A 57,671-nucleotide genomic window follows, 5' to 3' on the forward strand; every position below is an offset into this window, starting at 1 on the left:
TTATTGCGCCGTGACTCGATTCATGGTTCATTTGCAGGAACCATTTCTGTCGATGAAGAAAATGAAGCCATTATTGCCAATGGTAACTTTATTAAAGTGATTTACGCGTCAAATCCAAGTGAAGTGGATTATACCGAATATGGTATTGAAAATGCGCTAGTGATTGATAACACAGGTAAATGGCGTGATGCTGAAGGTTTGGCTCAGCACTTAAAATGTAAAGGCGCTGCGCGTGTTGTGCTGACTGCACCCGGCAAAGGCGACATGAAAAATGTAGTGTTTGGTGTTAACCAAGCCGATATTTTAGATGAAGATAAAATCATTTCTGCGGCAAGCTGTACAACCAATGCCATTACACCGTTATTAAAAGTGTTGCATGACAAATACGAAGTATTAAATGGTCATGTTGAAACGGTGCATTCATTTACCAATGACCAAAACTTAATTGATAACTACCACAAGGCGGATCGCCGTGGTCGTGCAGCAACACTGAATATGGTGATTACTGAAACGGGCGCTGCAAAAGCCGTTGCAAAAGCATTGCCAGTGTTAAAAGACAAATTAACAGGAAACTCTGTGCGTGTGCCAACACCAAACGTTTCTTTGGCTATTTTGAATTTAACCTTGGCTAAAGATGTCGACCGTGACGAAGTTAACGAATATATTCGTCAAATTTCAATTGGTTCAAATATGCAAGGTCAAATTGGTTATGTGAATTCACCAGAAGTGGTTTCATCTGACTTTATTGGTTCACGCAGTGCGTGTATTTTTGATGCACAGGCAACTATTGCATCGGGTACACGTTTAACCGCGTATGTATGGTATGACAACGAAGTGGGTTATAGCTGTCAGGTATTGCGTATTGCGGAGTTAATGAGCGGCGTGGCTTATCCAAAAGTACCTAGCGTTACGCTTTAACAGATAAATAAAAATCCCAGTGTAATCACTGGGATTTTTTTATGCGTTAAGTCAGTGCTTTTTCAATCAAAGTCAGGATTGGAGTGGTTTTTCTGCCAAGCAATTGTTCTAAATCTTTGGCTTGACTGTACATGGCACCTGCTGCAGTTTGTACATCGGCATCGACCAAAATATCTGCTACAAAATCTGGTAATCCGGCTGAAATCAGTGCTGCGGTATAATCTGCTGCGCTTAAATTTTCATAACGAACTGTTGTTTTGGCAACCGTGCTAATCATTTGGGCAAGTTCAGCTAAGGTAAAACTGCTTGAGCCTGCCAGTTCATAAATTTTTTGATTTTCTTCTGCAAGCGTTAAAACATTGGCTGCGGCTTCTGCATAATCTTGGCGAGATGCAGCGCTAATGCGACCATTTTCGGCCGCACCATAAAGAACACCTTGCTCAATGACATGTGCTAAATTGGCTAAGTGGTTTTCGCTATACCAGTTATTTCTTAAAATGGCATAGTTTAAACCGCTTTGTTTAATCAGTTGTTCAGTCGCTTTATGTTCGGTTGCTAAGCCTAGAGGCGAGTGATCGGCATTAAGCAAACTGGTATAAACAATTTTATTTAACTTAGCATTTTGAGCTGCTTGAATCACCGCTGTGTGCTGTGGAATACGTTGCCCGATTTCGCTCGATGAAATCAGTAAAATTTGGCTTAAACCATCCAGCGCAGCAGCTAAAGAAGCGGGCTCGCTATAATCAAATTTTCGAATTTCAACACTTTCTTTAAACAGCGCTTTGGCTTTTTCTGTGTTGCGAACTAATGCAACAATTTCCAGTTGTGGTGCGGTCTTTTGCAGTTGTGCAACCACAAGTTGTCCGAGTTGTCCTGTTGCACCTGTAATACCAATTTTCATAAAACTCACGCGATCCTTTTTCGGTTGTGCTATCATCATAAAACCAAAGCTAACAAAAAGTAAGTACGCACTTAATAGTAAGTAATGGTCTTATAAGTAACCAATGGAGGATGAAAATTATGGCACACATGCAAAAAGGTTATGTTTTATCGAATCAATGTCCTTCACGTGAAATTTTGGAACATCTTACGAGTAAGTGGGCGGTGTTGGTGTTAAGAAGCTTAGGCGATGGTATTCAGCGCTTTAGCGAATTAAAAAGACGCATAGAAGGTGTAAGCGAAAAAATGCTGACACAAACGCTTAAAATGCTTGAAAAAGATGGATTTATTACACGTACGGTTTATCCAGAAGTGCCGCCAAAAGTAGAATATGAGCTGACAAAAATTGGTCAGCAAGCAGAAAGACAACTCGACCTGTTTGTGAGTTGGATCGAAGAAAACCTCGATGAAATCATTTTCCAGCGAAAAATTGAAGATGTTGCTTAGATAAACTTCAATCCTTTGCTTTTTCTATTCGAGAAATTTATTAAAATATGGCACAATAGACGGTTTTAGAGATTTAGAGGATTGGCAGATGCGCTTTGTTGATGAAGCAGTCATTACCGTAGAGGCTGGCGACGGTGGCAATGGCGTAGCCAGTTTTCGCCGTGAAAAATTTGTACCATTTGGCGGTCCAGATGGTGGTGACGGTGGTCGTGGCGGCAGTGTATATATTCAAGCCGAAGACGACACGGGTACTTTGGTCGATTACCGATATACCCGTAGATTCCGTGCTGAACGTGGGAAAAATGGTTCAGGCGCAAACTGTGCAGGTCGTGGAGCACCTGACGTTATTTTAAAAGTTCCAGTAGGAACAACAATTGTTGATACAGAATCTGGCGATATTATTGGCGATTTAGTGACTGACGGTCAGCGTGTGCTGGTTGCCAACGGTGGTGATGGTGGTTTAGGCAATACGCATTTTAAATCGTCAACCAACCGTGCACCGCGTAAATTTACCACAGGCATTAAAGGCGAATTCCGTGAAATTCGTTTAGAGCTGAAAGTGCTTGCCGATGTTGGTTTGTTGGGGATGCCAAATGCAGGTAAATCGACCTTTATTCGTGCGGTTTCTGCGGCAAAACCGAAAGTTGCAGATTATCCATTTACCACAATGGTACCAAACTTAGGCGTTGTCGATGCCGATCGTCATCGTTCATTTGTTATGGCGGATATTCCGGGCTTAATTGAAGGTGCGGCAGATGGTGCAGGACTTGGTATTCGTTTCTTAAAACATTTAGCACGTACCCGTATTTTACTGCACATTGTGGATGTTCAACCCATTGATGGTTCAGACCCTGTGCATAATGCAAAAGCCATTTTAGAAGAATTGAATAAATTCTCTCCAACACTGGCCAAACTGCCTGTGGTATTGGTGCTCAATAAACTGGATCAGTTAGATGAAGATGCACGTGAGGAATGGTGTCAGCATATTTTAACTGAGCTTGCATGGGATGGTCCGGTATTTAAAACTTCTGGCTTGCTTGAAAGCGGCACCAAAGAAGTTGTGTATTACTTGATGGATCAAATTGAACAACAACGTGAACGCGAAGTTGAAGATCCAGAATACGCAGCAGAAATGAAAGCCTTCCGTGACCAACTTGAAGCAGAAACACGCGAACAAACATTGGCTGCAAAAGAAGCATATCGCGCGCAACGTAGAGCACAGCGTTTAGGCGGCGATGACTTTGATGACGAAGATGATGAAGACGACGAAGTGGAAGTAGTATACGTACGTTAGTATGACTGAGGACAGGATGAAAGAAGTGGTAAACGGGCAGCGTGAGCTGAATAATTTTAAGCGTATTGTAGTTAAAATCGGCTCGGCTTTACTCACTGCAAATGGTCAAGGTTTAGATCTTGATGCAATTTCACATTGGGCGGGGCAAATTGCTCAGCTTCATGATGAAGGCCATGAAATTATATTGGTTTCATCGGGTGCAGTGGCAGAAGGCATGGTACGTATGAAACTTGCGGTCCGACCCACAGATTTACCGAGTCTTCAAGCCTGTGCGGCAATTGGTCAAATGGGATTAGTACAAACTTGGTCGAGTGTGCTTGAACAAAAACACATTAAAACCGCGCAAGTTTTGCTGACACATGACGATTTGGCTGATCGCCGTCGTTACCTCAATTCATGCGATGCTTTACAGCATTTAATCGATTGGCGTGTTATTCCTGTCATCAACGAAAATGATACGGTGTCGACCGATGAAATTCGTTTTGGCGATAATGACACGCTGGCTGCAATGGTTGCAGGGCAAGTGCATGCTGATTTGTTAATTATTTTAACCGATCAACAAGGTATGTTTGATGCCGATCCTCGCTCTAATCCAAATGCAAAACTACTTTCTACGGTTCGTGCCTTAGATGATGAACTGTTTGAAATGGCCGGTGGTGGTGGTGTATTTGGTCGCGGTGGGATGGTTACAAAAGTCCGTGCAGCGCGCCTTGCAGCAAAATCAGGATGCCCAACGTTAATTGCGAGCGGTGAAAGTGAAAATGTGCTGACCCGATTAATGTCCGGTGAGTCCTTGGGCACGTTGTTTGTGACTGATAATGACCGTATGACAGCACATCAGCAATGGCTTGCTGCACATTTACAAACCGCAGGGCGTTTGGTGATTGATGCCGGCGCAATTGATGCCATTAAATTAAAGCATCGTAGCTTGCTGCCGGTTGGTGTAAAAGCGGTTGAAGGGCATTTCGAGCGCGGTGACGTGGTGGAATGTGTCGATCAGCAAGGACAACGTATTGCTGTTGGGCGTGTGAATTTTAGTTCACGTTCTGCAGATATTGTTAAAGGTTTGGCCTCCGATAAAGTATTTCAGGTGCTGGGTGAAGCGCGTTCGCTAGAGATGATTCATCGCAATCATATGGCAATATATTAGCAAAAACGTGCAATAACGAAACTCAACGAAAAGGCTTTATTCTGCAAGGGATAGAGCCTTTTTGTTGCGTGGTGCAATAACATGCAATAGACTAGAAAAACAGAATGACTGGAGGTGATGTGTGTTGAAAAAACAAGCGCCTTTCACTTGGAAAATTCTATGCAACTAATGATTCATTCCGTAATAAGTAATACGCACAGTTTTGCAATCAGATTGAATGATATTTAAAACGATGATGTGCATCATTTGATGTGGTCTAGGAATTCAAGACGTTTATTTTGTATCTTAGGTATAGTGATCAGCATTTCGATTGATATCTAGTCCATGAGGTTGGTGTGCATCACAGACCAGACATTTTGTGGGGGAAAATATTGGCAGAGTATTAAAACGTGTAATTTAAGGTGACTACAGCTGATCTTCCGTCTCCCATATATCCAGTTTTATAGCTTGAAATAATTCGAGTGTAATATTTTTCATCGAATAGGTTATTAATATTTAATGATACACGTGCTCTGTTATTGATATCATAAGCACCATATAGACTGGCGATGAAATAATCTTGTTGTTCAGCTTTGATCAAATTTGGCTGGGCTCGTGTTCCCATATTGATATAATCATAACTAGATCCATACCAATTCAGACTGCCCCCAATTCTTAAACCAGAAAGTTCACCATTAAACTGATAATTTGTATTTAATTTGGCTGTTTGTTTAGGATTTGCAGTATTGATCTTTATGCTTTGTGCATCTTCTGTATCATTATATGCATACCCAAACGCGATCGTCCATGCATCAGTTAGTTGTCCTAATACTTCGATCTCGAACCCTTTAGTCTTTGCGCCTTTTACTGCCCGATAACGTGCTTCAATACCATTAACTCCTGTGCCTTCTATTTGTTTAGCGACATTGTCTTTTCTAGTGTAGAAAATGGCAGCATTTAAGTCCAATCGATCATCGAAGAAACTATTCTTTAAACCTAACTCGGTGTTACTCCCAGTCACAGGCTCCAAGAAATTACCATGGATATCTAAATTAGACTGCGGTTTAAAGATTTCTGTATAGCTTGTATATATCGTGCTGGTAGGGAGAATATCGTATGTTGCAGCAACATATGGCACAAAAATATTTGATTGCTTTTGATCCGAAGTAATGCTGGTAAGTTGACCTTGATTGAAGTTTTTAGTTTTAGTTTCCCAATCTGACAAACGTCCACCGATGAAAAATTTGAACTGATCTGTAATATTCCATCGCGTATTGATGAAAGTTCCAAACATTTTCGTATCCGTTGTTTTGTCTACGCCCGTACGCTTTGGATGAAAATCAGGAGAAGCATCGCCGTAGAAATTTTCAAAATCATTAATGGTATTACTGGCTGAATAAGCTGGATAAGAGAGTCCATATTCATTCGTGTCACGATCCCAACCATTCACTCCAAAGACGATTTGATGCTCACGATTAAATAAATAAAATAAACCCGTTACAGTGAAATCATAAGTATTTTGACTTAAATCACCTTCAGATGCCCACTGTGAGTAACTTAGTCCTGTGCCATCTCTATTTAAGTTGCCATTGTAGGCATATGATGTTTTAGCAAAGGCATCTAAGTCTTGGCGACTATATGAAAGTTTAGCCTTCCATTTATCATTAAATTGATGATCTAAATCAATATAGCTATTTTGTAATTCTCGCTGCCATCGAACCCAATTCATGGAGCCAAAATTGTCTTTTGATGCAAAGTTAGTTTTACTTCCATCGCTATAGAAAATTGGTACTCCACCACCTAATCCATGTGGATTATCGTTTTGGTAATCGATACCTAAGGTTAGGAGTGTCTTTTCAGTGAGTTTTGATGTCAGTGATCCGGAAATGGTAGTTGTATTTTTTTCGTAATTATTTTTTGCTGTGCCACCCTCCGATTTAGCAACTATCAATCGTGCATTCAGTTTATCGTCGGGCAATAAGCCACCACTAATATCACCTGTAAATCTTCGTCCATCAAAAGTATCATAGCTTGCACCTATGCCAGCATTGAATTCCTGTGTCGGTTTTTTATGGACCATATTGATTGAAGCGGAAGGTTCTCCAAGTCCTGTATTCAATCCATTTACGCCTTTTAATACTTCGATATGGTCATAAATAGCCGTATCAAAAACGGGCATAGCGATGACGGAACCACTTACTCCTGTATAAGAGGATGCAATCCCATCAATTTGAATATTGTCGACAGCAAAACCACGAACATTATAGTTTGGTCGTTCGCTGTCATTATATCCAATACTGACACCTGGCACCTGCTGCATAACTTCAGCGATTGTATTAAGTCCTTGATCTTGTATTCTTTGTTGTGTAACTACTGTAACCGTCTGAGGTGTTTCTTTTAAAGAAATATTCATTTTGGTTGCTTGAGAAGATTTACTTTTTATATATTTTTTGTTTTTTTCAGTGCTTTCATCATCATCTTCTGCTTTTACAATGATAGGGGCTAAGGTTGCGACCGATTCAAATGATTCTGCATAAAGATATGCGCTAAAAAAGGGTGTTGATAGCAACGTAAGTAAAATTTTGTTAGTGGGGTAGTATTTCATATCTATCATCTCTTATTAAATGAGAGTGATTATATATTGATAATGATTTTCATTACCATGCAAATAAGTGGTTTTGAGCAACTTTCAACAAATATGCTCGCATTAAGCTAATCCACTATGAATACGCGAACTTTAACTTGGAATCAGGATTTCAAGCAGTAAAACAGGAGTTTTTTACTCATATTTAGAATAACTGAAGTGGTTAGGAAATACGTTGGTTTGGCGTGGAGTGTTTTTTGATTATTTCAGGTTGTGAAACCAAAAATGGGAGCAATTGGCTCCCGTTTTGAGATTTTAATACTGCAATTCCGCATAACGACCATTATTTTCAATACACTCAACATTTGAACAAATAAAATGATTGCATTGAAAAAAATAATGATTATTATTTTCATTAATTTAAGGGAGTCGTCATTTATGGATATAAAATTCTGTCCAAGCCTTCATCTTATTCCGTTGGTATCGTGTGTTAGCTTTTTATTTACCCAAGCGGCGTGTGCCAATGACAATAATTCCAATGATTTAAATTCTATACAAACATTGAAAACTATTAATCTTACAGTTTCACGTTCCGATGAAGTCCAAGAAAAATCAAAACAAGTGACTAAATTAGATGAAAAACAAATTGAGCTTTTAAAGAATAGCTCTTCTGGAAACATTGCAACCGTTCTGGCCAAAGCTGTACCTGGGTTATCTGATTCAAGTCGTACAATCACCGATTTTGGACAAACCTTACGTGGACGTAATGCGCTGATTTTGGTTGATGGTGTACCTATGAATTTAACGCGTGATACATCAAGAGGCCTTTCCGCTATCGATCCAGAAAGTATACAAAGTATTGAGGTTGTTCGAGGGAGTAATGCTATTTATGGTGGCGGTGCTGCAGGTGGAATTATATCTATAACAACGAAAGCCGCGGGAGGAGAACCTACAGCGAAAACGACTATTGGTTTACAAAGCCCTTTAACTAATTTTCGTTCTAATGCTTTAAGTGGTGATATTCACCAATACTTTACAGGAAGTTTAAATAATTTTGACTATGCATTTGACTTTGGATATCAACATATCGGGAGCCCATATGATGCTAGAGGAGATAGAGTTGCTCCAGAACCAAGCCAAGGTGACCTGTATGATGCCGATGCTTATAGTATAGGTGGTAAGATTGGTTATCATATTGATGATAATCAATATCTACAAATCGCAGCAAATTATTATAATGCTGAACAAGATTCGGATTATGCATCCGATCCAAGTGTTAAAAAAACCGCTGCTGGAACTGTACCAGCCAAAGCAATTAAAGGCTTAAAGCTCAAAGATCAAAATAAAAATGAAAACCAAATATACAATTTGACTTATAACCACAAAGACTTTTTTGGTAATAAGGTCGATGCTCAAATTTATTATCGCGACTTTTTTACACGTTTTTCACCATTTGATGCGCGTGGAAATGCGAACCGTGGAAAACAAGTCGACCAGATTTATCAAGAAAATAATGTCCTTGGTAGCCGTTTAACTGTCACAACTCCACTGGAGTTTTTGGGTGATACATCTATTGTTTGGGGTGGAGACTTTAGTCGTGAAAAAAGCAAAATGCCTCTGGATACCTTTGATCCTCAAATTTATGATCAATCTGGTGGCCTAGAGTTTGTTAAAACAGGGAATCTTATTTACTTACCTGAGCTTACAACCCAGAGTTTTGGCGGATTTGTTCAACTTAAACATCGATTTAATGATCAATGGTCAGCAGAAGTTGGCACACGTTACGAGGATAGCTTTGCTAAAGTTGATCGTTTTATTCCTTTATCACAATTAGGAAAAACGAATCCATATACCGTTCCTGCTGGAAAGGTTAAAGCTGATGCTTGGTTATACAATGCCAATATTACTTTTTCTCCAAATGAGCAACATTCAATTTATGGTTCTTTTAGTCAAGGCTTTCAACTGCCTGATGTCGGTTTAGTTATCCGTAATGCCGACGTCGGGTTTAATCTTGCCTCTTCATTTTTAGAACCGGTCAAGGTTGATAACTATGAACTCGGTTGGAACACTCATTTCACTAATTTTTCATCAAGTCTAGCTGTATTCCATTCAACATCTAATCTTGGAGGTGTTCAATCTTTTAACAATGGATTAGTTCTTACTCGAACCAAAGAAAAAGTGACAGGTATCGAAGCAACTATTGACTACATTGATGATGCGAGTGTTTGGGGGGCTGGGGGTAGTGTAACGTGGATGAAAGGGCGAGAAACGCCACAAAATACCAATAAAGAACAAGATATGACAGGTTTTCGTATCCCGCCATTAAAATTGACGGGTTATATTTCTTATCATCCTACTAACACTTGGACGAATCGATTACAAGCGACTTATTTCGGTGCGAAGGACTACCGATTGAATGGAGTAAACAGTTTTGGTCGTTATAATGTGAAATCATATACAACAGTTGATTTAATCAGTAGCTTTGCACTTAATAAAAAAGACACGGTGACTATTGGTTTAGAGAATATGTTTAACCGCAAATATTATCCGCTTTATAGTCAACTTTTAAGAACCAATGATAATACAAGTCACTTATTAGCGAATGGCGCAACATTAAAGGTTTCTTATAGCCATCAATGGTAATTGAAAAATATTTTAGCACTCACAGAATACTGACTATGTGAAATTAAAAAATGGAGCAATTGATGCCCAGATTTTCAGGCTGTGACACCTTAATTTCGCATAAGTCCCGTTAGGTTAAATATATTTATCAATCTAGCAAAGACGATTACTGATATTTAAAGTGAATTTAGTTACACTGCCAACGAAAAGAATCTTAAGCTTTTCTGAATATATTAAAAATATGAGTAATAAATGAGCTTATCAATCAATGATATACACATATTGGACATGTGCTTTGCAGGATGTGTCTCAGTGGCAGAGTTTGAACAATGGTTAGGGCATATTCAACAATATTTCGAACAAAAAAGAAGTTTTGTGCTGATTATGCAAACCGAGCCGAACACCGAATTTCCCAAAGAATATCGTGTTATTCAGGGAAAATGGTACAAACAATACAAACAAGATTTTTATCAATACTGTTTAGGCTTCGCACGAATTGCCCAAGATGAAGCAGATCGTATTCGCCTAGATACGCCTGCCTTACAAAAAGCCTGGCATGTTCCTTATTTTGTCAGTTTAGAAAAAACCGATGCCATGCAATGGGCCATGCAGAGGTGTTTATGACACAACCCTTAAATTCTGATCAAAACCTTCCAATAAAAACAGTTTCTGCACTGAGCCTATCCGTTGTGGTCGTGCTTTATTTGGCACATGCATTACCACTGTATTTTTATAACGTTGCCTTACCTGCGATTCTGCGTCATCAGGGCATAGATTTACGTTGGATTGGCATGTTGTCGCTACTGTATATCCCATGGGCCTTTAAGTTTTTTTGGGCCCCATTAATTGATCGGTTTTATGTGAAGGCATTGGGTAAGCGTAAGACTTGGCTCTTATTCACTCAAATTGCCTTGGTATTCGGTGTTATTGCCTTAGCTTTAACACAATTCGATTATGGTCTAAGTGTATTTGTGCTTGTCGGTTTATGGATTTCAACCTTTGCCGCAACCCAAGATATTGCGATTGATGGCTATACCGTTGAAACCTTTTCTGAACCTGAATATCGATTGGGCAGTATGGCGCAAAGTATTGGCGTAGCATTGGGCAGTATGATGGGTGGTGCTGCAACTTTATGGCTGTATCAATTGTATGGTTGGAAAACCGCACTGATTTGTTTAGCTGCAATGACAGCACTGACCATGCTTGCAGTGCTTCAAATTAAAGAAAAAACCAATACTGAAAAAATTGCCAAGCAAGCGCCGAGTCTGATTCGAGCTTTTAAGCGCCCTGAGATGTTATGGGCCTTGGCTTTGATTGTGTGTTATCGCGTAGTCGAAGCACCAGCAATGGCGATGCTCAATCCAATGCTAATCGATCAAAAATGGTCCTTGGCCGAGATCGGTATATTGATGTCTGTGATTGGCGCAGGCATTGGTTTATTCGCCGCAATATCGGCGGCATTCGTGCTCAAAAAAATAGCAGCAACACGATTACTGATTTGGGCTGGCTGGGCACGCAGTTTAGTTTATCTGTTACTTGGAGTCGCTGTTTTACTAAGCTGGTTTACCCAGTGGAAGATGTTATTGGGGCTATTTGTTGTGGTTATTTTAGCGATTCGCTATATCGCTATGACTGCTTTATACGCGCATTTTATGCAGACCAGCTCTAAGGAACAAGCTGGAACAGACTTTACCATTTTGGTCTGTTTTGAACTGCTGGTTTATTTTGTTGGCGGTGCAATGTCTGGTTTCTTGGCCAAAGCCTTTGGTTATGGAAATTTCTATCTCATTCTCGCTGCAGCATCTGTGTTGAGCATTTTGCTCAGCCAAGTGTTAATTCACAAAGCAAAACAAACACAACAACTCAACTAGGGACAACTTATGAAAATACGTTCACTTTCAACCTCATTAACGCTACTCAGTTTAGCAATTAGTACGCAATTGTATGCGCAAACCGTTGAGTCAGATGTGCCTCTTCAAACTACCACAACCGTAGCGAGTCAAAAGCCAACACAACTCGCACCTATTGTGGTGACTGCATCACGTTCAGCACAAAGTATTGCTGAAATTGCAGGAACGGTTCAGGCGATTGATCAAAAGCAGATAGAACAACAATCAGTTGCGGGACGCAAATTGGCTGATATTTTGGCTCAATTGGTGCCTTCTTTAAGTCCAAGTAGCGGTACAACCACCAACTACGGACAAACCATGCGTGGTCGTCAGGTACTCATTCTAATTGATGGCGTAGCACAAACAGGATCTCGTGACGCATCACGTCAATTAAATAGTATCAGTCCGGATTCGATTGAGCGTATTGAGGTTGTTTCTGGTGCAAGCAGTATTTATGGTTCTGGGGCTACAGGTGGAATTATTAACATCATCACTAAAAAGGGTGCTGGTGATGGCTTAAACTTTGAATCAAAACTCGGCGTGACTTCTGGTGATAATTTTAAAAGTGATGCTTTGGTCTATGACGCATATCAATCGGTTGCTTTTAAACAAGGGGATTGGAATGGTTTTGTTGGCGCTGGTTACACCCAACGTGGTGAAATTCAAGACAGTCATGGCAATCGAATCGGACCGGAAATTGCACAGACCGATCGTCAAGATACAAAAACTGTTGATGTCAATGGACGTTTAAGCTGGCAATTTACCGATAAACAAAAGTTAAGTGTTGGTGCACAATATTATGACGATAAACAAGACTCAGATTACGGTCCTGATTATGGTCCTAATTTTGCAGTTTTAAGAGGTAATGCGCCGAGTTTAAAAGCATTAAAAGGTTTTGAAATTGATGATCAACCATTTACTAAACGCTATGCCGTTAATGCTCAGTATCAAAATACTGACTTCTTGGGTCAAGAATTGAATGTTGAGACCTACTACCGAAATGAGAAAGCGCGTTTTTATCCAACGATACTCAGTAATTTTATTCCAGCAGGCTATTATTTAGCCTATCAATCAGAATCTGATATTGATGTTGCTGGCGTACGTGCAGCAATGACATCAAAGCTTCATCTTGCTGATCGTGATTTAAAACTGACTTATGGTATTGATTATGACCATGAGAAAGATAAGCAGGTAGCTGACCTATATAGTTTTACCAATAATGGCTTGAAATATAATAATACTGGGCGCAGCTATGATTTTGGCCCAGATGCGACCATCAAAAATTTAGGCGTATTTATTCAAGGCAATTATGACTTAACGGATGCATTAAATGTGCAGGCAGGTATTCGATATCAACGTATTGAAAGTGATACCACAGCATTTAAACCCACAGTTTCAGCTATTCAAGGCGATATCACAGGTCAAGCTGTCGGTACAGTCGCGGCGGGTTCAGTTAAACATGACAAAGCATTGTTTAATCTAGGTGCTGTTTATAAATTAAATGATCAGCAACAGGTGTTCGCCAATTTCTCACAAGGCTTTAGCTTACCCGATATACAACGTGTTTTACGCGATGTTTCAGCAGGTTATGTTGTTCGTTCAGACAATGTTGATCCAATTACAGTGAACAACTATGAACTTGGTTGGAGATTCCAAAACGATTTTGGTGCAAATTTAGGTTTAACCACATTCTACAATACATCTGATAAAGTGGTTCAATTTAAAGCGGATCGTTCAGTAACCGTTGCAGATACAGATCAGCGAATTTATGGCGTTGAAGTAAATGCGAGTATGCCTGTTTTAGATCAGTTTAGTGTAGGTGGAACACTTGCCTATACGCGTGGACAATTTAAGGATGCGGCAGGCGATTGGCGTGAACTCAATGCCTTACAAGTCTCACCAGTTAAAGGTACATTGTTTGGTGAATGGAATGATGATAAAGGCAATAGTTTAAGAGTTCAGATGTTAGCTGTGAAAGGAACAGATAAAGCTTATAAAGACTCTGTAGTCGCGAAATACGATACAAATGTTCGCCCTAATGTAGCAACAAAGATCAAGGGTTATGCGGTTATGGATGTGATTGCTAATGCGAAAGTAGGTCCAGGAACTGTCGGCTTCGGTGTCTATAATGTTTGGAATACAGAATATAAAACTGTGTATAGCCAAGCAGCCGAAGCAGTTTATGGCTCAATCTCTAGTTTGCCTGCACAAGGCCGGACTTATGGTTTGAGTTATACTGTAAAATACTAACTTCATAGACGGTTCTAAATTTTATCTAATTTGTAAGTCCTAAATAAAAATGTCTAGTTCAACATGGTAAAATCATCATAAACTAGACATTTTTATGGGTGAGAATATTCTTTACTTTAAAATCTGGTTAATTTGCGGGAGCATTACCCGATTGGCATGTAGTATAGAGTGAATGCAGTGAAAAACTTTAACGCAGAAACATATCTGACAGATCAGAATATTTCAGACACCATTACATGGTTATTGCAGCATCAAGACTGTTTTGATGAATTTCATTTTAATGTAAATACCCAAGAATTAACGGTAATCCATGCTGCGGGTACAGATATTATTCGGGCAGGGCAATTTTTAAATGCACGTTATGGTATTTTAGTCACCTCATTATAAAAAAGAACGCCTTATTTTAAGGCGTTCTTTTTTATTGGGGTGTGCGGAAAATTTATGCTGAAAGCGACATTGCATCAACAGATAATTCAGCAGCAGTTAATTTTGGTTTTTCTGCGGTTAAGCCAAGTTTATTAAATAATACTTTGTCGCGACCTTCGCCAGCATTGGGTGTGGTCAGTAATTTTTCACCCGAAAATAAAGAGTTAGCACCGGCCATAAATGCCATGGCTTGGTCATTATCCGACAATGACTCACGGCCTGCAGAAAGACGAATATAGCTTTTTGGCATAATAATTCGTGCTACGGCAATGGTTCGAATCCATTCGGTAACATCGAGTTTTTCAACATTGGCGAGTGGTGTGCCTTCAATTGGAACCAACATGTTAATCGGTACAGATTCAGGGTGAATCGGTAGGGTTGCCAATTCAAACAATAAGCCAATACGGTCTTGCTTTTGTTCACCTAGGCCCACAATGCCGCCACTACATACTTTTAAACCGGCATTACGCACATGGTCTAAAGTGTTTAAGCGGTCGTCAAAGGTACGGGTGCTAATAATATTGTTGTAATATTCGCGCGATGTATCAAGATTATGGTTGTAGTAGTCTAATCCGGCTTCATGTAAGCGTTCCGCTTGCGATTGATTGAGCATGCCAAGCGTCATGCATGTTTCTAAACCTAATGCTTTGACTTCTTTGACCATTTCAAGCACATAAGGCATATCTCGCTCGTGTGGATTACGCCATGCAGCGCCCATGCAAAAGCGTGAAGATCCCGCTTCCTTGGCCTCTTTGGCTTCACTAATCACTTTATCGACCGCAATACGTTTTTCCGCTTCAAGCTTTGAATCGTAACGTGCCGATTGCGAACAATATTTGCAATCTTCAGGGCATTTACCGGTTTTAATGGAAAGTAGCGTGCTGACTTGAATAGAGTTGGCAGGAAAATGCTCACGATGAACGCGCTGAGCTTCAAACACCAAGTCTAAAAAAGGTTGTTCATATAGCTTTTGGATTTCTTCACGAGTCCAGTCGTTTCTCACCTGCATAATCGCCCTATTTTGCATCAAGTTATTTAAAAGATATTAACCTGTTTCATTTAAAATACTAAGGCAAAACTTTCCAAAATTTAATAAATTTTACCATTCGAGTATTTTTAAAGGTGAAAAACTATTTATCAGCAATATTTGTAAATTATTGCTTATAAAACGGCATTTTATTGGCAAGTTTTATTAATAAAAATAAAGTTGATGCAGATGATCTATTTGCTCAGCAATTTAACTTTGCGTTGATGTTGTTGCGAAATCGCCCAGTCAATATGCACATTAACAATCTCATCATGGCGGTTTTTTCCGTGTTCGAGTGCATTTAAAATATCATCAGAAAAGGGCGCATTGCCTAAGCCAATGGCAATATTGCGCTTAAAACTTTGAAAACCTGTACGTCGAATCGGACTGCCTTCGGTACATTTTAAAAAGGTGGTTTCATCCCACTGCCATAAATCCAGTAAAGACAGTTGATCTAAACCATGACGTGGATGAAAGTCATCAATTGTGGTGACTCTTGCAAAGCTATTCCACGGACATATCAGTTGGCAATCATCACATCCAAAAACGCGATTACCAATTCCTTCTCTAAATTCTTCTGGAATAATCCCTTTATATTCAATGGTTAAATAAGCAATGCAGCGCCTTGCATCTAAGACATACGGTTCAACAATGGCTTGAGTTGGACAAATGTTAATACATGCTGTGCATGAGCCACAATGCGCGGTCACAGGGCTATCTTCAGGTAAATCAAGCGAAGTAAATAATTCGCCCAAAACAAAAAAAGAGCCTGATTTTTTTTGGATGAGTAGGGTGTGTTTTCCTGTCCAACCCATGCCGGCACTTTCATGAATGGCTTTTTCAAAAATGGGTGCAGAATCTGCAAACGGGCGTGACTCAAACTCACCCACACGTTCACGAATTTTTTGCGCTAATATTTTTAACCGCCCACGCATGACTTTATGATAATCCCGTCCACGGGCATAACGTGCAATTATCGCGCTGTTGGGTGCAAAGGGAACATAGCGCGGTTGCGGTGGTTCAACCAAATAGTTCATGCGCACACAAATAATACTTTTTGTGCCAGGAACTAATAATTCAGGATTGGCACGTTTATCTAAATTATCTGCCAAATAGTGCATGTCGGCATGGTAGCCTTTATCTAAATAATCCAAAAACCTTGGCATTTCTTTTTCTTGTGAGGTCGGTTTTGCGATCACGCAATCGGCAAACCCTAAATCTAGCGCTTGTTGTTTAATCCACATTTTTAACTGTTGTGGGTCAAATTGCTGAAGTGGTATGGTGGATGACATAACAAAAAATGGAGAATAAACATGCAGGCGAAAGTGTACCATAGTCGTGAAGTTCAAGCATGGGAGCAACGCTGGTTTGCTCAGAATAATAGCGCACTGGGTTTAATGCAGCAGTTTGCATGGCAAAGTTATTTACGCCTGCTCGAGTATTTTTCTAAGCAGCCAAAGCCTGTAACTCGCATTGCGGTTTGGTGTGGTTGTGGCAATAATGCCGCAGATGGTTATTTTGTTGCCGCTTATTTAGCCCAGCATGGCTATGTGGTGGATATTTATGCTGCCACACGTGGCGATTCAGCCGAATTACAACAAGCCTTTAATTGTGCAAAAGATAAAATAACGCAGCTTTATACACATTTTAATGTAGCTGAGCCGTACGATGTACATATAGATGCTTTGTTTGGAATTGGGTTAAATCGAGAATTAAATCTGACTTGGCAAGTGCTTATTCAACAATTTAATCAAGCCCATGGATTAAAAATAAGTTTAGATATTCCAAGTGGTCTAGATGCAAATACAGGGCAAGCATTACCTTGTGCTATTCGGGCTGATCTGACCTTAACCGCGCTGGCATATAAAATGGGGTTGTTTACTGGGCAAGCTAAACAATTTTCGGGGCAAGTTCAGTGTATTTCACTCATCCCAACAGATGCTCAATTAAAATCACTGGCGCAGTTATCTCCAAGTCATATTGAATTACCTGCTTGGCAGGCATTTGAGCATAAAGGTCATCATGGTCATATATTGGTGGTGGGCGGACATGCCGATATGGGCGGTGCGGTTATCATGGCAGCGGAAGCAGCATTTGCTGTTGGGGTGGGTAAGGTGACTGTGGTTTGTCATCCAAATCATCATACTGCAATATTGTCACGTGCCCCGAATGTAATGCTACGCAATATCGAAAATTTGAGCACCGCACAAGTTCATGCCATGTTAGCCAATGCGGATGCCGTTTGTTTTGGGATGGGATTGGGGCGAGATGATTGGTCACAACAAATATTTGATGGTTGGATGCCCGCACTCTCACAACAAACTCATTTAGACGTGCTTTTAGATGCAGATGCACTTTGGTTTTTGGCAGAGCGTTCCATTCAGTTATCCACGAATACCTACTTAACGCCACATTCAGGAGAAGCGGCTCGATTATTGGCATGCAAAAGTGTTGATATTGAGCAAGATCGCGTTGCGGCAATATACGCATTGGCAAATAAATTTTCAGGGCAGTGGGTGCTTAAAGGTTCGGGCAGTTTAAGCTTAGAGCAGCAGCAGCTTTGGGTTTGTACCGCAGGTAATGCGGGCATGGGAACAGCGGGGATGGGTGATACATTAGCAGGCATGATTGTCGGATTAAAAGCCCAATTCCATGAAAAAGTTGCATTACATGAAATTGTTAGCTTGCATGCGCAAGCCGGTGATTTGTTGGCGCAACAGGGAATGCATGGGATTCAAGCATCTCACATGCCACAAGCCATTTACCAAATCATTAATGCGTGTGCAGCATCTGCAAACTAAAGCAATTATCGACGACGGGTACTATAACGGCTACGTCCACGTGCCATGCCACCTAAAGCATTTAGAACCGCCATTTTGCTCATGCTGCCAGAAGCATGCGCGTGGCAAATGGCAGCAGCTAAAGCATCTGTTTGAGGGCAAATGTCGAGTTTAAGTAATTTCACCACCATCATTTGCACTTGTTCTTTTTCTGCTGCGCCGTAACCGCCAACTGATTGCTTATTGCTGAAGTGGCATGGTGGGTGACATAATAAAAAAATGGAGAATAAATATACAGATATGCGTGTCATATAATGCTAAAACCCAAGCACAGAATAGATTAATGTGATAAAAATAGTGGCGTTATAGCAACCGGCACGGGTTATGGTATGACAAAAAAACTCAAGACTTAATCTAAAATTAAAAGGTTTATAGCGCTGTTATGGAAACTCGCGATATCGTTAATGCGCCACAATTAAAGCAAAGTATTTTGTTACGCAGTCAAAAACGCCAAGATCCACCAGAAATCACCCAATGGCTTATTAAGAAATTTTTTGAACATTTAATTAAACATTTTAATCCTGTATTTCATGTGAATTCTGTGGCTGCATGGACGATGTGTCAATTACCGCAGGACATTCCAGCGTGGTTTTTAAGTAAAGTTAATGACCCTGCAAGTACTATGCTTTATATCGATCCTTATCATGAGCAATTACTTGCACTTGAAAAGCCCTTGCTTGAATATTTAAATGCCAAAATGCATAGCACACTCAAGACCAAGTTCATGAAAATGACCTACGCTCAAGTGCTTGAAGCATGGCAAAAAGACCATGATGCAATGAGGCGTAAAATTGCCAAAGGCCATTGGGAGAGTCATGCTCATGCATTTAGCAAAGTACTCTCGGTCGATACTGGTTGCTTTGTTGAGATTACCGCAAATGAAAATTTACTGCGGCAAGAATTGGCTTACGAGTCGCGCTATATGCAACACTGCTTAGGCGAGTTTGAAAACCTGCGTGAATTATCTGGTGGCTACGCTGAATATTATGTTCAAGAAAAGCACAATGGACGATTACGCTATTTCAGCTTACGAGATCCGAATAATAAGCCACACGTTACAATTAGTTTAGAGTGGAATGGTGAAAATTGGTGTATCGAGCAGATTAAGGGTAAACAAAATGATGTTCCGATAGACAAGTATCGCTCTGATGTTTTGCGCTTCCTCAATCACGTACAACCGATCTGCAACCAAAATACAGATTGCTTGAATATGGGCATTCTTTATTGTGCGGATTATCCAATTGAGCTTAGTCAAGATCAGAAGACTACCAATCCTTATGTCATGTTATCTGAAATCGATGACCTAACATTTAAAGAACAATTCCTTTTTAATCACACACATTTAGTCGGATTAGTTGGCGAACAAAGTGTGGTGATGCAACATGGTTTAATTGCCAGTGATCTGAGCCAAGAGATTACAGAACCACTCAATCCTTTTATTGAAACAATTAAAAAATTTACTGAGCAATCGGACGATGAGCCATTTGATTTAAATGCAGTATTACCACTTCAAGGGCCAGTAAGGTCACCTTGGTGGGAACCCTTTTACAAACCCTATGCCAAGCTTGTTTTATTTTTTATGAATACACTTGGAGGCTTAGCATGGCTTGGTTTTATCTTTAAAATTATAGGTCTCTTACTTGGTCTACCTATTCTTATTTTTAGTAAAGTGTTGAAGCCTAAAAAGACGGGAGTTTTAGATTGGGTTATTGTTACAGGCTTATTAATCTATCATCGTAATCATTTATTAGGGGCACTTGAACCGAGCATCACTTGCGAAATTTTTACTCAAAATGAAAAGCGTTTAAAGCAGCATTTAAAAGATATGCTGTATTTTTATACCCATCATGTAGAGCGTCAGCGCCAACAACGCCCAATAGATTTGTTTTTAAAATCTTATTTCTCTTTAGCTTTTTTCTCACCCTACGTGCCTAATCAGGTTGAAAATAACCCAACCACTATTCGTCAAATTTTGGTATTTCATCATATTCAAAAAATCTTTAGCTTGCGGCTTTTGGTTCAATTTGAGGGGCTTGAGGAACAAGTTGCTTGGCAATATATGCTTGCTTCGGCGAAAATTATCCAAGATTGCTGTGAGAGTCGGCAGGATATGGGGCAAAAATATGTGCAAGGGCGTGCGTTATATTTAATTCATCGTTATCGCGATGAGCAAAATTATGATCATGGTGCTCAAGCAGATCTTAATTTAGTTATGAGTTTGAATCTTATTCAATGGGATTCCTTAGCTTGGAATTTAGATCTACAAGTCTCATCTTTGGAGTCACACGCATGATTAAGGCTGAATATTACCACGAAGTACAACGCAAACAAGCAGCGGCACCTGTCGATGACTTGTTTCGACAAGCAAATTACGATGGCCTAGAAACTGAACTTCAACGTCTTTTCTCACAGCGTACGGTACTTGCGCCAAGAGATTGGGAAACGCAGTGGCTTGAATGTTTTGAATGCATTTGTGATCAGAATGCACTTGAAATGAATACCAAAGTATTGGTTCATATTGAGCAATGGCAACATGCTTATCCTGAGAGTTTTTTCCCTGCAATTGTCCGTGCTAAATATTGGCATGTTTGGTTAAGTCATTATCGAGGTCAAAAATGGGCCGAAAGTGTTACTCCTGAAATGTGGCAATGTATTCGTGCTGCACAGCTAGAATTGTTTGCAGCGGCGATTGATGCGTTACATCGAAGTGAACATACATGGTGTGTGGCCTTGTATTTGATGCAGTCGATTGTGATTGCAGATGTCCCTGATTGGTTTAATGCATGGTATTTAAGAGGGCACGTTCCATTACAACTTGAACATCACATTACAAAACCCGCGGCTGCTTTGGCTGCACAAAGTGGACTGTATACTAAAAAAGTGGTTCAGTTATCCAAGACGGTGCCTGAATTTTTAAAACAATATCAAAGGTTTAAGTCGTCGCTTCAAGATATGCCACATCCAGAAGCTGCATTTTGGCTAAAAGTCTATTTAGCCGAATCGGGCTACGGTTTTGCTGCTGCAAAAAATTATTGCTGGTTTCTTTTACCACGTTGGGGATTTGATCATCAGGCGATTTTAAATTTTTCTAAATCTGATTGGTGTGAAGGCTTTAGCGAACTTGAAAAAAGTGAATTGAATTTTGTCATTTGGCACGATCAGCTTGATGTTTATTTTGACGCAGAAGATCGGTATGAAATTGAACAACATATTCAAAAAGCTCAAGATATTCTCAAGCGGCCATTAAACCCGAATAATCGTGCAAATGTATTACTCAAATTAAGTTATTTTTATGACTTACTCGATTCATCTGATCCGAACATTCAACAATGCTTAGAGCAGGCTACAGCTCATGGCAATTTTAGTCACGCTGATATTAATCGAGCAATCCGTTATTGGAAAGATTATAGTCAGCATCATACGTTTTTAGGAAAAATTGCTCAGCAACATCGTGAATCTTTAGCCTCAGCCGCAATTCTTTATGGCTTCCTGACCGAGCATGGTTTTAGCGGCGTTGAAAAACATGTGGCAGTGGCACAGTCTTGGTATGAGCATGCTTATGAACTTGAATCGCCAGACTCCTTTTCATCCAATGATTCTTGTTTTTATCAAGATGTAACTGCGCCGTTTCAGAATAAAGAAGAGATTGGCTTGGTGATTAAAGTGTTACGTGCAGGTGCTGACTTAGGGTATTGCTCGTGTAATTTTTCTGTTTCTTATTGGCATTCGGTCGAAGATGCTTCTGTTTATGACCCCAAAGCAGAACTGTATTACTGCCAAAGAGCAGTAGAGCAAGGCCATGTAGTTGCCATGAATAATATGGCCATACATTATTTTAATTTAGCGGTAGATGAGGATGAAACACAGCCTGAAACCTATCTTAAAGAAGCCTATCAATATTTTGAACGTACGCGCAAAATTATTCAGACTTTCAATGATCAACATGATTATAGCTACGACTACTTAGCAGATGACATTGTGCAACGCTACTGCGAGAAGTATTATATTTTTAGCTTTGACCCTGAAATTACCCAAGCGCTAATTACGCTGCTAACCCCACTTGCCGAACAACGGCATTATGCGGCAATGTGCGCTTTGGCTGATTTATATTCTGACCCGAATCGGCAACATAGTTATAACTATGTCAAAGCTGTCAAATGGTGTTTGGCCGCTTATTATCAAGACAGCCAAACTGAAAAAATGCAGCAATTATTTGCACGGTTACATGCCAACAAAAAAAGTAAGCAACAATTCGAAGCCGTTGAAAGAACGCTGAGTGCCCGTAAGATTCCTGGCCGACAAGATGTGTTTTGGTAACTAAAATAATTGTTTAATGGCGAAACAGATAAAAGGGAGTTGGATAATTTTATTATAAAATATCAGTGTCATTGTTGTAATACAAAAAAAGCCGAACATTGAAACGAATAGGTTTTCATGTTCGGCCATAATATTACAAATAAGCGCACATCGGGCCTGTAATACATTTAGCTTGAATTTACGTGAGTGATTAACGCCGCCGTGTACTATAACGGCTACGTCCACGTGCCATGCCACCTAAAGCATTCAGAACCGCCATTTTACTCATGCTGCCAGATGCGTGTGCATGACAAATGGCTGCAGCTAAAGCATCGGCTGCATCTGCTTGAGGGCAAATGTCGAGTTTAAGTAATTTCACCACCATCATTTGCACTTGTTCTTTTTCTGCTGCGCCATAGCCCACAACCGATTGCTTAATTTGGCGTGCAGTATATTCAGCGACTTGTAAATCTAAGTTGACCAAAGCGGCAATGGCTGCACCACGCGCTTGTCCAAGTTTTAAGGCTGAATCGGGGTTTTGTGCCATAAACACTTGTTCAACTGCTGCTTCTGTTGGGCCATGAAATTTTACAATTCGTTCGATGCCTGCAAAAATGCGTTTTAATCGTTCAGGCATGTCTTGGCTCTCGGTACGAATCGTTCCTGCATCGACAAAACGTAAAAGATTACCTTGTTTTTCAATAATTCCGTAACCGGTAAGGCGAGAACCTGGGTCGATCCCAATAATAAGTGACATAACAAACAACTTGTAAAAATTAAATTTTGGTTAGTATAGGGGGTCTGGCTTTGTTGCACAAAACTGTTCTTAAAGAAGCTGACTACAAAAACGTGGGCGATTCACAATTAGTTAGTAATTCGTTAGATCAAATTAAGTTATTAGGCGATAAACTATGCGCGAGAAATTTTGAAAGTCTGGTCAATGAAACTCATGCATGTATAGCCATGTTAAATAAATTTATAGAATTAGGCCGACCTCAAACCCAAGTTATCACTTAAGTTTGGTAAATCTAAGACAATTATGGAATTTTTATTGTTATGCAATAAATCCATTTTGGAATTTTTAAAAATAAATTTTGTAAGATTTTTATTGTTAAATTACTTATTTGAAGAAGGTTCTATTCCTACCATTATTTTTTGCTATATATAGAGCCTGATCTGATTTGTTAAAAAAATCTACATATTCTTTCGTTTTAAAATATTCTAAATAGCTTAGGCCGATACTTACTGTAATACTTAAAGGTTTTTTGTTGGAAATGATATAAGGGTTTTTTTCAATATTAGTTCGAATATTTTCTGCTAATTGCATCGTATCTTTTTTGGTGGTGTTTCTGTATAAAATCATAAATTCTTCACCCCCATAACGACAAAAAAAAGTATTTTCAGGTAGTGTGTCTGATATTATTTTACAGGTGTGTCTAATGATGTTATCACCAATATCATGCCCATATGTGTCGTTAATTTTTTTAAAAAAATCAATATCTATAATAAGTAGCGCGCACTTTTCTATCTTATCTTCTTTATTAATTAATTCAAGAAAACCACGCCGATTAAAAATATTTGTTAAATAATCTTTTTGTGAGCTTAATTTAAATTTTTTAATTAAATATCGCTGATTTTTAACTAAGATATTAATAATGATCGGTACTAATGTGGCCAAGGTTGTTCCAATTTGCAAGCTTACTCTCTGATCAAGCTCAAACGGAAATTTGGAAAGGTTTGGAATTTTTTCTAGAAATACAAGACCATAGTAATATTGGGTTCCAAAAGAAATGACGATTAAAAGAGATAAAATCGTCATTGGGTAACTGAGAGCACACCAAATAATAGCAGGCAAAATAAAGGCAATAGAAGCAATGCCAGTGAATTTTATTGCTACTATCGTTGAGAAAGTAAGTAAAACTAACGGTTTTAAATTTTCTATTTTATATTCAAATTGTTTTTTATGGATGGCGGATATAATACTGTAAAAAAATATAATAAAGATAGAATAATTAAGACACTCTCCAGTAAACCAATATAAATAAAATAAAATATCTTTATTTTGAAAATCCTCTACCATGAATGGCTGTGCAAAAATAAAAGCATAACCTGAGCATAGCATTGCACCAAACATAAGAATTATATAAAAGCAAGGTATTTCATCTATACTCAAAATACTGCTTATATAAATTGAAATTAAATTAGTAATGGTAAGGTGTAATATTAATAAAGGAGATTCTGAAGTAAGTATCCAGTCTGCAAAGAAAAATCCAACAAAGAGCCCTGGAAAAAGTATAATAATTTTCTTGATGTTACCAATGAAAATAAAATAACTAATGAAAAAAGCATTCGGTAACCAAATGGATGCGAAAAAATTTAAAGGGCGAGAAAGAATACTAATACTGGCAAGGAGAAAAACAACTAAAGCTACTAAGCATATTTTTAAAAAACTTTTAAGTAAAGTTGTTTTGATTAAAAACATATATCCTCTGTCATTTATATCTACTCATCATGAATAGAATGCTTTTGTTAAACCTTATTGTTTGTTACCAGAGATCGTTTGTATCATCCTCTTTATTAAGGTGAATAAAATGGTTTGTCTCAGGTATTGAATAAATAGAAGGTCTATAAGCGAGTCTAAGTACATTTTACAAGAATTATACGATTATAAAAATGTTGTTTTTAAAAAATATTTAATCTTTTCTGTAGCCACCTTTCATAAATACTTCACACATAAATTTCAGCTAGCCCTAGCAAATATAAGTTATAGCCACATCTAAAAAGTTTGCTACATTTCATTAAAGGGACTATCCAATGTTTCCTGTACCGTTTTAGCGTCTTGGCTGACTCGTGTTGAGTTCTCGGAATTGTATGAACTAGAGCGAATGGTAAAATTGGGTTTGGCAATTGAATTTTACTAGTTCGCTATTTTTTTGAAGAAAAAATGTCAATAGACCCCAATACATCCAACGATATGTGTATAAAAAATGATAAATTCAGCCAATACACCTTTAAAAGCTTTAAAATGCCCTTATTAATCTTTTTATGTGTAATTGTTTGCTAGAATAAAAGTTATACATATCATTTTAAATTAAAGGATAGATGATTTTTCATGAATGTCGTATTAATGGTTGTCATAGGCGCAATACTTGAAATTGCTGTATGGATTGGCGTGGCTCAATTCATTAGTGGATGGTATGTGTTTTTCTGGTTTATTCTTGCTGCCGTGATTGGTTTTAAACTATTGCGTTCAAGTACAGCAACCATTATGCCGCAATTGCAACAGATGCAAATGACTGGACAATTGTCGGCAGATAAAACAGTAACACAGAAAATTGCTTTGGCGATTGCAGGTATTTTACTGATTATCCCAGGTTTAATTTCAGATGTGATTGCGGTGTTAATTTTATTGCCACCAGTGCAAAAAATGGTTGTTGCTGCACTCATGTCGGCTTTGGCAAAACGTCAACAAGCGATGATGGGTAAAATGATGGGCGGCATGGGAATGGGTGGCGCAAATTTTGGCGGTCAAAATCCATTTGAAGACCTCATGCGCCAAATGCAAGGGCAACAAACCAGTGCCAACGATTCAGACATTATTGAAGGTGAAGCACGAGAAGTTAAACCGAACCATAAAAAAATTGAACTGAAAGATGTAAAGAAAAACTAAAACTCACAGACGCGGCATAAAAAACAGAATCTTTTAAGGTTCTGTTTTTTTTTGTTATTGATTTATAAGATGAATTTTATCAAGCTTGAAAATCAGATTCGCTATTTTTTGATGTACTTCAACTAAACTCTGTATACAATAGATTCTCTATTTTTATTCATAAATTACAGTGTCGATTCTGCATGAATGCCTTCGGTTTAGCAAAATTAAATAAAATTTCATATTTTCCACAAATCACTTTAATTCTAATTACCATTATTTGGGGCGGCACATTTTTGGTGGTGCAACATGCTGTCACGGTAAGCACTCCTATGTTTTTTGTGGGCTTTCGTTTTGCAACCGCGGCTTTGGCGGTAGGGCTTATTTCTATCTCAGCATTAGTCAAAATGACATGGAAAGACCTTGTTGCAGGAAGTGTAATTGGAATAGCGATTGCAGCAGGATATGGTGCACAAACTGTGGGTTTACAAACGATTTCTAGTAGTGAATCTGCTTTTTTAACTGCTTTATATGTTCCAATGGTGCCGCTATTACAATTCATCTTATTTCGTAAGATGCTAAAACCTATGGCGTGGTTAGGTGTTTTATGTGCATTTATTGGCTTAATTTTACTCACGGGAAATGGTTGGCATCGTATTTCTTTTAATTTTGGACAATTGGTGACTCTGTTTGGGGCAATTGCCATTGCACTTGAAATTTTACTAATTAGCTTTTTTTCAAATACGGTAAACGTAAAATGTGTCACGGTGATTCAATTGGCTGTGGCATCATTGGTTGCTTTTATCAGCATGCCTGCTGTTGGTGAAAACAGCATTCCGCCTATGAGTTGGACATTAATTTTCTCTGCGGTGGGTTTGGGCTTAGCCAGTGCGTTAATTCAATTGACTATGAACTGGGCACAGCGTTCTGTTGAGCCGGCTCAAGCGGCCATTATTTACGCTGGAGAACCTGTTTGGGCTGGGCTCTTTGGGCGACTTGCAGGGGAGCGACTCGGCATAGCTGCATTATTGGGTGGATTATTTGTGGTGTTGGGCGTTGTTGTGAGTGAGCTAAAATGGAAACCGAAGCAACAGGTACTCAATTCAGATAAAACCTAAGCTTTATTTTCTACGTATTAAATAGCAAAAAGCGAAGCACAGGGCTTCGCTTTTTTATTGTATTTTAGACTTAAATTTTTGCAATTAGGTCGTGAATGTTTTTAGCTTGTTCTGCGGCATTACCAGTATAAGTTGCAGGCGTTAATTCAGCTAAGCGCGCACGTTCATCACTTGGAACTTGTGCAAGTTCATCACCATTTACAAAGTTCACCATCATTTCACGGGTCATTGCTTGGCCGCGCGTCAGTGCTTTAAGTTTTTCATATGGTTTTTCGATGTTGTAACGACGCATCACGGTTTGAATTGGCTCTGCAAGCACTTCTTGTGATTGATCTAAATCGTCAAGTAAACGCGCTGCATTTAATTCAAGTTTGCCTACGCCTTTTAAGCATGCTTCAAAAGCAATTAAACTTTGTGCAAAACCTACACCCATGTTACGTAAAACGGTTGAGTCGGTTAAGTCACGCTGCCAGCGAGAAATTGGCAGTTTTTCACCAAGGTGTGCAAGTACAGCATTTGCAATCCCTAAGTTACCTTCAGAATTTTCAAAGTCAATTGGGTTCACTTTATGTGGCATGGTAGATGAACCAACTTCGCCATCTTTTAAACGCTGTTTGAAATAACCTAAAGAGATATAACCCCAAACGTCTCGGTTAAAGTCAATTAAAATAGTATTAAAACGACGTAACGCATCAAAGAGTTCCGCCATGTAGTCATGTGGTTCAATTTGAGTGGTGTATGGATTGAAGCTTAAACCTAAAGATTCAACAAAAGCTTGCGCATGAGCCGCCCAATCAATGCTTGGATAAGCAGAAAGGTGAGCATTATAGTTACCCACTGCACCGTTAATTTTGCCCAACAATTCTACATTTTTAAATTGCTTCACTTGGCGTGCAAGGCGATACGCCACGTTTGCCATTTCTTTACCCAAAGTGGTTGGGCTGGCAGTTTGACCATGCGTACGCGACAACATTGGTTGTTCAGCATGTGTACTTGCCAAGGCTGAAATTTCTGCCACAATTTGCTGCATATTGCTCAGCAAGACTTCACGACCATTTTTAAGCATTAACGCATGCGACAAGTTGTTAATGTCTTCTGAAGTACAAGCAAAGTGAATAAATTCACCGGCATTTTTAAGTTCATCAATGTGGGCAATTTTTTCTTTTAAGAAGTATTCAACTGCTTTTACATCGTGGTTGGTGGTACGTTCAATTTCTTTAATGCGTAAAGCATCATCTTCAGAAAATGTATCTACAATGGCATCTAATGCTTGATTGGTCGCATCGCTAAACGCTGGAATTTCTAAAATTTCAGGATGTTTTGCAAGGGCTTGTAACCAGCGAACTTCAACTGTTACACGGGCGTGAATTAAGCCAAACTCAGACAAATACGGGCGAAGAGCATCACATTTACTCGCATAGCGTCCATCTAATGGAGAAAGTGCAGTTAAAGCGTTCATAAAGTTTCCTTCAATAGGGTGCAAAACACCTAAAACAAAACCGATTTACAGTTCACTAATTTGATATTGCAGACGCGCAATGGACTGAACATCGTGTAGAAGTTTACGTTTACCAAAAATAAGTTGTATGGAGCTACCTTGCATTTGTCGCCAAAGATGCGCCATTTGTAGCCCAGTAAAAAGAGAAGCTCGAATACGATTGGTGTGTTGAGAATCTTTAAATGCTTCTGCATTGCCTCTTACTAAAATACGCGGATTAATTTTTCCTGCCGTATCGACATAGGTTTGTGCCAAATTGGCCAAGATACTCGGATGTAGATAATTTTGATCGAAAAAAGAAAGTTGTTTTAAAATTTTCTGTTGAGATTGTTCAATAATTTTAACGAATTCAGGGTTGCGGTAGACTTTCTTTTCTAAATGCAGCAGTGCCACAGCATAATTCATGGGTAATTTAGCGGCGCTGAGCTTGGGAATTTTACTTTTCGGTAAGGGACTAAACGGTTGAATAATATTTTGTTCTAATGTTTTTAGCCCGAGGGATAAATCGTTCAGTTGATTAAAAAAATCGAGGGTTTTGCAGTCGTTGTGTTGAATGGGGCGAATATTTAAGCTGGCTTTAATCAGGTGTTCAAAATAAAAATTGCCGCTTTCACCAATACTGTTTAAACCTTTCATCGCGGTCATATGGGTTAGCTGGGTGGCTTGAAACACTCCAGCTAACGCCAATACGCGATTCTGTCGCACAGTGAGAAGTTGAGGCTGTTGAAAGGGAAGGTCAACCATGCCTGAATATTCCTACAAAAAAGCAGGTTTAGGGGCATTGGTATGATGAATCACACCTCCACCTAAACAGTTGTCATCAATATAAAACACAACGCTTTGCCCCGGAGTTACAGCACGTTGCGCTTCGTCAAACTCAACGCGCACCCCATTTTCTGAGATGTCATCGCGGAAAATTGTACACGCTTGGTCAGGCTGACGATAGCGGGTTTTTGCAGTACAGCGTAAGCCGTCGCTAGGAATGTTTTGTTCGCCGGCCACCCAATCAATGCTATTGCTCCATAATTGTGTGCTCAGCATTAAAGGATGTTCATGCCCTTGGCCAACCACTAAGCGATTGCCTTCAATATCTTTATGCAATACAAACCATGCGCCTTCTTCGGCATGGCGTAAACCGCCTAAACCAATACCACCGCGCTGGCCCAAGGTATAATACATTAAACCGTGATGTTCTCCGACTTCTTGGCCATTATCCAGTACAATTTTACCCGGTTGAGCAGGCAAGTATTGTTTTAGAAAGTCATTAAAACGGCGTTCGCCAATAAAACAAATGCCAGTTGAATCTTTTTTCTTTGCCGTTGCAAGTTCAAGTTCGGCTGCAATTCGGCGGACTTCTGGTTTTTCAATTTCACCCACGGGGAATAAGGTTTTATTAATTTCACGCCCATGAACAGCATGCAGGAAATAACTTTGGTCTTTATTTTGATCTAAACCACGCAATAACGGTGCGTAGGTTTCACCTTTACTGTTGGTCTGAGTTGCACCACGGCGGGTATAGTGACCTGTAGCAATAAAATCTGCGCCCAGTGTTAACGCATGGTCGATAAACGCACGGAATTTAATTTCTTTATTGCATAAAATATCTGGGTTTGGTGTACGACCTGCTGCATATTCTGCTAAAAAATGCTCGAAGACACGATCCCAATATTCCATTGCAAAATTTGCGGTGTGCAGTTTAATGCCTAATTTATCTGCAACCGCTTGCGCATCTGCAAGGTCTGTCATTGCAGTGCAATATTCCGTTCCGTCATCTTCTTCCCAATTTTTCATGAAAAGCCCTTCAACTTGATAACCTTGTTGAAGGAGTAATGCCGCAGAAACAGAAGAATCTACACCACCAGACATACCGACGATGACACGTTGTTGCATAAAATTAAGCGTCCAATTGTGAAATAGGTTTAGGAGAAAAAGGGTGTTCGTAAATAGCAGACAATGGGAACTTTTGTCCATGCATTGCATCTTGTACTGCTTTAATCACCAGAGGGCTTCGTGCACGGGCCGAGAGTTGTAATTCATCTAAACTCATCCACACGGCTTGAATAATGTCTTGGTCTAATTGTGCATGTGTGTTTTCTTGAACGAGGTGCGCCAAGAAACAAAACCGAAAATAGGTTCGGTTGGGAAACATGGGCGGGGTATAGGTGTATATCCCTAAAAAATGGTCTATTTCGATGTCGTGACCAGTTTCTTCTTTGGTTTCGCGAATTGCGGCTTCAATTAGTGTTTCGTCTGCTTCGACATGACCTGCGGGCTGATTAAAAACAGGATAATCTACACCATCTGAATATTCTTCAACAAACAGAAATTTACCCTCTTTTTCAACTACAGTTGCAACAGTAACGTGTGCTGTCCAAGCAGTCATAAAAAAGCACCAAAGGCATTAAAAAAACGTATTTTACGAAATTTATGCCTTTGATGCTATGTTTGATTGTCAAAACAATAACAATCAGAGATATTTTTTAAAATAATTTGCTAAAAAATTGTTTAACGTAGTCAATCATGCGTGAGAAGAAGCCAGCTTCATCAACCGCTTTTAACGCAACAACTGGTTTTTCAGCAATGACTTTACCATCTAAGGTTGCTACAAGTTTACCAATCACTTGACCTTTTTTAAGTGGTGCATTCACTTCAGGCGAAACTTGTAATTGGGTTTTAATGTCGCTTGCTTGGCCTTTTGGCATGGTCACGTTAAAGTCTTCTGCTAAACCTGCGGGTACTTCATCATCTTGACCAAACCAAACGCGCACATTTTTTAAAGCTTGATTAGATGGCTGTACTTTCACCGTTTCGTAGTTTGCATATCCCCATGCCAATAACGCACGTGTTTGGTTTGCGCGTTCATTCACGCTTGGCGTACCAAAAATCACGGAAATTAAGCGCATAGGACCACGTTTACTCGACGTAGTTAAGCAATAACCCGCTTCTTCGGTGTGGCCTGTTTTTAAACCATCTACACTTGGGTCTGTATATAACAGTGGGTTACGGTTGCCTTGCTTAATGTTGTTAAAGGCAAAAGAGCGTTCTGAATAAATTGGGTAGTATTTGGCACTGTCATGAATAATATGTTGTGCTAAAACAGCCATATCTTTTGCAGTTGAATAATGACCTTCTGCCGGTAAGCCCGTTGCATTTATAAAGTGGGTATTTGTCATGCCAAGACGTTTTGCTTCTTGGTTCATGGTGTAGGCAAAAGTACCTTCATTGCCTGAGATATGTTCCGCCATGGCTTTAGATGCATCATTACCTGACTGGATAATAATACCGCGTAACATTTCTAGAACAGTGGCTGTGCCATTTAAAGGAACATACATACAAGATTCAGTACTACTGCCACGACACCATGCAGACTCATTCATACGGACTTTTTCACCTTCGGTGAGTTGTCCTTGTAATAGTTTCTGTTCAATGATGTAACTGGTCATCATTTTCGTCATTGACGCAGGGGCAAGTTTCTCATTTTCATTTTTTGCCGCAAGAATTTGACCTGTTTCGTAATCCATCAACACGTAGGATTTGTTATTTAAGTCCGGTGGCGAAGATAAGACAGTTGCTGCGTAAGAAAAAGAAGGTAAAAGTAAGAGGGCAGCAAAGGTGCTTTTTCGGCTCATTCGTGATATTCCAGTCGATTTTAGAGGCGTGTAAGGTCTAGCATTGTAGGGTAAAGAAAAGTTGACCGCTAGGGCGACATCAACTTAAATTCTACCCGTATTGTAACTAAATTAAGGCTTTTTGGTGTTGCTGAGCGTTGAAATTTCCTGACAAATTTCTTTATTTTGTTCATCACCCGCTTTTTTAGCATCTTGTTCAGCTTCAGTTAAATATTTCTTAAAAGATTTGTCTTTGGCGATTTTTTCTAAAGCTTGTACTGGGTTTTGAACGTCAGGCAGATTTTCTTTAACTAACGATGTATAGCCGTCTTTAAAATTTTGATTTTTAAACCCGTAACCATTGCATAATTTCGACAGCACATAAATCGCTGCCAATTCTTCCGATGTTACCGAGTTGTGGTCGGGCGTAACTTCAATATTTTCTGTTTCTGCAGATTTGTTGCTTGATGTTTTTTCAGGTTGCGCCTGCGCATAAGACATACATAAAATTGTTGTGCTACACAAACCTAGAATAAATTTTTTAATCAATCGATTCATAAGAATAAAACTAAATAAAATTATGACAAAAGATTACCCTTTTTTTTGAAGAATAGCAGTAGGAAACTGTTATCAAGATGTAGTCATTGATACAAATTCTCTCAAAAATGTGCCATTTGCCGTTAAAACAAGGCAGATAAAACCGATTGGGTGCTTACATAAAGGCCGAGGCTTGTGCTAAAAAGAAACCACCTAATGAAATGAATAAAATAAAGTTTTAACTATGAATATATTAGTTGCCAACGATGATGGTGTTTTCGCCCCCGGCATTCAAGCCCTTGCCAACGCATTAAAACCACTCGGCCGTGTAATTGTTGTTGCACCCGAAGCTGAGCGTAGCGGTTTTTCAAGTGCTTTAACTTTGGATCGTCCATTGCGTCCGGTTCAAATTATGCCCGATGTTTGGTCGGTAAATGGCACACCTGCAGATTGTGTTTATTTGGCTTTAAATGGTCTATTCGATATACAGTTTGACTTGGTGGTGAGTGGGATTAATAGTGGCGCCAATTTAGGCGATGATGTTTTGTACTCTGGTACCGTTGGTGCAGCATTTGAGGGTCGATTGATGCGTTATCCGTCTATTGCTGTGTCTTTGGTTGGGTCTGATGTGCGTCAATATCAATCGGCAGAGAATTATCAAGCTGCCGCACAGTGGGTGCATGACTTTATTGCTCAAGGCTTACCTCAAATTCCAGAGCGACATATTTTAAATATTAATATTCCAGATATTGCTCAATTAAACGGAGCGATGGTGACTTATCAAGGGCAACGCCGGCAGTCTAAACCGATTTCTAGTCATGTCGATCCGCGTGGACATCAGGTGTTTTGGATTGGTTTATCTGGCGAAGCGGTGTCTGAACCTCAAAAACAGCAACAAGGTTTGCAATCTGACTTTTATGCGATTAATCACGGGTTTGTCAGTATTACCCCGATTCAGATGGATGCGACAAACTACGAGGTTTTAGACCAATTGCACCAACAGCTTGGCATAACGAGTTAATATAATGTTGCACAATGTAGCAACTTTGTGAAGAAAAGCCACATTCAAAATTCTTTAAGAAATTTTTTGTTAATCTTGACACAAATTTATTTAATCTTTGGTTGTCGAGAGGGTACACAATGCCATTGTTGCAATCACCAAATTTAGAGAAAGAAGTTAAAAATTCAATGTTAAAACCAGGATCATTTTCACTTGCTCTAGTTCTATTCGCTGCATTAACTGGCTGTGCGTCAAAACCACAGGTAGGTACAACACACACCATGAATGCGCCGAACTATTATACGGTGCGTAGTGGCGACACCTTAAGTGGCATTGCTGGGCGTTATGGTCTGAATTATATTACGGTTGCACAAATGAATGGCATTGCACCGCCATATGTAATTTACGTGAATCAATCATTACGTTTAAAAGGTTCTGCAGCAACACCGTCGCGTGTGGTGACACAACCAATGCAGGCCGCGCCGTCTATTCAAACCCAGCACATTGCATTACCAAATTCTAATGCTGCAGCAAGCGCGGCTGCCACTAATATTGCTAAAACCACAGCGCCTGCGGTGACGAATCCTGCGGCTGGTTTGAAATGGATACGTCCTGCAAATAGTGCCATTATCGACCAATTTAATTTAGCCAATAATGTAAAAGGCGTACGTTTTGCTGGTCAACAAGGTGATCCAGTCTTTGCTGCTGCAGATGGTCAGGTGGTTTATGCCGACAACGGTTTAAAAGAATATGGCAATCTCATTTTAATTAAGCATTCTAATGGTTACATTAGTGCGTATGCCTATAACAGCAAGCTGTTGGTGAAAAGTGGCATGAGTGTAAAAGTGGGGCAGAAAATTGCAGAAATGGGCTCGACTGGTACCGCTAATCGGGTGATGTTGGAATTCCAAATTCGCGCCAATGGTAAACCTATTGACCCAATGCAAGTGATTCAATAATTTTTAACCGATTGATATAATGCAAAAGTTGAATAGGGATTTTCAATATTGCGTTATATGATGGCAGCATCACATATTTTTATACCGAGGGAAGGTTATGTTAGATCAGCTTCGAGCAATGGGGATTTTTGCTTGTGTTGTCAGACAAAACTCTTTTAGTGGTGCTGCTAAAGAACTAGGTATAACAACCAGTGCAGTGAGCCAGCAAATTCGTTCTTTAGAACAAGAAATGGCCGTTACGCTGCTATATCGCTCAACCCGTAAAATTAGCTTAACTGAAGCAGGGAAAGTTTTTTTCTTAAGCTGTAAAGAAATGTTGGAGGCAGCAGAGCGCGGTAGAAAAGGCATTCATGCGCTGCGTGAAGATTTAGTCGGTCCTTTAAACATTGCTGCGGGTACCGACTTGCTCGCACAACATGTTATTCCTGCGTTGTCTTACTGGATGGAAGTACACCCGAGTTTAAATGTACAGTTCGAGGTGATGCCGTCAGAACAACAACTTTTGTCGTTGCCAGATTTAACCCTTAAATTAAAGTTACAGCACGAAATGCCAGTTGAAGGCGAGGTCGCACTTGCATCCATCGAACAGATTTTAGTGGCTGCACCGAGCTATTTACAAAAGCATTCTCCAATTTCACATCCAACTGATCTGCAAAAACACGCGTTATATTCAGATGCAGCCTTGTTGAATACACAGCCATTGTTATTTACTCATGTTATTTCAACAGAGAAAATTTCGCTGCAAATACAAATTCCTAAACAGCAAGCAATGAATCATATCGCTGTTGTTAAGTCTTTGTGTGGCAACGGTTTGGGTGTGGCTCAAGTGTTATCTTTAGATGTGCAAAAAGAAGTTTCAAATGGGCAATTAAACGTGGTGTTATCCGACTGGAAATTACCACAATATACGCTGTATGCCGTTGTTGCAGATTCGTCCTCTATTCGAACTCACCGTTGTTTAGATGTGTTAAAAGCTTATTTTGATCGTTTTTTAGGCAAAACTGTACTGAAAGAAGCAAGCTAAAGCAGGTTTCTACAATAAAAAGTAAAGCCAATCTAAAGATTGGCTTTATTTTATGGCCTTAAACTTTTATGCACTTATGCCGCAGCTAAAAAGTTTTGTATTAATGGCACAAGTCGGCTAATCAGTTCATCTGCTTCTGCTTGAGTTAATGTAAGCGCAGGCAGTAAACGCACCACATTTCCTGCGGTGACGTTAATAATTAATTGTTTTTCTTCACGGGCAATATTGACCAATTCGCCACAGGCTTTAGGTAATTCAATGCCAATCATTAACCCAAAACCACGAACAATAATATCTTCACGGTTGAGTTGCTCACGAAGCTGCTGAACAATATACGCCCCCATCTTCGCAGCGTTTTCGACTAAATTTTCTTTTTGAATAATGTCGATAACGGTATATACCACGCGAGAACCTAATGGTGTGCCACCATAAGTCGAACCATGATTTCCAGCTTGTAACACGCCTACAGCAGGGCCTTGCGTCATCACTGCGCCAACAGGGAAGCCATTGCCTAAGCCTTTAGCTGTGGTTAATACATCTGGAATGGCATGTGTATGCTGATATGCAAAGTATTTGCCTGTACGGCCATTACCGGTCTGTACTTCATCAAGCATCATTAACCATTGGTTTTTATTGCAAATATCTCGAATTTGTTCTAAATATTCAAAACCTTGAGGTGCGGTATTTACCCCACCTTCACCCTGAATGGGTTCAACTAAAATCGCAACAATATCTGGATGAATCAGTGCTAATTCTTCAATGGCTTCAATATCGCCAAAGGGCACGCGTAAAAAACCTTCAACCAGTGGTGCAAAGCCTTCTTGGACTTTTTTATTGCCGGTTGCCGACAACGTTGCCAAGGTTCGACCGTGAAAAGAGTGGTCTGCTACAATAATTTTAGGTGAATGAATGCCTTGTTGGTGGCCATATTTACGTGCAATTTTAATTGCACCTTCATTCGATTCTGCACCACTGTTCGAGAAAAACACTTCTTGCATTCCTGAAGCTTCGGCTAATTTTTGTGCAGCCGCTGTTTGCCAAGGAATGTCGAATAAATTACTGGTATGAACCAGCGTTTGGGCTTGCTCTGCAATGGCACTGGCAATGGTTGGGTGAGCGTGACCTAAACCACAAACAGCAATTCCTGTTAATGCATCTAAATAAGCTGTGCCGTCGTTGGTGTACAAATAAGAACCTTGTCCTCGGACGAAACTGATTGGCTGGCGACCATAAGTCGGCATCACATGAGAGCTTTGATCAGTTTCAACTGGCGCAAGGGTAAATTGGTTCATTGAGATCTCTTATGTATCTAGTCGTTGAAAGCTTTTTATATAAGCAAAATCTTAGGCAGATGAAAAGAAATAATTAAAGAAAAACAGAAAAATTACAGCTGTTCACACCATATTGAAAAGATTTAGGTATAATAGGCGCATAATCGTTGAGGACTTATATCTATGACTGATCAAGCACGAGATACAGAAGCATTAATTCGTGATCAAATTGCTAAACATGCTGTACTCCTTTATATGAAAGGGACTCCACAGTTTCCACAATGTGGTTTTTCTGCACGTGCAGTTGAAGCGCTCAGTCAAATTGGCCGTCCATTTGCGTACGTGAATATTTTGGAAAACCAAGATATTCGTGCAATATTACCAAAAATTGCAAACTGGCCAACCTTCCCACAACTGTGGATCAATGGTGAATTGATTGGTGGTAGCGATATTATGCTAGATATGTTCCAAAAGGGTGAATTAAAAACTCTTGTTGAGCAATACAGCCCAGCACCAGAAGCCAAATAAAATTGTAAAAATAAAAAGAGCGCCAACTTGGCGCTTTTTTATTTGTTGCGCGCAAGCGTATGGAAATTAATACATGAAAATAAGTTTCATCGGCTCAGGTCGGGTTGCAACCCATTTTGCCAAGCAACTTAAACAGATTGGGCATCATATTCACCAAATTTATAGCCCGAAAAATGCCGAAAAATTGGCAAAAGAAGTTTGTGCTTGCGCGGTTACACAACTGGAACTACTAGATTCTGCGGTTGATATAGTCATCATTGCTGTGAGTGATCAAGCGATTGAATCTGTTGCACAAGCCTTACCGAAAAGCTTTCAAGAGGTCTGTATTGTGCATACTTCGGGGAGTACCGATTTAAGCGTATTAAGCAAATATCAGCAAAAATCTGGTGTGCTATATCCATTGCAAACTTTTAGTTTTGAAAAAGATGTGAACTGGGCTGAATTGCCGATCTTAATTGAAGGCAATACAATACAAGCATTCGAACTGATTGAGCAACTCGCAAATAGCCTAAGCAAAAAAGTATTTCATTACAGCTCTAAACAACGCTTAAGCTTACATCTAGCCGCCGTATTTGCATGTAATTTTAGTAATTATTGTTACGATCTGGCACATCAATTAACCGATACCGCTGCAATCGATTTTGGATTATTGCATCCACTGATTCTGGAAACGGCATTAAAAGCGACCCAGTTTGCTCCGCATGCCGTGCAGACCGGTCCAGCCAAACGGCATGATCAAAATATATTAAACATGCATCGCGCGTTATTGGCTGAACAGGGGCATGAATCTGCTTTAGCGGTTTATGATTTATTGAGTCAGCAGATTCAAAAGCAGCATCCCAAGCCCGAATAATCTTATAGTCAAGAAACTTCGCTGATCTATTTATTTTAAAATAGTCGGTGCATATCGAATCAGATGTTCTGTAAGTTTTGCTAATGGGGCAGACTGGCGCTTCCAATGGTGCCAATATAATTCCATTTCGGTTCGTGCTTCAGGTAAAATTTCAATTAATTCATTATTTTGTAACGCTGTTTTAATCTGAAATTCGGGTACCATGCCATAACCCAGCCCTAAGTGAATCGCATGCACGAAAGACTCAGACGATGGAATAAAATGACACGGATAGGTTCCTTTGGCCAAACCAAAAAGTTTATATAAAAGTTGAATATGCATTTGATCGTGATGGTTAAAAATAAGGGCAGGCGCAGTGCGAAGTGCTTCGCGGTTTAAACCAGATTTAAACCATTTTTTATAAAATTCAGGGGTTGCAACCATTTTATAGCGGACTACGCCCAATAGTTGGCTTTCGCAACCTTTCATTGGCTTACTTTCAATAGAAATACAGGCATTGACTGCACCTGTTTCTAATAAATTGTAAGTTCTTGATTGATCATCTAATTTTAATTCCAGTGCAATATGGTCGCGCAATAAAACTGGTTGCAAAAGTGGCAATAGCCACGTAGCCAAAGAATCGGCATTGGTTGCGAGGGTGACTTTAAAAAATTGTTGCTCGCTGTGTCCCTTTAGATGATGTAATAAATTTTGCTCTAAGCGATTGCAATGCTGTAAATATTCCAAGACTTCAAGTCCCGCCTGAGTTGCCGTACAAGGACGACCACGCAATACCAGCAGTTGCCCTAACTCTTTTTCTAGTGCTTGTACCCGTAATGAAACTGCCGATGCAGTCACACAAAGTTTTAATCCAGCATGTTCAAATGAACCGGTTTCAATCACTGCTAAAAATGCATCTGCTTGTTTATAGTCCAACATGGCTAAAAATAATTTAGTTTCCCTGAGAAGTTTTTAATTTTACTGAATTAAAACTAAGAAAACAGATAATAGCTTCAGAAAAAAAACTTTTTTAGGAACAGATTATGTACGCATTTGTTTATGGTTTAAGCACAGGGTTTTCTTTAATTGTTGCGATTGGGGCGCAAAATGTATTTGTCTTGAAGCAGGGCTTAAAACAACAGTCCATTTTTTTGGTCTGTTTTATTTGTGCATTATCCGATTCGCTGCTTATTTTGGCAGGCGTACTGGGTATGTCTAAACTTGTGGTCGATTTTCCGCAAATTGTCAGTATTGCAAAATATGTTGGTGCTGCATTTTTAACGTGTTATGGATTGATTCATCTTTGGTCTGCGTTAAAAAACAAAGATGAAATGACCACGGACACCCATCCACAGCAATCGTTATATCGTATTGTTATGACTTGTTTGGCCTTAACTTGGTTGAATCCGCATGTATATTTGGATACTTTATTTTTGGTGGGTTCAATTTCGGTTAAATTTCAAGATGTTGCTTTGCAGTTTGCCATTGGTGTAATTTTGGCTTCGTGGATTTTCTTTTTTACTTTAGGATATGGCGCACGAATTTTATTGCCATTACTTAAAAAAGCACAAACATGGCGATATTTGAATTTTATTATTGCTGTAATTATGTGGATGATTGCTTACCGATTGCTAGAAAGTTGATTCTAGCAATCGTCAAATTTAAGAATTAGATTTTTTTGAAAATAAAGTCATTAATTTTATGACCCGCTTCTAAGCCACGTTTTTCAAATTTTGTCAGTGGGCGCCATTCAGGGCGAGGAAAACTATTGCCTTTGCCTGCGGTATTATCAAGGTTTTCACGATTCTCTAACACATCGAGCATCCATTCGGCATACGGTTCCCAGTCGGTTGCTGCATGGAATGTTCCGCCTAATTTAAGTTTTTGTTCTACCAAAGCCATGCGTTCATGGCTAACAAAACGGCGTTTGAAATGACGTTTTTTCTGCCAAGGATCTGGGAAATATAATTGTAAACAATCGATACTTTGGTCAGGCATTTCGCGTAATACTTGAATTGCATCGGCATCTAAAACAAATAAATTATTTAAGCCTGCAAGTCCTGCTTCATAAACACACTGTGCAATACCTGGAACATGCACTTCAATCCCAACAAAGTTACGTTCTGGGTTGGCTTGTGCCATAAGCACCAGTGAACGTCCCATACCAAAACCGATTTCAACCGTAAGTGGGCGTTCGGGGTGGCTAAAATGCTGGCGTAAATCGCCCACAGGATATTCTAAGATGAAATGTTGATGTTGTTCCAACGCCGTTCGTTGTGAGGTATTCAGTGGCGCAGAACGGCGCATAAAAGTCACAATCTCGCGGTGTTCATGTAAATTGTCCAAATCCACAATTTGGGTTTCTTCGATGATTTCGTTGGTCATAACGTTGTAGTCAGTCGTTCGTATTACAAAGGCGCTATTGTAAGTCTTAAGCGACCTAAGTCAAATTTTTTACGACAATGGCGCAAATATTTTGAACTGAAAAACCCAACAAGGATATTGATGCTCAATATCCTTGTACAAATTGTGCTTATTTGAAGAAATAACCGGTTTCAGGTGAGCTTGCATTGGCCATACGTTTTCGTGGCATCCGCCCAGCAAGGAAAGCTTCGCGACCTGCTTCAACCGCTTTTTTCATGGCTGATGCCATTAAAATAGGTTGTTGCGCTGCGGCAATGGCGGTATTCATTAACACGCCATCACAGCCAAGTTCCATTGCAATGGCTGCATCACTTGCTGTCCCCACGCCGGCATCAACCAAAACCGGAACTTTAGCATTTTCTTTAATAATTGAAAGTGTATGCGGGTTTAAAATCCCTAAGCCAGAACCAATTAAGCTACCTAAAGGCATAATTGCCACACAACCCATACTTTCAAGTTCTTGCGCCACAATCGGGTCGTCTGAAGTATAGACCATCACTTCAAAACCATCGTCAATCAATGTTTTTGCTGCTTTTAAAGTTTCTACAATATTGGGATAAAGCGTTTTTTCATCACCCAATACTTCAAGTTTCATCAAATTGTGACCATCGAGCAGTTCACGCGCCAACATACAGGTACGAACGGCACTGTTTGCATCAAAACAACCGGCGGTATTGGGTAAGATGGTGTATTTTTCAGGTGGAATCACCGAAAGCAAATTGGGCTGATCAGCATGCTGGCCGATATTTACACGGCGAATCGCAACAGTCACAATTTCTGCGCCGCTGGCTTGAATTGCCGCGCCCGTTTCATTTAAATCTTTATATTTGCCCGTTCCAACCAGTAAACGAGATGAAAACTGACGTGAACCAACAATTAAAGGTGAATCTTGAACGAGAGAATTTTGCATAACAACTTACCTGTATTTAACCACCACCCACGGCATGAATAATTTCAATGCGATCATGAGCTGAAATGGCTGTACTTTCCAACCGAGATTTGGGAATAATCATTTCATTCAGTTCAACCGCAAAACGTTTGTTTTCTAACCCTAAAGATTGAACCAATGAAAGAAGGTTTGAGCATGCTGTTTCAGATGCCTGACCATTTAAAAAAAAGGGTGTCATTACGTGTATCCTTACTTAGTAAACCGAAATGCATTCCACGCTAAGCACAGCCAACCTAAAATCATCAGGCCGCCGCCAATCGGTGTAATCGCACCAAAAACGCGAGGAAAGCCAAGCCCCATTAAATAAAGTGAACCACAGAAAAATAAAATTCCTGTTTGAATGAGGATAAAACTGCTTTTAATCGGAAATTGAGGGACAGCTTTGACTAAAATGGCAAGGGCAAGTAAACCCAGCGCATGATAAAAGAAATATTCTGTTGAAGTGTGCCACCAATTCAGTTGCTCGGCACTGGCACGATTTTTAAGTCCGTGTGCACCAAATGCGCCAACAATTACGGCAATGGCGAGATTGATAGCAGAAATTGCAAGCCACATTGCGATATTCCGTCATAATTTTGCGTCTTACCTTAGCATAAAATGCAGGGCTAAGGATGCAGTTAAATTCAAGCACAATAAAAAAGGCTGAATTTTTTCAGCCTTTTAAATATGATTTAGTTGGATGACATCGCAACTTTAATTTTTTCCATAGCATTTTTTTCAAGCTGACGAATACGTTCCGCAGAAACATTGTATTCGGCTGCAAGTTCATGCAAAGTCGATTTATCATCATCTAACCAACGGCGTTGTAAGATATTACGAGAACGCGCATCGAGCTGATCCATGGCATCATGCAAGGCCGCATTGTTTTGTTCTTCATAATCTTCATTTTCAACCAATCGAGCAGGGTCATAACGATTATCTTCAAGATATAACGCTGGCGCAACATAACTTGAACCTTCGTCATCATCGTCATTTTGTGCTTCAAAAGCCGCATCGTAAGCCGTTAATCGACCTTCCATTTCTAACACTTGTTCAGGTGTTACGTTAAGATCGTTTGCAATCGATTTTGCTTCTTCAAGCGTTAATTTCTTACTAGATTTTTTTAAGCTACGTAAATTAAAAAACAATTTACGCTGTGCTTTTGTGGTTGCAATTTTAACAATGCGCCAGTTACGAATCACATATTCATGAATTTCAGCTTTAATCCAGTGCACAGCAAAAGAAACTAAACGAACGCCCATATTCGGGTCGAAGCGTTTAACGGCTTTCATTAAACCTAAGTTTCCTTCTTGGATGAGGTCGCCTTGAGGAAGACCATAACCTGCATAACTGCGTGCAATATGAACCACAAAACGCAAATGAGACATCACCAACATTTTGGCGGCCTCTAAATCCTGATCGTAATAATAACGGTCAGCGAGTTCTTTCTCTTGTTCAGCAGTAAGGATAGGTAATTGATTCACCGTGCTGATGTATGCGCCAAGATTTGCTCCCGGTGCAGACAATGACAGGGGCATCAATTGATTGCTGCTGTCACTCATGGATACTCCTTATAAGGATATTTGGTCTAATGACCAGTGGGTTCATCATAATCTTCTTAGATTACAGAATTAAGGGAAAAAGGGTAGAGAAATGTAAAAAAATATGCAACAACATGTATTTTTTATGATTTTATGCCTGAGTTTTAATCAGAAAATGTAGTTCTGCATTTGAAACTTTCGTCATTTTACAATCTAAGTGATTCAGCTGGCAATAACGAAGAATATCAATTTCACTGCTCGGATCTGAGGCTTTTAAGTAAAATTGACTCGGTGCTACTGCCGACTTAATTGCACGTTTAAGCATAAGTAACGGCATTGGACACGGTTTTTCTAAAGCATCAATTTCAATGAGTGCAAGCTGCGCACTTAAGTCATGGCTCATGTTGAAAATACTGATTTTGCAAAAGATATATCCTAACAAAAACTTTATTTTGAAAAAAGAAAAACAATCGCGTTTGTCTTTTGAATAAGGTAATCCATAAAAAATACGCCGAATAGGGAAAATTTTACTACCAATTCTATATTAGCCATGCTAATCTCAAGATCGGATTGCAGGAATGCTTATAGCAATTGATTGTTATAAATATCCTGTGATAATAATGTGGATATAACCGGAATTTGTTAATAGTTTTACAGAAATGGTCATAAGCTTAAAAATAATAACTATTTTTAAACTTTGTTCGCTTTGCTGTTTGCAACACCGGGGGAATCCTTTAATTGAATCACTGAGGATTAACTAATGACAGTACGTGAACAAGGCGTAGTTAAATGGTTTAACGATACTAAAGGTTTTGGTTTCATTCAACGTAGTGGTGGCGATGACGTTTTTGTTCATTTCCGCGCTATTATGGGTGAAGGTCACCGTTCATTACGTGACGGCCAACGCGTTGAATTCAGCGTAGTAGAAGGTCAAAAAGGTTTTCAAGCTGAGTCAGTTCAGCCACTTGACTAATCTTTTTTGATTACGCAAGAAAAAACGTCCCAACAGGGGCGTTTTTTGTTTTTAAGCCATCATTTTTATGATTGATAGATATCCTGCATTCATAAGATTTAAATTAAAACTGATAAAAAATGATATTGAATCATTATTTTTAAATAGGTTTGCCTATGCCATTCTTAGAAAAACTACGTATACGTTATCCGATCTTTCTTTCACCTATGGCGGGTGTAACAACACCAAAACTTGCAGCAACTGTTTCAAATGCAGGTGGTTTAGGTGCGCTAGGATTAGGTGCAAGCACGATTGATCAAGCCAAAAAACAAATTTTAGAAACGCAGAAACTGACTACAAAGCCATTTCAGTTGAACTTTTTTTGTCATCAACCTGCACGTTTAGATGGAAATATTGCCCAGCAATGGATTAATTATTTGCGAGCTCACTTTTTACAATTCAATGCGCAAGCACCAGAACAACTCAATTGTATTTATCCCAGTTTTTTAGAAAATGATGACTTTTTAGCGCTTATTTTAGAAACACGTCCTTCAGTGGTGAGTTTTCACTTTGGTTTACCGCATGCGCATCAAATTCAGGCACTAAAAAACGCAGGCATTGTGACGATGGTTACGGCCACCAATTTGGTTGAAGCGTTACAAATTCAAGAGGCCGGCATTGATATTATTGTTGCACAAGGCATTGAAGCCGGTGGGCATAGAGGATTATTTCATCCGCACCATGAAAGTGGTTTAAGCACATCCGATTTAGTGTCTTTACTATTGCAACATTGCAAAATTCCAGTGGTTGCCGCAGGCGGTATTATGACGGGTAAACAAGCACAACTTTATTTAAATATTGGTGCGAGTGCGGTGCAGTTGGGAACGGCTTTTATTGCTTGTCCAGAGTCGAATGCCACTCAAGCCTATCGTGATGCGTTAATGGCTAAACCCATTGTTACTCAATTAAGTGCCAGTATTTCGGGCAGACCTGCTCGAGGAATTTTAAATGCATGGCATACGCAAATAGATACGCCATCTCGCCCAGATTTACCTGTATATCCTTATACTTATGATATTGCAAAGCAATTGCATGCTGTTGCAAGTGCTCAGCAATCGCAAGATTATGCGGCATTTTGGGCAGGTTCAGGCGCCATGCACATACAGAATTTAGCTGCCGCAGAGCTATTTCAGTCTATTGTTGCCGATTTGGCATAATTTACACATCGAGTGGATGATAATGTTCTACGCGCACATCATCCATATTTTGCCCGTGTGCCAATAATTCATTAAAGTAGTTTTCAACCACTTTGGCCTGTGCCGTGGTTACTTCAACTTGATACATTTGTTGGCGGAATTCATTACTGCGGTGTAAACCTTTGGTGTACCACGCGATATGTTTTCGGGCAATTCGGCAACCAGAGTATTCACCATAAAACGCATATAATTCTTGTAGGTGCCCCATCAGCACATCTTTTACTTCTTGGATGTTTGGTGCAGCTAAATGTTCGCCTGTTTTAAGATAATGCGCAATTTCACGAAAAATCCACGGGCGACCTTGTGCTGCACGACCAATCATAATTGCATCTGCGCCTGTGTAATCCAAAACATACTTGGCTTTTTCTGGGCTGTCGATATCGCCATTGGCAATAACAGGAATATTCAATTCAGACTTCACTTGTTTAATTAGGTCGTAGCGCGCGGTGTTTAAATACATTTCCTCACGGGTGCGTCCATGCAATGCCAGCGCGGCAATTCCTGCTTGTTCTGCACGTTTGGCAACGCGTAAAATATTTTCGTGCCCGTTTAAAAAACCGAGTCGGGTTTTGAGGGTGACTGGAACATCTACCGCTTCAACAACGGTATCTAAAATACGCGCGACCAAATCTTCATCTTGCAACAGTGCCGAGCCGGCCAATTTATTGCAGACTTTTTTTGCAGGGCACCCCATGTTGATATCGACAATTTGCGCGCCATTGTTGACTTGATAGCGCGCAGCTTCTGCCAGTTGTTCGGGGTCTGAGCCCGCAATTTGTGCTGAAATTGGGGCAATTTCGCCATCGAAATTTGCGCGATATAAGCTTTTTTTGCTCATACGCAATGTTTTATCTGCTGTCATCATTTCGCTGACAGCATGCCCTGCACCAAAATATTTGCATAAGGTTCTAAATGGACGGTCAGTGACGCCTGCCATTGGCGCAACAAAAATAGGCGAATGCTTTGATTTATCAAACAATTCTTCAATTACTTTGTTTTTACTCAATTTTTTGATTCCCGTATTCTTAAAGATTCTACATGATTCTTAATCATTCTTAACTATTCTTTACGCCTAATTTGCGCCATAATTCTAAAATGGCGTAAACTTAATTTAATGGCGTAAATATGGGAACAATTGCAGAGCGAATTACAACAGATGGTAAGACTCGCTACAGAGCACAAATACGAATAACCCGTAAAGGATTACCACCGTTTATTAAAACACGAACTTTTGCAAAAGAATCACTAGCTAAGGAGTGGATTAAACGACTAGAGGCCGAAATACTGATTAACCCGGCTATTCTAAATCCGGAAGCGGTCGCTGTGTCAAAAACTTTAAAGGAATTTTTTGAAAGATACTTAGCTGAAATTGGCGATGAATTCGGGGGAACAAAACCAAGTGCACTCAAGCATATCTATAACTATAGCCTTGCTCATAAAAATGTTTATGACATAACCCGTCAAGACTTCTCAAATTTTGCTATAGAGCGCAGAAAAGGCAACCCAATCGAAATGACAGATGGTGTCGCTCCAGCAACAGTTCTGAAGGATTTATCTCATATTGCGTCTGTTTTAAATCACGCTGAACTTGTTTGGGGTGAGGATATTCTCTTTGTTAAGAATGAGCTTACACAAGCACTCATTGGCTTAAAAAAGGCTCGAATTGTTACAAAATCCAAAGCTCGTGATCGTTTGGCCACCCATGAAGAACTACAAATATTGACAAACCATTTCTATAAAGGCTGGAAGCGTGTACGCAATGCCATCCCAATGCACTTGGTTATGTGGCTTGCAATTTATACCGGTCGGCGTGAAGGTGAGCTTTGCTCCATGCGTCTAGATGATTTCGATCGCAAAAATAGTCAATGGAAAATACGAGATGTAAAAAATCCCGATGGGTCTAAAGGCAATCACAAATATGCCCATCTCGAGCCATTAGCATTGCAAGTCATTGATGAGTTATTAGATCCTCAAATACGTGCCCGCATGCTTGAGCTTGGTTATAGTGATGAACTACTTTTACCTGTAAATGTCCAAACCGTTTCTGATTATTTCCGCCGTGGATGCCGACTGAACGGTATTGAAGATTTACGTTTTCACGACCTTCGCCATGAGGCGGCTACACGTTACGCTGAGGATGGCTTTAGCATACCTCAACTTCAAACAATCACCCTGCATTCTTCATGGTCCAGTCTTCAACGTTATGTGAATTTAAAGAAGCGTGGTGAGCGCCTAGATTTTCCAAGTGCTATGCAATTCGCCCGCAAGCAATACGATGAAAATTACTCTAAATTCGCATTAAAACAGCGATATGTGTCTGCTGCTGATATTGCGGATGCTGAACAAGCGTATACTCAAATTGAAACACCGGATGTAATAAATACTGAGTTGGATTTTATCAAAGCATCATTAATGAAGTTTATGAAGTCTTTTCGCCCAACCAAAAGCGTAAAAGATATGTATAAAGAAAAATCCAATATACAGAATATATTTGCTTGGAATGATGTTCAGCAATGTTTTGTGGTTCAGTACATACAAAATGCTTGGGAAAATTGGTTTGGCGAAAAAGGTGAGATTGACTGGCAACAACTACCGGGTGATACAACTCATTTTAGCATCAAGGGCCTTGATGTACTAAAGATTGAAGGCGAGCGAGTGCATAAATGGGAAAAAGAAATAAATAAATGGTTTGATATTACAAAGTATTTTGATGCTAATACTTCGGGTCTCATTAAAAAATAAGCCCTTATCCGCGCCCCGTGGTTGCAAAGCCTAAAAAGTGAGGTGAAATTAATTCACCTCACTCCAGTTTCTTTGGGATTCCTTTTGTAAAGAATCTAACCAAGATGCAACATCCGCTAAATTAACAAAATATTCTGATTTATTGCCGTCTACTTTAAAAGCTGGGAAGGGTAGCTTACATTTGGCAGCACGCTGTTTTGCTGCTGCCATATCTAAATGTGGCATGTAGTCATCAACAATATCCTTTAGAGAAACAATCGGGCGTTTGTATCTCAGAATTAACATCATTGATATGTCGATTTGGTCATTCTGATTGATAGCCAGAGCCATTAAAGCACCTCCTTGTATAATTGATGTTTAATGTTTTTTAACTTGGCCATTAGTAGGCATGATTCATTACTCTGTGGAGTGGCCAGTTTATGAAAACTTTGGCTGTAACGAACCATCTCAGCTTTAGTCATTAACATTAAATTTTCTATACGGCAATCTGTTCTATCTTGATTCTTGAACGCAACGACATGATCTACTGGTACTGCACCGTTGGCCTGTTCCCATACAAGTCGGTGTTTAAGGTCAAAGATATTTGGTTCAGCCGTTTTTACTAGAATATAGCCATCCTTAGAGCATATGCGCTCATAACCTATGGGTTTTTTGTTCCAGGTAATTTGGCCTTTTTTGAAGTTCCCAGAATTTGGCTTGCAAACACCTTTTGTCCCTGTGTTCCAGGGTTTAGTGCCTTTTTCAAAACAACCAGTTCGTCCTGTATTCCATTTTTTTCTCGTACATAGTGATTTAATTTGATCTACTGTGAATGTAGAGCCAAAGCGATTATTGACTTGTATTGTCAATTCTTTACGCTCCAAGGAACAGTTAGATTTAATAAAATCTAACTGTTCCTGAGTGTATTTAACTGCAGCACCTTTTGGCATTAATCACCCAATTAAGTTTTGTGGAATTTCAACTGAATCGGCATTTTTTACGCCACGGTATTCAGCGACTAATTTTGCTGCGCTTAAACGCATATTATTGTTCTTAATTACTTGTTCGCTAATTTTCTCAATTGCTTCAGCTTTTTGAATTTCGGCTTCAAGTTCACCACCTTTCAAACCAGGCTCGCTAAGGCGTTCAAGTTGTGCAAATAAGACAGTATTCAAATCTAGTGGTGTATTCATTTGCCTCTCCAGCAAGCTTCTTTAAATTTCGCATTACAAATTAGAGATTCAATTTCAGATGCGTTTACATTTTCAAAGTGATGTTCCATTTTTCCGCCGTAAATAATGAGCTTCCGACTTTTCGACGAGTAACTAAATTTCATGCGGCATCACCTTCTTGTTGTGAATTCAGAGCTGCACGCTTCTTTTTAATTTCGTCCAAAAGTGTAGGTACGATTTCAGGATTGCGCTTGTATGCAGCTGCTTCCAGTGTATCTAATGCTTCTGCAGTCGTGGCATTTTGAATATCCGCCAATAAAGAGGGTGGATTCTGATTTTCTGTTTGATTCAGCTCACTTAGCCGTTTGCTTTGAGCTGCAATAAGCGGCTCACGTTGTTTTTCAGTCCAATCTTTGGTGTAACGAGTGATAGCATTCACTTCTCCTGCAGTTTGTGAATCCTGAACTCGGACGAGAAGGTCTGCTAATTTTGATTCATACTCACGTACCACAAACACGGCTTTTCGTGAGCCAACAAAAGTGGCCAAGTGATATCTATGGTTTTCGATTAGCTGGGTATTACCCTTAATTTCTTCTTCACAAGCTTCAACATCTTGAATACATGTGGCCGCCGATAGCTGCTCCATAAAACGATCTTTAAGTTTTTGGGATGGTGCGTTTGGATCCTCGGCCACATCAGGCTGTTTTGGTGATAATGACTTAAGTGCGGCATCTTTAGCATCACAAATGCGTTGCCATTGATCTGTTGTGAAATCAGATTGCCCTAAGTCAGCTACCATTGCGCCAACTTCATCTAAGCTATTACAAGTTGCAAGAGCATCAATAATCAAGCTGCAGCGATCTTCCGGAGCGACAATGACTTCATTTTCAAGCTTTGCAAGTTTTTTGCCGCGCTTTACTGGTTTTTCTGCAGCTACATCCTGAATGAATTCAAATGCAGAACGTACCAAATCAATACCTAGCGATAAGCTTATTGCCCGAGCTTGGTCGATTGCACTATCAGCATCAGGCTGAGCAAATCCGCGAATAATCGCCTTATTAACATCTTTATTTTCTGCGTCAAACTTTGTACGCAAAATACATGCAGGCATCACAATAAAGATTTCTTGGCCAACTTGGATATCTGAAAGAAATAGGGGTTTAGGAAAAGAGCATCCAGCAAGCTCGATCATTTCAATTTCAATCGTGAATTCAGTATTTGAGCGAGCAAAGATGTCTGCCGAAAATTCCGAAATAGGGCGGAACTCTTTAAGCAGTGTGCTAGTTGCATCACGACAAAGAACTTTTTTACCAGCGAGCATTGCTTCAAATGCTGCGTTTGTAGAAATTAGGTTTTGCATGTTTATTATCCTTGTAATAATGCTTTTTTGACATTAGGGTCGAGTTCGTCTTGTTTAAGCAACCAGGCAACATAATCTTTTGGAATATCTTTGATTGGGGTCCCTTTATATTTCCCAAAAGGCATGATGCTAGGGATTTTTGCCGCCTCGGATGCTGTGTGCAAATCTTCGATATTTTGAATGCCTAACGAGGTAATAATGCTTTTTAAGATGAATCCGGTTAGAAGAACATCTTGCTTTGCATTGTGAGCATTACGAAGGCGTTGGCGAGCTATGTCATTTCCAGACATCAACATATAAGTTAATGCTGAAATATTATGAGCTTCCGCATCTGGCCAGACCTGACGAGCAAGTGCTAACGTACAAATTGGTTTTAATTTAGATACATCAACACCGCAGCGGGCGATAGCTTGAATGTCATAGTCAATGTTATGGCCAATGATGTATTCAACACTTTCAGGAAGTTTGAAGGTTGTATGCGGAGGCTTATTGATCAAGTCGGATTCAATAATATGATGCACAGCCATGGCGCCATAAGAAATTGGCGCTCCAACCGAGTAATGTTCATCAAAGGCTTGATCTGCAAATATTGAAGCTTCGCCGTTAACTAATTGAAATGGCACAAAAGCGATTTCTATTGGCAAGCCGTGAAGTGCATGTGTTTCTGTGTCTAAAATAATTGCTTTCATGCGGTCATTCCTGATTTAGCGAATTGGTCAATATCTTGTTTGGCGCGTTCAAGTTGGCTTTGTAGAATTACTAACAAAGAATCAATACCCAAATATTCACAAACGCTCATTACATCAAGCCCACGTTCGGCAATATAGTTTTGCAATTCATCTCGCTGGGTAGCAGTGATACCTTGATTATCGTTTGATGCTTGTTGATTGTTGTGGTTTAAACGTGTATCGATCTCTTTAGCGGCACGGTGCTTCTCATTGATAATTTGAATTATTTTATTTCTGGTTTCATCAAACTTTTGTACCTGAACATCCATGAGACTGTTTAATTCACGCTTTGCACAATATGACTCAATATTGATACCCGCCTGATTCATTAAACCTTCAAGTTCAAGAAATTGGTTGCCATCAATAGTGGCATTTGCTGAGCCAGAATTCAGCCATTGTTTTAGTAAAACGCCATCATTTTCGCTGAGTGTGTGTGGTTCGGAGAATAACCGGGAACGATCCTTTGTCGCGATTGCAAGATTATCGTGTGTGAGGTCTAGTACAGTAGAGAATTCATACTCAATACCATCACGTTGCTCAGCTTTCATTCCAACTTTTTCGACTTTCTTTTTGCCGTTATCATTAGTTTGAACAGTTTCCATTTTTGAGCGTAAAGTGACAATAATATTGATACTTGATTGAAGCATAGCATCAATAAATTTGCGATGGCGTGGCGTAACTTGACTCCAAGCACCCCAACTATTTCCCTTGAATGTTGTAGATGCCAATTTATCTACAATTTCGAGACAACCGCCAACACCAGACCATTCATGTGTAATGCTGTCAATGATCAAAGTGTCAAATCCAGCGCTCTCAGCAGCCTTTATGGCATCAATAAACTTTTCAGGGGAATAGGGTGGTTGAATATTTGCATGTTCAAATTCAACAATATCATCATACAATTCAGCACTACTGTTTTCGGTATCAGCAACCGCAATACGCCCACCAATACCTTTAGCTAAAAGTAACGCACCAAATGTTTTTCCTGAACCAGTAGGGCCAGCAACAGCCAATCGTAATTTGGCGTTTTTACGTTCAGCTTTTTTAAAAAAGACAGACATTATTCTTCTCCTTAATTATATTTTGCATTGTTATAAGCAATGCGCTGGTTTGCTGAATATCGATTGTGTTGAAAACACGGATTACTAAACATAATGGCCGCTTCTTTGCGCTGCTCGAACAGGCCTGCTTTTAAGTTGCGCACAATCCAAGCTTTCGCTTTGAGTTCTGCACTAGGCATTTTGTGAGAACCAGATTCGCGTTCTACAAAGACTGCAGTGATTTGCATGTCTGTTGAATATCTGTCCAGTAAATCCATTGAAGATCGTGATTACTTCGCTAAAGCATGCGGAACTACTTTGGGTAACTTGCAACAGATCATTTACGTCAACAAGAAATGTAGCGCTGAACTCGCAATTAATATCGATAAAGCCAGTAATGGCGAAGTTTCCTGTGACTTGTTGTGCCCAGGGGCTGACTTTAATTACTTACGAGCGCAAGCCTTAACTGCATAAATTCATTATCAAGTTTCACGAATTTTAAAGAAACGTGAAAAGAAACAAGGTTTCACATGGAAATATCAAAAGAGACAAAAACGGCGTTACACAAAATGATTCATCAATCCTTAGGCATTACCCCCAAGGATGTTGCTGATGTGATTGGTGTATCGCATAAAACTATTCTGAATTACGCGAATCCAAATATGGATGAGCATTTACCGAGTTTGAAAGCTTTTGAAGCGGTGCTGACCTACACACAAAACCCAGCAGTGCTAAAAGTTTGGGCACACAAATTGGGCTTAATGCTTGTTCCTGTAAAGCAGGCGACAGAAAAAGAGCATCAAGTGAGTGTTCTTGAGTCGTTGCTGCACCTGAACATTGGTAATGGCCAAATGAATAAACACGTGCATGACATTTTGGAAGATGGAGTAGTTACGCCGTCTGAACTGGACGAAACATTACTTTTGATTGAATCAATTGAGCAAGAATTGGCGTGTTTTCGTAAAGCAGTTCAAGGCGAAGCGGCCAAATATTTGTCTGCCATACAAACAGAAAAAGCCTGATTTCGTGGATCAGGCTTTAGGTATTCATAAACCTTGGAGTGAATGAACATGGTTAATTTAACAGAACATAAGTGCGCTGGCAATTGCTCCAATCACATGGAAGCTTGCTACATCGAAAAGAAGAAGCAAGTTGAGTTACTGCAAACAGAAGTTGCCCGATTGAATAACAAAAATTCAGAACTGAACTTGGAAAATACGCGCTTGCAGAAAATTATTGATTTGATGCATGAAGCTGAAAAACAAGAAGCAGGGCGGATTCAAGAGATCCATTCTTTAATCGTGGAGAGTCTTTAATGAAAGAACGTCCGATTTTATTCAATACAGCAATGGTTCAAGCGATTTTAGAAGGTCGTAAGACTCAGACTCGGCGCATCTTGCAATGCGATCATCCTGTAGTAACCGGTTTTATTCCAAATGGTGAGCATGGCTACTGGAAAGGAACAGCTAAAAGCGATGCGGTAATTCAGCAATATATTACAACATTCCCTTTTACCATCAAATGTCCATTCGGGATTGTTGGCGACCGTCTTTGGGTTCGTGAAACATTCCGCTTATATGATTCAGATGAATGTCCTCATGCTGATTTTCCATGTGGATGCCCAAGAAATGGCACACCTTTATTTAAGGCTTCTCATGATTGTGGGGATGGTGAGAAATGGACTCCATCAATTCACATGCCGCGCTCAGCAAGTCGTATTCTTCTCGAAATTACCAAAATTCGTGTAGAACGTTTGAATGATATTTCTAGCGAAGATGCAAAAGCTGAAGGTTTTGATTATTCATCACATCAATCTGCTATTGAAATGGGCTATGCAATTGGCGCTCGAACTAATTTTCGCCATGAATGGGAAGAAATTTATGGTCAAAATGCATGGAACAAAAATCCATGGGTATGGGTAATTGAATTCCAAGTGATTGAGGGTGGTGAGTAATGTATAAATATCTCCACCATATTGGTGACTTTATTGTTGATACCGCACACCTCACACCCCTTGAGGAGTGCTTCTATCGCCGTGCAATTGACTTGTATTATCTGAACGAAAAACCATTACCCAAAGAAACCCAGTCGGTTTTCCGTCGGTTACGTGCGATAACCCAAGAAGAAAGGGAAGCGGTAATAAATGTGCTTCAAGATTTTTTTGTTGAGCAGGAAGATGGATTTCACAATAAACGCTGTGATGCCGAAATTGCTGAATACCAGTTGAATGCAAACAAGAATCGTGAAAATGGTAAAAAAGGCGGTCGTCCATCCAAGAAAAAACCCGAAATTAACCCACTAACAAGTGGAGTAGTTAATAGTGAAAATCCAAAAGAAACCCACTCGGTTAATTTGGGTTCTGAAAATGAAACCCAAAAAAACCTTAACCGTAAACCGTTAACCGATAACCATATAAATACACACACACTAAGCGCAGACGAAAATTCAAAAATCGAAAATGCATGGAAACCCGAACCTGATTTTCTGCTCGCTGTGATTCAAACCAGTGTGGGTAATCAAGCACAGTCAGTCATCGACATGCCTGATTACGAATTTCACTTGGGTAATTTCAATGCGCATTGGGAAAACAAAACCGAACTCACTGAAAACCAACGCACCCGCAAGTTTGCCCAGTGGTTGATTCTTGAGTTTAAAAAACCAAAGTCCACGACCAGCCAAAAACCGAACGGCAGATCTAGCCAAGTGAACAACCGCAACGTCAACGACAAATGGGCGAATGAAACTAAACGGTTAATCATTAATATCCCGCCGCGATACTCTAAAACCGAAATTGCTGTGGTGAATTTCATGGCGTGGTGTTTTGGCAAAGTTCCAGACTGCGAGTTTATTCACATCAGTTATTCTGCAATGCTTGCTGCGAATAACGCCTTCCAGACACGGAATATGGTGGTTGAGCCAGCTTATAGCAAAGTTTTTCCTGACATGAAGTTGCGCGATGATAGTAAAGCCAAAGACAACTGGAGAACTGCTGCCGGTGGTGTTTGTTATGCCACAGGTACAGGCGGTACCATCACAGGTTTTGGTGCAGGAAAGCTGCGTAATAGTTTTGGTGGGGCAATCATTATTGATGATCCGCACAAAGCAGACGAAGCAACATCAAAAACCATTCGTGAAGGTGTAATTGATTGGTTTCAAAACACCCTTGAATCTCGTACCAACTCGCCAGATACACCAATCATCGTCATTATGCAGCGCCTACATGAGGGTGATTTGTCGGGGTGGCTTTTGGGTGACCGCGAAGATGGCGAGCCAATTGAAGGTGGCAATGGTGAAGTATGGGAACATTTATGTTTATCGGCCATTCAACCAGATGGCACGGCGCTATGGCCAGCAAAGCATTCAATTGAACGCTTAAAGGTAATGGAGCAGGCGGCGCCGTATGTATTTGCAGGGCAATATCGTCAGTTGCCTGCACCTCCTGCAGGTGGTTTCTTTAAGCCAGATATGATTGAAATTGTAGATGCGCTTCCTTCTGATTATTTAAAAGAGGTTCGCGCTTGGGATTTGGCTGCATCTGAAAATGAGGGTGATTACACTGCTGGGCCTCGGATGCTTAGAACTAAAGACAATATTTTTTACATTACCGACATGGTACGCGGGCAATGGGGACCAGATGGCGTTGAGCGCACCATTACTCAAACCGCCAAAATGGATGGCAATGATGTGTCGATTCGCTTGCCACAAGATCCGGGACAAGCAGGTAAATCGCAAGCCAAAAACTTTGTCACGAAATTAGCGGGTTTTGATGTAAAAGCCGAACCAGTTTCAGGTGACAAAATTACCCGGGCACAACCTTTTGCGGCGCAGGTCAATATTGGCAATGTGAAAATGTTGCGCGGTACTTGGAACAAGGCGTTGATTGAAGAATTGCGTTATTTCCCTAATGGCCTGAACGATGACCAGGTCGATGGATGTAGTGATGCGTTCAACGACCTAAATGAAGTTCGCATTCGCAAAAAACCTGCTACAGCCGGTAATCGAACATTCAACTAAACCTATCAACTTTAAGCGCTCCTTTCGGGGCGTTTTTTATGTCTGAGATTTAACTATGGCAAAGTCTAAAAAAGACAAAGCGTCAAAAAAGGCTTTGTCTGGTGGCAACTTATATTCACAAGAAGCGGTTTCAAGCTTGTTGCAAAAATGGGGGCGTTTACCGGATCTTGATGAGGTATTACGTAAAGCAGGTATTGCACGCCATCGCTTAGCGGTTCTGCTGGATGATGATGAAATTGCCCAAACCACAGAAACACGGCTTGATGCGCTGCTAGGTCAGCCGATTAAGCTTGAGCCAAGCGATACACCCCAAGCACTTCTGATTAAACAAGAGCTGGATGAATGGTTTCATGAAATTGCATCTTCATCCTTAAATGGCCTGTTCTTTGGTTATTCTGTACAAGAAGCGGTATATGTCGCTAAAGGGAATTACATTGGCTTGTTGGAAATTAAAGAAAAGCCAATGGAGTGGTTTGAGCCTAAGAACGATGGACGTTTGCTGTATCGACAAGACTGCTCGGGTACACGAACAACCATGGCTAACAATGTGGGTACTGAATATGCAGCATTATTTAAAGGGGTAGATACTTACTCTGGCGATAAAATTGTTGTTGAAATTTGGCGCTTACAACTCTCACCAGAAACCACATTCGATTTAATTAACGAAGATTTCTCATCTTACGATTTGACCGGTGATGCATTGGCAGATTCATCAAAATCCAACAATGCCGAACTTGGGCCGTTTGGTGTAATTGAGCGCTTCACAGTCTAAACAACAAATAAGCAGGCATAGGAACGGCGCATAAGCGTCTTTTTTTATGCCTGTTTTTAGGATTTATCATGAATGATT

55 protein-coding genes and 6 pseudogenes (1 of these 61 running past the window's edge) are annotated in these 57,671 nt (G+C 39.8%); 32 read left to right on the plus strand and 29 right to left on the minus strand.

The window, feature by feature from the left end; all coding sequences use genetic code 11:
- On the plus strand, window positions 1-918 hold a 918-nt coding region (locus I2F62_RS05285; protein WP_324625982.1), incomplete at its 5' end, for a glyceraldehyde-3-phosphate dehydrogenase.
- Window positions 919-964: 46 nt separating this feature from the next.
- Here I2F62_RS05285 and I2F62_RS05290 read toward each other — a convergent pair.
- The gene (locus I2F62_RS05290) at window positions 965-1,819 is read right to left on the minus strand and encodes an SDR family oxidoreductase (protein ID WP_324625983.1); all 855 of its coding nucleotides are present in this window, start codon (window positions 1,817-1,819) and stop codon (window positions 965-967) included.
- A 119-nt stretch (window positions 1,820-1,938) separates the two neighbouring features.
- Here I2F62_RS05290 and I2F62_RS05295 point away from each other — a divergent pair, with 119 nt between their 5' ends.
- The 3 genes from I2F62_RS05295 to proB all read left to right on the plus strand — a co-directional run bounded on the left by I2F62_RS05295 (window position 1,939) and on the right by proB (window position 4,748).
- Window positions 1,939-2,304 carry a helix-turn-helix domain-containing protein gene (locus I2F62_RS05295; protein ID WP_324625984.1) on the plus strand — a complete coding sequence of 122 codons (366 nt, stop codon included), beginning with the start codon at window positions 1,939-1,941 and terminating at the stop codon, window positions 2,302-2,304.
- An 88-nt stretch (window positions 2,305-2,392) separates the two neighbouring features.
- Window positions 2,393-3,598 (plus strand): Obg family GTPase CgtA, encoded by a 1,206-nt coding sequence (gene cgtA, locus I2F62_RS05300; RefSeq protein WP_324625985.1) that lies wholly within the window; start codon window positions 2,393-2,395, stop codon window positions 3,596-3,598.
- A gap of 16 nt (window positions 3,599-3,614) precedes the next feature.
- Entirely contained in the window at window positions 3,615-4,748 is a 1,134-nt protein-coding gene (gene proB / locus I2F62_RS05305; RefSeq protein ID WP_324625986.1) for a glutamate 5-kinase, read from the plus strand.
- 382 nt (window positions 4,749-5,130) lie between these two features.
- Here proB and I2F62_RS05310 read toward each other — a convergent pair whose 3' ends face one another.
- Window positions 5,131-7,332, minus strand: a complete 2,202-nt coding sequence (locus I2F62_RS05310; RefSeq protein WP_324625987.1) for a TonB-dependent siderophore receptor — start codon at window positions 7,330-7,332, stop codon at window positions 5,131-5,133.
- Between the two features lie 540 nt (window positions 7,333-7,872).
- Between I2F62_RS05310 and I2F62_RS05315 the strand changes: the two are divergent.
- From I2F62_RS05315 to I2F62_RS05335, 5 genes and pseudogenes are all read left to right on the plus strand, one after another.
- A pseudogene (locus tag I2F62_RS05315) lies at window positions 7,873-9,954 on the plus strand (TonB-dependent receptor); the annotation flags it as partial.
- A 231-nt stretch (window positions 9,955-10,185) separates the two neighbouring features.
- The gene (locus I2F62_RS05320; protein ID WP_324625988.1) at window positions 10,186-10,557 is read left to right on the plus strand and encodes a hypothetical protein; all 372 of its coding nucleotides are present in this window, start codon (window positions 10,186-10,188) and stop codon (window positions 10,555-10,557) included.
- A complete protein-coding gene (locus I2F62_RS05325; RefSeq protein ID WP_324625989.1) occupies window positions 10,554-11,804 on the plus strand; it encodes an MFS transporter in 1,251 nt (416 codons plus the stop codon). Before I2F62_RS05320 ends, I2F62_RS05325 begins: the two co-directional genes overlap by 4 nt.
- A gap of 9 nt (window positions 11,805-11,813) precedes the next feature.
- Window positions 11,814-14,072, plus strand: a complete 2,259-nt coding sequence (locus I2F62_RS05330; protein ID WP_324625990.1) for a TonB-dependent receptor — start codon at window positions 11,814-11,816, stop codon at window positions 14,070-14,072.
- Window positions 14,073-14,249: 177 nt separating this feature from the next.
- Window positions 14,250-14,459, plus strand: coding sequence for a hypothetical protein (locus I2F62_RS05335; RefSeq protein WP_324625991.1), 210 nt, complete (start codon window positions 14,250-14,252; stop codon window positions 14,457-14,459).
- Between the two features lie 52 nt (window positions 14,460-14,511).
- Here I2F62_RS05335 and bioB read toward each other — a convergent pair whose 3' ends face one another.
- Both bioB and queG read right to left on the minus strand, forming a co-directional pair.
- Entirely contained in the window at window positions 14,512-15,507 is a 996-nt protein-coding gene (gene bioB / locus I2F62_RS05340) for a biotin synthase BioB (RefSeq protein ID WP_324625992.1), read from the minus strand.
- Between the two features lie 212 nt (window positions 15,508-15,719).
- Entirely contained in the window at window positions 15,720-16,817 is a 1,098-nt protein-coding gene (gene queG / locus I2F62_RS05345) for a tRNA epoxyqueuosine(34) reductase QueG (protein ID WP_324625993.1), read from the minus strand.
- A gap of 21 nt (window positions 16,818-16,838) precedes the next feature.
- On the opposite strand from queG, the gene I2F62_RS05350 reads away from it, so the two are divergent.
- Window positions 16,839-18,326, plus strand: coding sequence for an NAD(P)H-hydrate dehydratase (locus tag I2F62_RS05350; protein ID WP_324625994.1), 1,488 nt, complete (start codon window positions 16,839-16,841; stop codon window positions 18,324-18,326).
- A 5-nt stretch (window positions 18,327-18,331) separates the two neighbouring features.
- Here the strand turns inward: I2F62_RS05350 and I2F62_RS05355 are convergent.
- Window positions 18,332-18,547: pseudogene (locus tag I2F62_RS05355) on the minus strand (crossover junction endodeoxyribonuclease RuvC); the annotation flags it as partial.
- Window positions 18,548-18,747: 200 nt separating this feature from the next.
- On the opposite strand from I2F62_RS05355, the gene I2F62_RS05360 reads away from it, so the two are divergent.
- Both I2F62_RS05360 and I2F62_RS05365 read left to right on the plus strand, forming a co-directional pair.
- The gene (locus I2F62_RS05360; protein ID WP_324625995.1) at window positions 18,748-20,658 is read left to right on the plus strand and encodes a cytoplasmic protein; all 1,911 of its coding nucleotides are present in this window, start codon (window positions 18,748-18,750) and stop codon (window positions 20,656-20,658) included.
- A complete protein-coding gene (locus I2F62_RS05365) occupies window positions 20,655-22,682 on the plus strand; it encodes a DUF4034 domain-containing protein (RefSeq protein ID WP_324625996.1) in 2,028 nt (675 codons plus the stop codon). The genes I2F62_RS05360 and I2F62_RS05365 overlap by 4 nt, the downstream gene beginning before the upstream one ends.
- Before the next feature lie 190 nt (window positions 22,683-22,872).
- On the opposite strand, the gene ruvC is transcribed toward I2F62_RS05365, so the two are convergent.
- A complete protein-coding gene (gene ruvC, locus I2F62_RS05370) occupies window positions 22,873-23,418 on the minus strand; it encodes a crossover junction endodeoxyribonuclease RuvC (RefSeq protein ID WP_324625997.1) in 546 nt (181 codons plus the stop codon).
- Window positions 23,419-23,546: 128 nt separating this feature from the next.
- Between ruvC and I2F62_RS05375 the strand changes: the two are divergent.
- A pseudogene (locus I2F62_RS05375) lies at window positions 23,547-23,678 on the plus strand (IS5/IS1182 family transposase); the annotation flags it as partial.
- A gap of 103 nt (window positions 23,679-23,781) precedes the next feature.
- Here the strand turns inward: I2F62_RS05375 and I2F62_RS05380 are convergent.
- Window positions 23,782-25,143 carry a GGDEF domain-containing protein gene (locus tag I2F62_RS05380; protein ID WP_324625998.1) on the minus strand — a complete coding sequence of 454 codons (1,362 nt, stop codon included), beginning with the start codon at window positions 25,141-25,143 and terminating at the stop codon, window positions 23,782-23,784.
- Window positions 25,144-25,773: 630 nt separating this feature from the next.
- On the opposite strand from I2F62_RS05380, the gene I2F62_RS05385 reads away from it, so the two are divergent.
- Both I2F62_RS05385 and I2F62_RS05390 read left to right on the plus strand, forming a co-directional pair.
- Window positions 25,774-26,331: an FxsA family protein gene (locus tag I2F62_RS05385; RefSeq protein ID WP_324625999.1), complete on the plus strand. Its 558-nt coding sequence runs from the start codon at window positions 25,774-25,776 to the stop codon at window positions 26,329-26,331.
- 182 nt (window positions 26,332-26,513) lie between these two features.
- Window positions 26,514-27,428, plus strand: coding sequence for a DMT family transporter (locus I2F62_RS05390; RefSeq protein WP_324626000.1), 915 nt, complete (start codon window positions 26,514-26,516; stop codon window positions 27,426-27,428).
- Between the two features lie 70 nt (window positions 27,429-27,498).
- On the opposite strand, the gene purB is transcribed toward I2F62_RS05390, so the two are convergent.
- The 6 genes from purB to I2F62_RS05420 all read right to left on the minus strand — a co-directional run bounded on the left by purB (window position 27,499) and on the right by I2F62_RS05420 (window position 33,092).
- Entirely contained in the window at window positions 27,499-28,887 is a 1,389-nt protein-coding gene (gene purB / locus I2F62_RS05395) for an adenylosuccinate lyase (protein WP_324626001.1), read from the minus strand.
- Window positions 28,888-28,932: 45 nt separating this feature from the next.
- A complete protein-coding gene (gene hflD / locus I2F62_RS05400; RefSeq protein ID WP_324626002.1) occupies window positions 28,933-29,670 on the minus strand; it encodes a high frequency lysogenization protein HflD in 738 nt (245 codons plus the stop codon).
- 12 nt (window positions 29,671-29,682) lie between these two features.
- A complete protein-coding gene (gene mnmA / locus I2F62_RS05405) occupies window positions 29,683-30,816 on the minus strand; it encodes a tRNA 2-thiouridine(34) synthase MnmA (RefSeq protein ID WP_324626003.1) in 1,134 nt (377 codons plus the stop codon).
- Between the two features lie 4 nt (window positions 30,817-30,820).
- Window positions 30,821-31,309, minus strand: a complete 489-nt coding sequence (locus I2F62_RS05410) for an NUDIX hydrolase (protein ID WP_324626004.1) — start codon at window positions 31,307-31,309, stop codon at window positions 30,821-30,823.
- Window positions 31,310-31,406: 97 nt separating this feature from the next.
- Complete coding sequence (gene dacC, locus I2F62_RS05415) at window positions 31,407-32,555, minus strand: D-alanyl-D-alanine carboxypeptidase PBP5/6 (protein ID WP_324626005.1); 1,149 nt, start codon at window positions 32,553-32,555, stop codon at window positions 31,407-31,409.
- Window positions 32,556-32,666: 111 nt separating this feature from the next.
- A complete protein-coding gene (locus I2F62_RS05420) occupies window positions 32,667-33,092 on the minus strand; it encodes an MCR_0457 family protein (protein WP_324626006.1) in 426 nt (141 codons plus the stop codon).
- A gap of 223 nt (window positions 33,093-33,315) precedes the next feature.
- Between I2F62_RS05420 and surE the strand changes: the two genes are divergently transcribed.
- The 3 genes from surE to I2F62_RS05435 all read left to right on the plus strand — a co-directional run bounded on the left by surE (window position 33,316) and on the right by I2F62_RS05435 (window position 36,054).
- Window positions 33,316-34,092 carry a 5'/3'-nucleotidase SurE gene (surE, locus tag I2F62_RS05425; RefSeq protein WP_324626007.1) on the plus strand — a complete coding sequence of 259 codons (777 nt, stop codon included), beginning with the start codon at window positions 33,316-33,318 and terminating at the stop codon, window positions 34,090-34,092.
- A 119-nt stretch (window positions 34,093-34,211) separates the two neighbouring features.
- Complete coding sequence (locus tag I2F62_RS05430; protein WP_420713726.1) at window positions 34,212-35,030, plus strand: peptidoglycan DD-metalloendopeptidase family protein; 819 nt, start codon at window positions 34,212-34,214, stop codon at window positions 35,028-35,030.
- A 97-nt stretch (window positions 35,031-35,127) separates the two neighbouring features.
- Complete coding sequence (locus I2F62_RS05435; RefSeq protein WP_324626008.1) at window positions 35,128-36,054, plus strand: LysR family transcriptional regulator; 927 nt, start codon at window positions 35,128-35,130, stop codon at window positions 36,052-36,054.
- Window positions 36,055-36,128: 74 nt separating this feature from the next.
- Here I2F62_RS05435 and I2F62_RS05440 read toward each other — a convergent pair whose 3' ends face one another.
- A complete protein-coding gene (locus I2F62_RS05440) occupies window positions 36,129-37,346 on the minus strand; it encodes an aspartate aminotransferase family protein (protein WP_324626009.1) in 1,218 nt (405 codons plus the stop codon).
- 162 nt (window positions 37,347-37,508) lie between these two features.
- Between I2F62_RS05440 and grxD the strand changes: the two genes are divergently transcribed.
- Complete coding sequence (gene grxD / locus I2F62_RS05445; protein WP_324626010.1) at window positions 37,509-37,853, plus strand: Grx4 family monothiol glutaredoxin; 345 nt, start codon at window positions 37,509-37,511, stop codon at window positions 37,851-37,853.
- 73 nt (window positions 37,854-37,926) lie between these two features.
- Window positions 37,927-38,706, plus strand: coding sequence for a F420-dependent NADP oxidoreductase (locus I2F62_RS05450; protein ID WP_324626011.1), 780 nt, complete (start codon window positions 37,927-37,929; stop codon window positions 38,704-38,706).
- A 30-nt stretch (window positions 38,707-38,736) separates the two neighbouring features.
- On the opposite strand, the gene I2F62_RS05455 is transcribed toward I2F62_RS05450, so the two are convergent.
- On the minus strand, window positions 38,737-39,624 hold the full coding sequence (locus tag I2F62_RS05455) for a LysR family transcriptional regulator ArgP (RefSeq protein ID WP_324626012.1): 888 nt from the start codon (window positions 39,622-39,624) through the stop codon (window positions 38,737-38,739).
- A 104-nt stretch (window positions 39,625-39,728) separates the two neighbouring features.
- Between I2F62_RS05455 and I2F62_RS05460 the strand changes: the two genes are divergently transcribed.
- Window positions 39,729-40,328 (plus strand): LysE/ArgO family amino acid transporter, encoded by a 600-nt coding sequence (locus tag I2F62_RS05460; RefSeq protein WP_324626013.1) that lies wholly within the window; start codon window positions 39,729-39,731, stop codon window positions 40,326-40,328.
- A 25-nt stretch (window positions 40,329-40,353) separates the two neighbouring features.
- Here I2F62_RS05460 and trmB read toward each other — a convergent pair whose 3' ends face one another.
- The 6 genes from trmB to I2F62_RS05490 form a co-directional block, all read right to left on the minus strand.
- Entirely contained in the window at window positions 40,354-41,070 is a 717-nt protein-coding gene (trmB, locus tag I2F62_RS05465) for a tRNA (guanosine(46)-N7)-methyltransferase TrmB (RefSeq protein ID WP_324626014.1), read from the minus strand.
- A 148-nt stretch (window positions 41,071-41,218) separates the two neighbouring features.
- The gene (locus I2F62_RS05470; RefSeq protein WP_324626015.1) at window positions 41,219-42,019 is read right to left on the minus strand and encodes a thiazole synthase; all 801 of its coding nucleotides are present in this window, start codon (window positions 42,017-42,019) and stop codon (window positions 41,219-41,221) included.
- 16 nt (window positions 42,020-42,035) lie between these two features.
- Window positions 42,036-42,236: a sulfur carrier protein ThiS gene (gene thiS, locus I2F62_RS05475; protein WP_324626016.1), complete on the minus strand. Its 201-nt coding sequence runs from the start codon at window positions 42,234-42,236 to the stop codon at window positions 42,036-42,038.
- An 11-nt stretch (window positions 42,237-42,247) separates the two neighbouring features.
- A complete protein-coding gene (locus I2F62_RS05480) occupies window positions 42,248-42,613 on the minus strand; it encodes a DUF423 domain-containing protein (RefSeq protein ID WP_324626017.1) in 366 nt (121 codons plus the stop codon).
- 116 nt (window positions 42,614-42,729) lie between these two features.
- Entirely contained in the window at window positions 42,730-43,599 is an 870-nt protein-coding gene (gene rpoH / locus I2F62_RS05485) for an RNA polymerase sigma factor RpoH (RefSeq protein WP_324626018.1), read from the minus strand.
- Window positions 43,600-43,729: 130 nt separating this feature from the next.
- Entirely contained in the window at window positions 43,730-43,981 is a 252-nt protein-coding gene (locus I2F62_RS05490; RefSeq protein WP_324626019.1) for a sulfurtransferase TusA family protein, read from the minus strand.
- Between the two features lie 357 nt (window positions 43,982-44,338).
- Between I2F62_RS05490 and I2F62_RS05495 the strand changes: the two genes are divergently transcribed.
- Together I2F62_RS05495 and I2F62_RS05500 are read left to right on the plus strand one after the other, a co-directional pair.
- A complete protein-coding gene (locus I2F62_RS05495) occupies window positions 44,339-44,551 on the plus strand; it encodes a cold-shock protein (RefSeq protein WP_324626020.1) in 213 nt (70 codons plus the stop codon).
- Between the two features lie 155 nt (window positions 44,552-44,706).
- A complete protein-coding gene (locus I2F62_RS05500; RefSeq protein WP_324626021.1) occupies window positions 44,707-45,747 on the plus strand; it encodes a nitronate monooxygenase in 1,041 nt (346 codons plus the stop codon).
- A 1-nt stretch (window position 45,748) separates the two neighbouring features.
- On the opposite strand, the gene dusB is transcribed toward I2F62_RS05500, so the two are convergent.
- Window positions 45,749-46,765: a tRNA dihydrouridine synthase DusB gene (dusB, locus tag I2F62_RS05505; RefSeq protein WP_324626094.1), complete on the minus strand. Its 1,017-nt coding sequence runs from the start codon at window positions 46,763-46,765 to the stop codon at window positions 45,749-45,751.
- Between the two features lie 146 nt (window positions 46,766-46,911).
- Here dusB and I2F62_RS05510 point away from each other — a divergent pair, with 146 nt between their 5' ends.
- A complete protein-coding gene (locus tag I2F62_RS05510) occupies window positions 46,912-48,528 on the plus strand; it encodes a tyrosine-type recombinase/integrase (protein ID WP_324626022.1) in 1,617 nt (538 codons plus the stop codon).
- 48 nt (window positions 48,529-48,576) lie between these two features.
- Here the strand turns inward: I2F62_RS05510 and I2F62_RS05515 are convergent, their stop codons facing one another.
- The 7 genes from I2F62_RS05515 to I2F62_RS05545 all read right to left on the minus strand — a co-directional run bounded on the left by I2F62_RS05515 (window position 48,577) and on the right by I2F62_RS05545 (window position 53,055).
- Window positions 48,577-48,858 (minus strand): pyocin activator PrtN family protein, encoded by a 282-nt coding sequence (locus I2F62_RS05515; protein WP_324626023.1) that lies wholly within the window; start codon window positions 48,856-48,858, stop codon window positions 48,577-48,579.
- On the minus strand, window positions 48,858-49,457 hold the full coding sequence (locus I2F62_RS05520) for an HNH endonuclease signature motif containing protein (RefSeq protein ID WP_324626024.1): 600 nt from the start codon (window positions 49,455-49,457) through the stop codon (window positions 48,858-48,860). Before I2F62_RS05520 ends, I2F62_RS05515 begins: the two co-directional genes overlap by 1 nt.
- Before the next feature lie 3 nt (window positions 49,458-49,460).
- Window positions 49,461-49,700 (minus strand): hypothetical protein, encoded by a 240-nt coding sequence (locus I2F62_RS05525; protein WP_324626025.1) that lies wholly within the window; start codon window positions 49,698-49,700, stop codon window positions 49,461-49,463.
- 139 nt (window positions 49,701-49,839) lie between these two features.
- Window positions 49,840-51,039, minus strand: a complete 1,200-nt coding sequence (locus I2F62_RS05530) for a hypothetical protein (protein ID WP_324626026.1) — start codon at window positions 51,037-51,039, stop codon at window positions 49,840-49,842.
- Between the two features lie 5 nt (window positions 51,040-51,044).
- Window positions 51,045-51,728: a putative quorum-sensing-regulated virulence factor gene (locus I2F62_RS05535; protein WP_324626027.1), complete on the minus strand. Its 684-nt coding sequence runs from the start codon at window positions 51,726-51,728 to the stop codon at window positions 51,045-51,047.
- Window positions 51,725-52,828, minus strand: coding sequence for an ATP-binding protein (locus I2F62_RS05540; RefSeq protein WP_324626028.1), 1,104 nt, complete (start codon window positions 52,826-52,828; stop codon window positions 51,725-51,727). The genes I2F62_RS05535 and I2F62_RS05540 overlap by 4 nt, the downstream gene beginning before the upstream one ends.
- A gap of 11 nt (window positions 52,829-52,839) precedes the next feature.
- Window positions 52,840-53,055, minus strand: a complete 216-nt coding sequence (locus I2F62_RS05545) for a hypothetical protein (protein ID WP_324626029.1) — start codon at window positions 53,053-53,055, stop codon at window positions 52,840-52,842.
- Here I2F62_RS05545 and I2F62_RS05550 point away from each other — a divergent pair.
- From I2F62_RS05550 to I2F62_RS05585, 8 genes and pseudogenes are all read left to right on the plus strand, one after another.
- Entirely contained in the window at window positions 53,054-53,281 is a 228-nt protein-coding gene (locus I2F62_RS05550; protein WP_324626030.1) for a hypothetical protein, read from the plus strand. The genes I2F62_RS05545 and I2F62_RS05550 overlap by 2 nt on opposite strands.
- A gap of 56 nt (window positions 53,282-53,337) precedes the next feature.
- Window positions 53,338-53,829, plus strand: a complete 492-nt coding sequence (locus tag I2F62_RS05555; RefSeq protein WP_324626031.1) for a phage regulatory CII family protein — start codon at window positions 53,338-53,340, stop codon at window positions 53,827-53,829.
- 48 nt (window positions 53,830-53,877) lie between these two features.
- On the plus strand, window positions 53,878-54,123 hold the full coding sequence (locus I2F62_RS05560) for a hypothetical protein (RefSeq protein WP_324626032.1): 246 nt from the start codon (window positions 53,878-53,880) through the stop codon (window positions 54,121-54,123).
- The gene (locus I2F62_RS05565) at window positions 54,123-54,761 is read left to right on the plus strand and encodes a hypothetical protein (protein ID WP_324626033.1); all 639 of its coding nucleotides are present in this window, start codon (window positions 54,123-54,125) and stop codon (window positions 54,759-54,761) included. Before I2F62_RS05560 ends, I2F62_RS05565 begins: the two co-directional genes overlap by 1 nt.
- Window positions 54,761-55,258: pseudogene (locus tag I2F62_RS05570) on the plus strand (YdaU family protein); the annotation flags it as partial. The gene I2F62_RS05565 and the pseudogene I2F62_RS05570, both read left to right, overlap by 1 nt.
- A 279-nt stretch (window positions 55,259-55,537) precedes the next feature.
- A pseudogene (terL, locus tag I2F62_RS05575) lies at window positions 55,538-56,821 on the plus strand (phage terminase large subunit); the annotation flags it as partial.
- Between the two features lie 55 nt (window positions 56,822-56,876).
- Window positions 56,877-57,335, plus strand: a pseudogene (locus I2F62_RS13175) (phage portal protein family protein); the annotation flags it as partial.
- A gap of 326 nt (window positions 57,336-57,661) precedes the next feature.
- Window positions 57,662-57,671 carry the beginning of a hypothetical protein gene (locus I2F62_RS05585; protein WP_324626035.1) on the plus strand. 578 nt of this gene lie beyond the right edge of the window, so 10 of the gene's 588 nt are visible here — the first part of the coding sequence; the start codon lies at window positions 57,662-57,664; the stop codon falls past the right edge of the window.

Source organism: Acinetobacter sp. MD2(2019) (assembly GCF_035615615.1).
GTDB lineage: Bacteria > Pseudomonadota > Gammaproteobacteria > Pseudomonadales > Moraxellaceae > Acinetobacter.

What these genes read in the sequence shown, in the direction of transcription:
- thiS (WP_324626016.1), bottom strand. Translation starts at nt 42,236, where the DNA reads ATGACACCCTTTTTTTTAAATGGTCAGGCATCTGAAACAGCATGCTCA.
- hflD (WP_324626002.1), bottom strand. Translation starts at nt 29,670, where the DNA reads ATGGTTGACCTTCCCTTTCAACAGCCTCAACTTCTCACTGTGCGACAG.
- I2F62_RS05460 (WP_324626013.1), top strand. Translation starts at nt 39,729, where the DNA reads ATGTACGCATTTGTTTATGGTTTAAGCACAGGGTTTTCTTTAATTGTT.
- rpoH (WP_324626018.1), bottom strand. Translation starts at nt 43,599, where the DNA reads ATGAGTGACAGCAGCAATCAATTGATGCCCCTGTCATTGTCTGCACCG.
- I2F62_RS05440 (WP_324626009.1), bottom strand. Translation starts at nt 37,346, where the DNA reads ATGAACCAATTTACCCTTGCGCCAGTTGAAACTGATCAAAGCTCTCAT.
- surE (WP_324626007.1), top strand. Translation starts at nt 33,316, where the DNA reads ATGAATATATTAGTTGCCAACGATGATGGTGTTTTCGCCCCCGGCATT.
- I2F62_RS05515 (WP_324626023.1), bottom strand. Translation starts at nt 48,858, where the DNA reads ATGGCTCTGGCTATCAATCAGAATGACCAAATCGACATATCAATGATG.
- I2F62_RS05290 (WP_324625983.1), bottom strand. Translation starts at nt 1,819, where the DNA reads ATGAAAATTGGTATTACAGGTGCAACAGGACAACTCGGACAACTTGTG.
- I2F62_RS05540 (WP_324626028.1), bottom strand. Translation starts at nt 52,828, where the DNA reads ATGTCTGTCTTTTTTAAAAAAGCTGAACGTAAAAACGCCAAATTACGA.
- I2F62_RS05410 (WP_324626004.1), bottom strand. Translation starts at nt 31,309, where the DNA reads ATGACTGCTTGGACAGCACACGTTACTGTTGCAACTGTAGTTGAAAAA.
- ruvC (WP_324625997.1), bottom strand. Translation starts at nt 23,418, where the DNA reads ATGTCACTTATTATTGGGATCGACCCAGGTTCTCGCCTTACCGGTTAC.
- I2F62_RS05535 (WP_324626027.1), bottom strand. Translation starts at nt 51,728, where the DNA reads ATGAAAGCAATTATTTTAGACACAGAAACACATGCACTTCACGGCTTG.
- I2F62_RS05380 (WP_324625998.1), bottom strand. Translation starts at nt 25,143, where the DNA reads ATGTTTTTAATCAAAACAACTTTACTTAAAAGTTTTTTAAAAATATGC.
- I2F62_RS05490 (WP_324626019.1), bottom strand. Translation starts at nt 43,981, where the DNA reads ATGAGCCATGACTTAAGTGCGCAGCTTGCACTCATTGAAATTGATGCT.
- I2F62_RS05455 (WP_324626012.1), bottom strand. Translation starts at nt 39,624, where the DNA reads ATGTTGGACTATAAACAAGCAGATGCATTTTTAGCAGTGATTGAAACC.
- I2F62_RS05330 (WP_324625990.1), top strand. Translation starts at nt 11,814, where the DNA reads ATGAAAATACGTTCACTTTCAACCTCATTAACGCTACTCAGTTTAGCA.
- trmB (WP_324626014.1), bottom strand. Translation starts at nt 41,070, where the DNA reads ATGACCAACGAAATCATCGAAGAAACCCAAATTGTGGATTTGGACAAT.
- cgtA (WP_324625985.1), top strand. Translation starts at nt 2,393, where the DNA reads ATGCGCTTTGTTGATGAAGCAGTCATTACCGTAGAGGCTGGCGACGGT.
- I2F62_RS05435 (WP_324626008.1), top strand. Translation starts at nt 35,128, where the DNA reads ATGTTAGATCAGCTTCGAGCAATGGGGATTTTTGCTTGTGTTGTCAGA.
- I2F62_RS05560 (WP_324626032.1), top strand. Translation starts at nt 53,878, where the DNA reads ATGGTTAATTTAACAGAACATAAGTGCGCTGGCAATTGCTCCAATCAC.
- I2F62_RS05550 (WP_324626030.1), top strand. Translation starts at nt 53,054, where the DNA reads ATGTCTGTTGAATATCTGTCCAGTAAATCCATTGAAGATCGTGATTAC.
- bioB (WP_324625992.1), bottom strand. Translation starts at nt 15,507, where the DNA reads ATGCAGGTGAGAAACGACTGGACTCGTGAAGAAATCCAAAAGCTATAT.
- I2F62_RS05530 (WP_324626026.1), bottom strand. Translation starts at nt 51,039, where the DNA reads ATGCAAAACCTAATTTCTACAAACGCAGCATTTGAAGCAATGCTCGCT.
- I2F62_RS05320 (WP_324625988.1), top strand. Translation starts at nt 10,186, where the DNA reads ATGAGCTTATCAATCAATGATATACACATATTGGACATGTGCTTTGCA.
- I2F62_RS05325 (WP_324625989.1), top strand. Translation starts at nt 10,554, where the DNA reads ATGACACAACCCTTAAATTCTGATCAAAACCTTCCAATAAAAACAGTT.
- I2F62_RS05500 (WP_324626021.1), top strand. Translation starts at nt 44,707, where the DNA reads ATGCCATTCTTAGAAAAACTACGTATACGTTATCCGATCTTTCTTTCA.
- grxD (WP_324626010.1), top strand. Translation starts at nt 37,509, where the DNA reads ATGACTGATCAAGCACGAGATACAGAAGCATTAATTCGTGATCAAATT.
- I2F62_RS05310 (WP_324625987.1), bottom strand. Translation starts at nt 7,332, where the DNA reads ATGAAATACTACCCCACTAACAAAATTTTACTTACGTTGCTATCAACA.
- proB (WP_324625986.1), top strand. Translation starts at nt 3,615, where the DNA reads ATGAAAGAAGTGGTAAACGGGCAGCGTGAGCTGAATAATTTTAAGCGT.
- I2F62_RS05545 (WP_324626029.1), bottom strand. Translation starts at nt 53,055, where the DNA reads ATGCAAATCACTGCAGTCTTTGTAGAACGCGAATCTGGTTCTCACAAA.
- I2F62_RS05565 (WP_324626033.1), top strand. Translation starts at nt 54,123, where the DNA reads ATGAAAGAACGTCCGATTTTATTCAATACAGCAATGGTTCAAGCGATT.
- I2F62_RS05390 (WP_324626000.1), top strand. Translation starts at nt 26,514, where the DNA reads ATGAATGCCTTCGGTTTAGCAAAATTAAATAAAATTTCATATTTTCCA.
- purB (WP_324626001.1), bottom strand. Translation starts at nt 28,887, where the DNA reads ATGAACGCTTTAACTGCACTTTCTCCATTAGATGGACGCTATGCGAGT.
- I2F62_RS05450 (WP_324626011.1), top strand. Translation starts at nt 37,927, where the DNA reads ATGAAAATAAGTTTCATCGGCTCAGGTCGGGTTGCAACCCATTTTGCC.
- mnmA (WP_324626003.1), bottom strand. Translation starts at nt 30,816, where the DNA reads ATGCAACAACGTGTCATCGTCGGTATGTCTGGTGGTGTAGATTCTTCT.
- I2F62_RS05365 (WP_324625996.1), top strand. Translation starts at nt 20,655, where the DNA reads ATGATTAAGGCTGAATATTACCACGAAGTACAACGCAAACAAGCAGCG.
- I2F62_RS05510 (WP_324626022.1), top strand. Translation starts at nt 46,912, where the DNA reads ATGGGAACAATTGCAGAGCGAATTACAACAGATGGTAAGACTCGCTAC.
- I2F62_RS05470 (WP_324626015.1), bottom strand. Translation starts at nt 42,019, where the DNA reads ATGCAAAATTCTCTCGTTCAAGATTCACCTTTAATTGTTGGTTCACGT.
- I2F62_RS05520 (WP_324626024.1), bottom strand. Translation starts at nt 49,457, where the DNA reads ATGCCAAAAGGTGCTGCAGTTAAATACACTCAGGAACAGTTAGATTTT.
- I2F62_RS05385 (WP_324625999.1), top strand. Translation starts at nt 25,774, where the DNA reads ATGAATGTCGTATTAATGGTTGTCATAGGCGCAATACTTGAAATTGCT.
- queG (WP_324625993.1), bottom strand. Translation starts at nt 16,817, where the DNA reads ATGTCATCCACCATACCACTTCAGCAATTTGACCCACAACAGTTAAAA.
- I2F62_RS05360 (WP_324625995.1), top strand. Translation starts at nt 18,748, where the DNA reads ATGGAAACTCGCGATATCGTTAATGCGCCACAATTAAAGCAAAGTATT.
- I2F62_RS05295 (WP_324625984.1), top strand. Translation starts at nt 1,939, where the DNA reads ATGGCACACATGCAAAAAGGTTATGTTTTATCGAATCAATGTCCTTCA.
- dacC (WP_324626005.1), bottom strand. Translation starts at nt 32,555, where the DNA reads ATGAGCCGAAAAAGCACCTTTGCTGCCCTCTTACTTTTACCTTCTTTT.
- I2F62_RS05525 (WP_324626025.1), bottom strand. Translation starts at nt 49,700, where the DNA reads ATGAATACACCACTAGATTTGAATACTGTCTTATTTGCACAACTTGAA.
- I2F62_RS05420 (WP_324626006.1), bottom strand. Translation starts at nt 33,092, where the DNA reads ATGAATCGATTGATTAAAAAATTTATTCTAGGTTTGTGTAGCACAACA.
- I2F62_RS05495 (WP_324626020.1), top strand. Translation starts at nt 44,339, where the DNA reads ATGACAGTACGTGAACAAGGCGTAGTTAAATGGTTTAACGATACTAAA.
- I2F62_RS05350 (WP_324625994.1), top strand. Translation starts at nt 16,839, where the DNA reads ATGCAGGCGAAAGTGTACCATAGTCGTGAAGTTCAAGCATGGGAGCAA.
- I2F62_RS05430 (WP_420713726.1), top strand. Translation starts at nt 34,212, where the DNA reads ATGCCATTGTTGCAATCACCAAATTTAGAGAAAGAAGTTAAAAATTCA.
- I2F62_RS05480 (WP_324626017.1), bottom strand. Translation starts at nt 42,613, where the DNA reads ATGTGGCTTGCAATTTCTGCTATCAATCTCGCCATTGCCGTAATTGTT.
- I2F62_RS05555 (WP_324626031.1), top strand. Translation starts at nt 53,338, where the DNA reads ATGGAAATATCAAAAGAGACAAAAACGGCGTTACACAAAATGATTCAT.